The organism is Sanguibacter inulinus (genome assembly GCF_013415325.1).
Classification (GTDB): domain Bacteria; phylum Actinomycetota; class Actinomycetes; order Actinomycetales; family Cellulomonadaceae; genus Sanguibacter; species Sanguibacter inulinus.
Genome location: NZ_JACBYE010000006.1, coordinates 1 through 57,277, shown reverse-complemented (window position 1 = coordinate 57,277; position 57,277 = coordinate 1). Strand labels below are relative to the sequence as shown.

The 57,277-nt window shown below is 71.5% G+C and carries 47 protein-coding genes (1 of these 47 cut by a window edge); 24 read left to right on the top strand and 23 right to left on the bottom strand.

Going from position 1 to position 57,277, the window contains the following annotated elements; genetic code table 11:
• Positions 1-1,851, bottom strand: the 5' portion of a protein-coding gene (gene sftH, locus HZZ10_RS04025; RefSeq protein WP_179912505.1) for a DEAD/DEAH box helicase. The gene continues 771 nt to the left of window position 1, outside the view; 1,851 of the gene's 2,622 nt are visible here — the first part of the coding sequence; it begins with the start codon at positions 1,849-1,851; the stop codon falls past the left edge of the window.
• A gap of 98 nt (positions 1,852-1,949) precedes the next feature.
• Between sftH and HZZ10_RS04020 the strand changes: the two genes are divergently transcribed.
• Positions 1,950-2,282, top strand: a complete 333-nt coding sequence (locus HZZ10_RS04020; protein ID WP_056127767.1) for a helix-turn-helix transcriptional regulator — start codon at positions 1,950-1,952, stop codon at positions 2,280-2,282.
• A complete protein-coding gene (locus HZZ10_RS04015; RefSeq protein WP_179912504.1) occupies positions 2,269-3,522 on the top strand; it encodes a type II toxin-antitoxin system HipA family toxin in 1,254 nt (417 codons plus the stop codon). The genes HZZ10_RS04020 and HZZ10_RS04015 overlap by 14 nt, the downstream gene beginning before the upstream one ends.
• A 13-nt stretch (positions 3,523-3,535) precedes the next feature.
• On the opposite strand, the gene HZZ10_RS04010 is transcribed toward HZZ10_RS04015, so the two are convergent.
• From HZZ10_RS04010 to HZZ10_RS03975, 8 genes are all read right to left on the bottom strand, one after another.
• Positions 3,536-5,830, bottom strand: a complete 2,295-nt coding sequence (locus HZZ10_RS04010; protein ID WP_179912503.1) for an alpha-glucuronidase — start codon at positions 5,828-5,830, stop codon at positions 3,536-3,538.
• Positions 5,827-7,995, bottom strand: a complete 2,169-nt coding sequence (locus HZZ10_RS04005; RefSeq protein WP_228087020.1) for a beta-galactosidase — start codon at positions 7,993-7,995, stop codon at positions 5,827-5,829. Before HZZ10_RS04005 ends, HZZ10_RS04010 begins: the two co-directional genes overlap by 4 nt.
• Complete coding sequence (locus HZZ10_RS04000; RefSeq protein ID WP_179912502.1) at positions 7,992-8,696, bottom strand: hypothetical protein; 705 nt, start codon at positions 8,694-8,696, stop codon at positions 7,992-7,994. The genes HZZ10_RS04005 and HZZ10_RS04000 overlap by 4 nt, the downstream gene beginning before the upstream one ends.
• Positions 8,693-10,258 (bottom strand): GH39 family glycosyl hydrolase, encoded by a 1,566-nt coding sequence (locus HZZ10_RS03995; RefSeq protein WP_179912501.1) that lies wholly within the window; start codon positions 10,256-10,258, stop codon positions 8,693-8,695. Before HZZ10_RS03995 ends, HZZ10_RS04000 begins: the two co-directional genes overlap by 4 nt.
• Positions 10,259-10,355: 97 nt before the next feature.
• On the bottom strand, positions 10,356-11,996 hold the full coding sequence (locus HZZ10_RS03990) for an ABC transporter substrate-binding protein (RefSeq protein ID WP_218928419.1): 1,641 nt from the start codon (positions 11,994-11,996) through the stop codon (positions 10,356-10,358).
• Between the two features lie 64 nt (positions 11,997-12,060).
• Complete coding sequence (locus tag HZZ10_RS03985) at positions 12,061-13,017, bottom strand: carbohydrate ABC transporter permease (RefSeq protein ID WP_373367317.1); 957 nt, start codon at positions 13,015-13,017, stop codon at positions 12,061-12,063.
• Positions 13,011-14,021 carry an ABC transporter permease gene (locus tag HZZ10_RS03980; RefSeq protein ID WP_373367316.1) on the bottom strand — a complete coding sequence of 337 codons (1,011 nt, stop codon included), beginning with the start codon at positions 14,019-14,021 and terminating at the stop codon, positions 13,011-13,013. The genes HZZ10_RS03985 and HZZ10_RS03980 overlap by 7 nt, the downstream gene beginning before the upstream one ends.
• Complete coding sequence (locus HZZ10_RS03975; protein WP_179912500.1) at positions 14,018-16,393, bottom strand: beta-xylosidase/alpha-l-arabinosidase; 2,376 nt, start codon at positions 16,391-16,393, stop codon at positions 14,018-14,020. The genes HZZ10_RS03980 and HZZ10_RS03975 overlap by 4 nt, the downstream gene beginning before the upstream one ends.
• A gap of 240 nt (positions 16,394-16,633) precedes the next feature.
• On the opposite strand from HZZ10_RS03975, the gene HZZ10_RS03970 reads away from it, so the two are divergent.
• Together HZZ10_RS03970 and HZZ10_RS03965 are read left to right on the top strand one after the other, a co-directional pair.
• Positions 16,634-17,728, top strand: a complete 1,095-nt coding sequence (locus tag HZZ10_RS03970; RefSeq protein WP_218928418.1) for a LacI family DNA-binding transcriptional regulator — start codon at positions 16,634-16,636, stop codon at positions 17,726-17,728.
• 148 nt (positions 17,729-17,876) lie between these two features.
• Positions 17,877-18,896: an acetylxylan esterase gene (locus tag HZZ10_RS03965; RefSeq protein WP_179912499.1), complete on the top strand. Its 1,020-nt coding sequence runs from the start codon at positions 17,877-17,879 to the stop codon at positions 18,894-18,896.
• A gap of 87 nt (positions 18,897-18,983) precedes the next feature.
• Here the strand turns inward: HZZ10_RS03965 and HZZ10_RS03960 are convergent, their stop codons facing one another.
• Positions 18,984-19,688: a DUF1361 domain-containing protein gene (locus tag HZZ10_RS03960; RefSeq protein ID WP_179912498.1), complete on the bottom strand. Its 705-nt coding sequence runs from the start codon at positions 19,686-19,688 to the stop codon at positions 18,984-18,986.
• A 39-nt stretch (positions 19,689-19,727) separates the two neighbouring features.
• Entirely contained in the window at positions 19,728-20,597 is an 870-nt protein-coding gene (locus HZZ10_RS03955) for a hypothetical protein (protein ID WP_179912497.1), read from the bottom strand.
• An 84-nt stretch (positions 20,598-20,681) separates the two neighbouring features.
• On the opposite strand from HZZ10_RS03955, the gene HZZ10_RS03950 reads away from it, so the two are divergent.
• Both HZZ10_RS03950 and HZZ10_RS03945 read left to right on the top strand, forming a co-directional pair.
• Entirely contained in the window at positions 20,682-21,182 is a 501-nt protein-coding gene (locus tag HZZ10_RS03950; protein WP_179912496.1) for a hypothetical protein, read from the top strand.
• Between the two features lie 90 nt (positions 21,183-21,272).
• Positions 21,273-21,599, top strand: coding sequence for a hypothetical protein (locus HZZ10_RS03945; RefSeq protein ID WP_179912495.1), 327 nt, complete (start codon positions 21,273-21,275; stop codon positions 21,597-21,599).
• Positions 21,600-21,644: 45 nt separating this feature from the next.
• On the opposite strand, the gene HZZ10_RS03940 is transcribed toward HZZ10_RS03945, so the two are convergent.
• On the bottom strand, positions 21,645-22,847 hold the full coding sequence (locus HZZ10_RS03940; RefSeq protein ID WP_179912494.1) for an ROK family transcriptional regulator: 1,203 nt from the start codon (positions 22,845-22,847) through the stop codon (positions 21,645-21,647).
• Positions 22,848-23,017: 170 nt separating this feature from the next.
• On the opposite strand from HZZ10_RS03940, the gene HZZ10_RS03935 reads away from it, so the two are divergent.
• From HZZ10_RS03935 to HZZ10_RS03920, 4 genes are all read left to right on the top strand, one after another.
• A complete protein-coding gene (locus HZZ10_RS03935; RefSeq protein WP_218928417.1) occupies positions 23,018-25,255 on the top strand; it encodes an alpha-galactosidase in 2,238 nt (745 codons plus the stop codon).
• Between the two features lie 68 nt (positions 25,256-25,323).
• Entirely contained in the window at positions 25,324-26,538 is a 1,215-nt protein-coding gene (galT, locus tag HZZ10_RS03930) for a galactose-1-phosphate uridylyltransferase (protein WP_179912492.1), read from the top strand.
• Positions 26,535-27,764 carry a galactokinase gene (galK, locus tag HZZ10_RS03925; protein ID WP_179912491.1) on the top strand — a complete coding sequence of 410 codons (1,230 nt, stop codon included), beginning with the start codon at positions 26,535-26,537 and terminating at the stop codon, positions 27,762-27,764. The genes galT and galK overlap by 4 nt, the downstream gene beginning before the upstream one ends.
• Positions 27,765-27,871: 107 nt before the next feature.
• Entirely contained in the window at positions 27,872-29,089 is a 1,218-nt protein-coding gene (locus HZZ10_RS03920) for an ATP-binding protein (protein WP_056127813.1), read from the top strand.
• Between the two features lie 127 nt (positions 29,090-29,216).
• Here the strand turns inward: HZZ10_RS03920 and HZZ10_RS03915 are convergent, their stop codons facing one another.
• Positions 29,217-29,759, bottom strand: coding sequence for a GNAT family N-acetyltransferase (locus HZZ10_RS03915; RefSeq protein WP_179912490.1), 543 nt, complete (start codon positions 29,757-29,759; stop codon positions 29,217-29,219).
• Positions 29,760-29,847: 88 nt separating this feature from the next.
• The gene (locus tag HZZ10_RS03910) at positions 29,848-30,180 is read right to left on the bottom strand and encodes a cupin domain-containing protein (RefSeq protein ID WP_179912489.1); all 333 of its coding nucleotides are present in this window, start codon (positions 30,178-30,180) and stop codon (positions 29,848-29,850) included.
• 213 nt (positions 30,181-30,393) lie between these two features.
• Between HZZ10_RS03910 and nirB the strand changes: the two genes are divergently transcribed.
• Genes nirB through cobA form a run of 3 tightly spaced genes read left to right on the top strand, consistent with a single transcriptional unit; the run spans position 30,394 to position 34,867 of the window.
• A complete protein-coding gene (gene nirB / locus HZZ10_RS03905) occupies positions 30,394-32,967 on the top strand; it encodes a nitrite reductase large subunit NirB (protein ID WP_179912488.1) in 2,574 nt (857 codons plus the stop codon).
• The gene (gene nirD / locus HZZ10_RS03900; RefSeq protein ID WP_056127826.1) at positions 32,964-33,320 is read left to right on the top strand and encodes a nitrite reductase small subunit NirD; all 357 of its coding nucleotides are present in this window, start codon (positions 32,964-32,966) and stop codon (positions 33,318-33,320) included. Before nirB ends, nirD begins: the two co-directional genes overlap by 4 nt.
• A complete protein-coding gene (cobA, locus tag HZZ10_RS03895) occupies positions 33,317-34,867 on the top strand; it encodes a uroporphyrinogen-III C-methyltransferase (RefSeq protein ID WP_179912487.1) in 1,551 nt (516 codons plus the stop codon). The genes nirD and cobA overlap by 4 nt, the downstream gene beginning before the upstream one ends.
• A 198-nt stretch (positions 34,868-35,065) precedes the next feature.
• Here the strand turns inward: cobA and HZZ10_RS03890 are convergent, their stop codons facing one another.
• From HZZ10_RS03890 to HZZ10_RS03880, 3 genes are all read right to left on the bottom strand, one after another.
• Entirely contained in the window at positions 35,066-35,329 is a 264-nt protein-coding gene (locus HZZ10_RS03890) for a sigma factor (protein ID WP_228087017.1), read from the bottom strand.
• A gap of 109 nt (positions 35,330-35,438) precedes the next feature.
• Positions 35,439-36,731, bottom strand: coding sequence for an RAD23 family protein (locus HZZ10_RS03885; protein WP_179912486.1), 1,293 nt, complete (start codon positions 36,729-36,731; stop codon positions 35,439-35,441).
• Positions 36,728-37,447, bottom strand: a complete 720-nt coding sequence (locus HZZ10_RS03880; protein WP_228087013.1) for an RNA polymerase sigma factor — start codon at positions 37,445-37,447, stop codon at positions 36,728-36,730. Before HZZ10_RS03880 ends, HZZ10_RS03885 begins: the two co-directional genes overlap by 4 nt.
• Positions 37,448-37,651: 204 nt before the next feature.
• Between HZZ10_RS03880 and HZZ10_RS03875 the strand changes: the two genes are divergently transcribed.
• The 6 genes from HZZ10_RS03875 to HZZ10_RS03850 all read left to right on the top strand — a co-directional run bounded on the left by HZZ10_RS03875 (position 37,652) and on the right by HZZ10_RS03850 (position 44,323).
• Positions 37,652-39,958 carry a sodium-translocating pyrophosphatase gene (locus HZZ10_RS03875; RefSeq protein WP_056127851.1) on the top strand — a complete coding sequence of 769 codons (2,307 nt, stop codon included), beginning with the start codon at positions 37,652-37,654 and terminating at the stop codon, positions 39,956-39,958.
• 197 nt (positions 39,959-40,155) lie between these two features.
• A complete protein-coding gene (locus HZZ10_RS03870; protein WP_179912485.1) occupies positions 40,156-40,908 on the top strand; it encodes an endonuclease/exonuclease/phosphatase family protein in 753 nt (250 codons plus the stop codon).
• A gap of 123 nt (positions 40,909-41,031) precedes the next feature.
• Positions 41,032-41,475: a hypothetical protein gene (locus HZZ10_RS03865; protein ID WP_179912484.1), complete on the top strand. Its 444-nt coding sequence runs from the start codon at positions 41,032-41,034 to the stop codon at positions 41,473-41,475.
• A 65-nt stretch (positions 41,476-41,540) separates the two neighbouring features.
• Positions 41,541-41,987, top strand: a complete 447-nt coding sequence (locus HZZ10_RS03860; RefSeq protein WP_179912483.1) for a hypothetical protein — start codon at positions 41,541-41,543, stop codon at positions 41,985-41,987.
• An 86-nt stretch (positions 41,988-42,073) separates the two neighbouring features.
• Positions 42,074-42,499, top strand: coding sequence for a hypothetical protein (locus HZZ10_RS03855; RefSeq protein WP_179912482.1), 426 nt, complete (start codon positions 42,074-42,076; stop codon positions 42,497-42,499).
• Between the two features lie 123 nt (positions 42,500-42,622).
• Positions 42,623-44,323, top strand: a complete 1,701-nt coding sequence (locus tag HZZ10_RS03850; protein WP_179912481.1) for a DUF7059 domain-containing protein — start codon at positions 42,623-42,625, stop codon at positions 44,321-44,323.
• A gap of 121 nt (positions 44,324-44,444) precedes the next feature.
• On the opposite strand, the gene HZZ10_RS03845 is transcribed toward HZZ10_RS03850, so the two are convergent.
• Positions 44,445-46,103 carry a sensor histidine kinase gene (locus HZZ10_RS03845; protein ID WP_308507478.1) on the bottom strand — a complete coding sequence of 553 codons (1,659 nt, stop codon included), beginning with the start codon at positions 46,101-46,103 and terminating at the stop codon, positions 44,445-44,447.
• Positions 46,100-46,894, bottom strand: a complete 795-nt coding sequence (locus HZZ10_RS03840) for a response regulator transcription factor (RefSeq protein WP_179912480.1) — start codon at positions 46,892-46,894, stop codon at positions 46,100-46,102. Before HZZ10_RS03840 ends, HZZ10_RS03845 begins: the two co-directional genes overlap by 4 nt.
• A gap of 158 nt (positions 46,895-47,052) precedes the next feature.
• On the opposite strand from HZZ10_RS03840, the gene HZZ10_RS03835 reads away from it, so the two are divergent.
• Both HZZ10_RS03835 and topA read left to right on the top strand, forming a co-directional pair.
• A complete protein-coding gene (locus tag HZZ10_RS03835; protein WP_308507477.1) occupies positions 47,053-48,204 on the top strand; it encodes a phosphatase PAP2 family protein in 1,152 nt (383 codons plus the stop codon).
• Between the two features lie 86 nt (positions 48,205-48,290).
• The gene (topA, locus tag HZZ10_RS03830) at positions 48,291-51,164 is read left to right on the top strand and encodes a type I DNA topoisomerase (RefSeq protein ID WP_179912479.1); all 2,874 of its coding nucleotides are present in this window, start codon (positions 48,291-48,293) and stop codon (positions 51,162-51,164) included.
• Between the two features lie 51 nt (positions 51,165-51,215).
• On the opposite strand, the gene HZZ10_RS03825 is transcribed toward topA, so the two are convergent.
• Together HZZ10_RS03825 and HZZ10_RS03820 are read right to left on the bottom strand one after the other, a co-directional pair.
• Positions 51,216-52,313 carry a glycosyltransferase gene (locus HZZ10_RS03825; RefSeq protein ID WP_308507476.1) on the bottom strand — a complete coding sequence of 366 codons (1,098 nt, stop codon included), beginning with the start codon at positions 52,311-52,313 and terminating at the stop codon, positions 51,216-51,218.
• Positions 52,310-53,302, bottom strand: coding sequence for a phosphodiester glycosidase family protein (locus HZZ10_RS03820; RefSeq protein ID WP_179912478.1), 993 nt, complete (start codon positions 53,300-53,302; stop codon positions 52,310-52,312). The genes HZZ10_RS03825 and HZZ10_RS03820 overlap by 4 nt, the downstream gene beginning before the upstream one ends.
• 103 nt (positions 53,303-53,405) lie before the next feature.
• On the opposite strand from HZZ10_RS03820, the gene HZZ10_RS03815 reads away from it, so the two are divergent.
• Both HZZ10_RS03815 and HZZ10_RS03810 read left to right on the top strand, forming a co-directional pair.
• Positions 53,406-54,482 carry a Gfo/Idh/MocA family protein gene (locus tag HZZ10_RS03815; RefSeq protein ID WP_179912477.1) on the top strand — a complete coding sequence of 359 codons (1,077 nt, stop codon included), beginning with the start codon at positions 53,406-53,408 and terminating at the stop codon, positions 54,480-54,482.
• Positions 54,479-55,561: a Gfo/Idh/MocA family protein gene (locus HZZ10_RS03810; RefSeq protein ID WP_179912476.1), complete on the top strand. Its 1,083-nt coding sequence runs from the start codon at positions 54,479-54,481 to the stop codon at positions 55,559-55,561. Before HZZ10_RS03815 ends, HZZ10_RS03810 begins: the two co-directional genes overlap by 4 nt.
• Before the next feature lie 34 nt (positions 55,562-55,595).
• Here HZZ10_RS03810 and HZZ10_RS03805 read toward each other — a convergent pair whose 3' ends face one another.
• A complete protein-coding gene (locus HZZ10_RS03805) occupies positions 55,596-55,979 on the bottom strand; it encodes a hypothetical protein (RefSeq protein ID WP_179912475.1) in 384 nt (127 codons plus the stop codon).
• Between the two features lie 98 nt (positions 55,980-56,077).
• Here HZZ10_RS03805 and HZZ10_RS03800 point away from each other — a divergent pair, with 98 nt between their 5' ends.
• A complete protein-coding gene (locus HZZ10_RS03800) occupies positions 56,078-56,533 on the top strand; it encodes a MarR family winged helix-turn-helix transcriptional regulator (RefSeq protein ID WP_179912474.1) in 456 nt (151 codons plus the stop codon).
• Between the two features lie 27 nt (positions 56,534-56,560).
• Here HZZ10_RS03800 and HZZ10_RS03795 read toward each other — a convergent pair whose 3' ends face one another.
• Positions 56,561-57,229: an HAD-IA family hydrolase gene (locus HZZ10_RS03795; RefSeq protein WP_056127894.1), complete on the bottom strand. Its 669-nt coding sequence runs from the start codon at positions 57,227-57,229 to the stop codon at positions 56,561-56,563.
• Positions 57,230-57,277: the final 48 nt, after the last annotated feature.

Sequence of the window (57,277 nt, the reverse complement as noted above, 5' to 3'; positions counted from 1 at the left end):
GAGCAGGCGTCCCGTCGCGGACTCGACGACAGAGACCGGCGTCCCGCCCTCGCCGCGGATGTTGGTGAATCCTGCGGCGTTCTCGTGGTGCGTCCAGAACCAGCCGGAGCTGCGGTGCCGCAGGGTCCCGCGTGCCGTGAGCTGGTCGAGGAGCGTGCGGGCAGCGTCCCCGCCGAAGAGCGGGAGGTCCTCGGTCCGCACCGGCAGCTCGCCGGCGGCGGCGCACAGGTGCCCGGCGAGCACGTAGGGGTTGGTCGGGTCGAAGACCGTCGCCTCGATGGGCGTGCGGAAGATCGCGTCGGGGTTGTGCACGAGGAAGGTGTCGAGAGGGTCTTCCCGCGCGACGAAGGCGACGAGCCCGTCGGCCCCGGCGCGGCCCGCGCGCCCGGCCTGCTGCCAGAGCGAGACACGGGTGCCGGGCCAGCCGATGATGAGCACCGCGTCGAGACCGGAGATGTCGACGCCGAGCTCGAGGGCGTTGGTCGTCGCGAGGGCCCGGATCTCTCCCGAGCGCACAGCGGCCTCGAGGGCGCGGCGCTCTTCGGGGAGGTAGCCGCCGCGGTAGGCCGCGACCATCCCCGGCAGCGACGGGTCGACGGGGCGCAGGTGCTCCTGGGTGGTCGTCGCGACGGACTCCGCGCCGCGCCTCGACCGGGTGAAGGCGAGGGTCCTGGCACCGTGGACCGTGAGGTCGGCGAGCAGGTCCGCAGCGACAGCGGTCGCGGAGCGGCGCGGTCTGTCGGCGTCGGCCGCGGCGTCGACGGGGTCGGCGTCGTCCACGAGCCCCAGGTCGTCGACGAGACCGAGGTCCGCGGCGCCGCCCACGTCCCACGGGTCGTCGGTGAGCGCCGCGACGGCGGCGTCCCCGTCAGTCCTGTCGGCCCTCGACCGGGCGAAGGCGGCGGCGTCGTAGCGCGGGAGCTCGGGCGGCTCCCACAGGGCGAAGGTCTTGCGACCCGCGGGCGAGGCGTCCTCGGTCACGGCGACCACCTCGGAGGGGTCGACGCCCACCAGCCGCCCGGCGCTCACGGCCGGGTCGGCCGTCGTGGCCGACGCGACGACGAAGGTCGGCCCGACGCGGGGGAGCAGCAGCCCGCTCGCGCTGCGCTGCTGCACGGCTGCGCGTGAGCGTCCGCTGCCGCGGGTCGCCGAGCTCGGTGCGTAGTACGCGGCGAGGCGTTGCAGCCGGCGCAGCACGAGGGAGACGTGCGCCCCGAAGACCCCGCGGAAGGCGTGCCCCTCGTCGACGACCACGTAACGCAGCGACCTCAAGAACCGGGCCCACCGGGCGTGGTTGGGCAGCATCGAGAAGTGCAGGTAGTCCGGGTTGGTGAGGACCACGTCGGCGTGGTCCTGGATCCACTTCCGCGCCGAGAAGGGGGTGTCGCCGTCGCAGGTGTCGACCTGCACGTCGCGGGCCCTCGACGCCGAGAGCAGCCGGGTGACCGAGGCGAGCTGGTCGGCGGCGAGCGCCTTGGTGGGGCTGAGGTAGAGCACGGAGCCGCGATCGCGGGCGGACTCGATGCGGCCGGGGTCGAAGGTAGCGTCCGCCCGGTCGCCGCGGACCGAGGTCAGCGCGGGCAGCCAGAAGGCGAGGGACTTGCCCGAGCCCGTCGACGTCGCGACGACGGTGTGCTTGCCGGACCACGCGGCCTCGGCGGCCTCGACCTGGTGCACCCAGGGGCGGTCGACACCGAGCGCCTTGTACCCCGAGACGAGGGAGGGGTCGGCCCACGTGGGCCAGTCGGCCTGCGTGCCCTCGCGGGCGGGGATGTGCTCGACGTGCGTCAGCTGCCCCGAGCGCCTGCCTCCGGCGAGGAGGACGTCGAGGAGTTCGTCTACGCGGGCCACCCGAGGATTCTCCCACCTGGAAACATCGCGGCCGGTAATCGGCAGTACACTTCCGGTAAGTGCTTTAAAAGGTGCCACAAGACCACGACGGGACTGTCATGCGACGAGCGCACAGCTACGCACCCGAGACCCTGGAAGCCCTCGAGCTCCTCGGGCTCCAGGTGTCCGTCGAGCGACGACGTCGGCGGTGGACCGCCGCTGAGCTCGCCGAGCGCGCGGGCATCTCGGTCAAGACGTTGCGCGGCGTCGAGCGGGGAGAACCTACGGTGGCGGCGGGGATCGCCTTCGAGGTCGCCACGCTGGTCGGGGTGCCGCTCTTCGCTCGTGACAGGTCGCTCCGACGTGAGCGGGCAGCGCACGAGCGTGAGGTCCTGAGCCTCCTCCCGGCACGCGTGCGCCAGGCGCAGGAGGCGCCTGATGACTCCTTCTGAGCGGTCGGGCCGACGCGAGGCACCGACCTCCGCCTTCGTCTGGGTCTGGCTCCCGGGCGCGACCGAACCTGTCGTGGCCGGGCGGGTGGACGTCGTCGGGCGCCGCACGAGCTTCACGTACGGTCAGAGCTATCTCGCGCGTCCGGACGCGCTCTCGTTGTTCCTCCCGGAGCTCCCGCTGGGGCGTGGGGTCATCGACCCGCTCGGCGACCTCACGATCGCCGGGTGCCTGGCGGACGCGGGTCCGGACTCCTGGGGGCAACGTGTCATCGACGACAGGTACCCCGGAGCGGGTGGACAAGACCTCGGCACGCTCACCTATCTGCTGGAGTCAGGGTCAGACCGCATCGGGGCCCTCGACTTCCAGGAGTCGCCGACGGACTACGTCCCGAGGACCCAGAGCACCACGACGACACTGCACGAGCTGCAGGATGCCGCCGACCTGCTCGACCGGGGCGAGCCCCTCCCACCTGTCCTCGAGCTGGCACTCCTGCGAGGGACGTCGATCGGTGGTGCGCGGCCCAAGGCACTCGTCGAGAGCGGAGACCGCAGGCTCATCGCCAAGTTCTCCTCGACGACAGACCGCTACCCGGTGGTCAAGGCCGAAGGTGTGGCGATGGACCTCGCGCGTCGGGTCGGCCTCGATGTCGCCCGCACCGAGGTGGTGCGCAGCCTCGACAAGGACGTCCTGCTCGTCGACCGCTTCGACCGTCCCGCAGGTGGCGGCCGTCGTCTCATGGTGTCGGCACTGACGATGCTGGGCCTCTCCGAGATGAACGGACGCTACGCCTCGTACGCGGACCTCGCCGACCTGGTCCGCGCCCGGTTCACCGACCCGACCGCCACGCTGCGAGAGCTGTTCTCCAGGATCGTCTTCAACATCGCGGTCGGGAACATCGACGACCACGCCCGCAACCATGCCGCCTTCTGGGACGGTGCAGCGCTCACGCTGACGCCCGCCTACGACCTGTGCCCTCAGGTGAGGTCGGGCGGAGAGGCCGCACAGGCCATGGCCATCGGCCGGGACGGTGAGCGCCGCTCGCAGCTCGCGGTGTGCCTCCGGGCGGCGCACGTCTATCATCTGACGACCGTCGAGGCCCAGGAGATCATCGATCACCAGGTGGAGACGATCACCGAGGAGTGGGACGACGCTGCGGACCGAGCACGGCTGACCTCGGTCGAGCGCCGACGTCTGTGGGGGACCCAGATCCTCGACGAGTTCGTGACCTACGACGGCTGACACCTCAGCCGTGTCAGTAGATCCTCCGTCCCCGCTCGTCGGCGACCCCGGACTTGCGGAAGAAGTACGTGTTGATCTGGTCGCGCCACTCGACGGCCGACCTGTGCTGCTCGGCGAGGCGCTCGGTGACGCGGGCGGCGAGGTCGGGGTCGGCCAGCGGCGCGACCTTCTCCCACGCGGTGAGCATCTCCTCGACACGCTCGACCCCCGCGAAGTGCGTGTCGTAGATGTGCTGCACGACTGTCTTCCCCGAGTGCAGCACGTGGGAGTACGGCACATGGTGCAGGAACAGCAGAAGCTCGTCGGGGCAGGTGTCGAGGGACTCGTAGGTCTGGGCGAGCTCCGGGGGGAAGAGCCCCGCGAAGCCTGTGCCTGTCGCGCGGGTCCTGTCGACGCCCACGCCGTCGCGGTCGGCGAAGTGGTACGTGCCCCACGCCGTGTACTCGTAGCCGTCGACGTCGGGGCCGTAGTGATGACGGGTCGGGCTCACCATGAAGCCCACGCCGAGGGGTGCTGTGTACTGCTCGTACACGTCGAGGGACCCTGACAGCAGGTTGCGGACCGTCGAGCGCAGCTCTGCAGGTGCGTCGCCGAAGGTCAGCGCGACCCACTCGTCGAGGATCTGCTCGGCCGTGAGCGTCGGGTCCCAGGCGAGGCGGCCGAAGGCGTAGAGGTTCGCCTGGGCGAAGGGGTGCCCGGTCCAGAAGACGTCGTCCCCGACGTTCGAGACCGCGGCGAGGCCGCCGCCTGCGGTGCGAGGTGCGCCCGCGCCGCTGTCCTTTGTGCCCGAGGCCGCAGCCTCGGTCCGGGCAGCCGCGGCGTCGAGCCCTCGGATCCTCCCCGACGTCACGTCGGAGACCGCCGGCCCCTCGTCCCCCCACGGCCGCGCCTGGAGCGCGTCCGTCCACTGGGGTGCGAGGTACGCGACGTGCTTCTGCTGCCCCGTGTACTCCTGGGTCACCTGGACCTCGACGGCCACCCGGGTCTGCGGCATCGCCAGGACCACGGGGGAGAGCGGCTCGCGCACCTGGAAGTCGATCGGGCCGAGCTTGACCTGCAGCACGACGTTGTCGTCGAAGCGCCCGTCGAGCGGCGTGAAGTGGTCGTAGGCGGCCCGCGCCCGGTCGGTCGACCTGTCCCGCCAGTCCTGGTGGTGGTCGTAGACGAAGGCCCGCCAGTGCACGGTCCCACCGTGCGGTGCGAGCGCACGAGCCAGCATGTTCGCGCCGTCGGCGTGGTCGCGCCCGTAGCTGAAGGGCCCCGGCTGCCCCTCGGAGTCGGCCTTGACGACGAACCCGCCGAAGTCGGGGACGGCCGCGTAGACGGCGCTCGCGGCCTGGGCCCACCAGGCTTGGACGCCCGGGTCCGCAGGGTCAGCCGTCGCGAGCCCGCCGAGCACGACGGGCGAGGCGAAGCTCACCGACAGGTGCACGCGCACGCCGTAGGGCCTGAAGGCGTCGGCGAGCGCGACGACGTCGTCGAGGTGCGTGGTGAGCAGCTCGGCCTCGCGCCGTCCGACGTTGACGTTGTTGAGGGCGACACGGTTCACGCCGCTCGCCGCGAGCAGACGGGCGTACTGACGGACCTTGCCGAGGTCCGGGCGCAGCGACCCGTCGTCGTAGAAGAGCGACCCGCCGGAGTACCCGCGCTCGACCTGTCCCATGACGGGGTGGACCGAGACGTTGTCCCAGTGGTCGAGGACGCGCAGGTCGTGGGCGGGGCTGTGCACCTCGACGGAGAGCTCGCCGCGCTCGTGGCTCGACGTGCCCGGCGCGGTCGAGGTGCTCGTGCCCTCGGGACCGCGCGCCCCCTGCGCGCCCGGTCCCCCCTGAGCGAGCGCACCCTCGCGCACCAGGTGGAACCAGCCGTGCAGCAGCCCGTGGCCGGTCCCGGCGAGGATCGTGGTGGTCGGGCCCTGCGGGGTACCGGACCTGACGATGACGAAGCCCTCGTCGCCGAGCGTGCTCGACGCCTCGTCGGCTGCAGCCTCGCGGGGATCGCCGAGACCGACGCCGCGGGGCTCGCCCAGGCCGTCCCCGTGAGGCTCGCCGAGACCTGCACCGGCTGCGGCGTCGATCGCCGCGAGCACCGGTTCGGGTGCGTCGTCGGGGACGGCACCCAGGAGTGCGAGGGTGAGGCGACCGGGGGCGGCCTCACCACCGCGGAGGGTGGCTGCGTGCGCGACCTCGGCGCGCACGGTGTCGACGAGAGGCCCGTCTCCGAGGACGACGGTGTCGACTGCACCCAGGGTCGCGAGCGCTGCGTCGGGGAGCCAGGCGGGGTGCACGCCGGGGGTCTGCGGGATCATCGGGGGCCTCCGTCGGTGAGGGCAGGTTCGGGGGACAGGGGTGCTAGGTCGGACCGGGCTGCGGAGTCGGACCAGGCTGCGGCGTCGGACAGGGGAACCGCGTCGGACCGGGGTCCTGCGGCAGCCGGTGTCGCCACGACGAGCACCTGCTGCGGTGCCAGCCTCACGGTCTCGCCCGCGCGCAGCGCCGTCCCGCCGAGCAGCTCGTCCCCGTCCACGGGTGACGCGACGTCGACAGCCTCGTCGCGGTGGTTGATGACGAAGGTGACCCGGCTGCCGTCGTCCTGGTAGCGCGTGGCCACCTCGACGTCAGGAACGTCGGCGAGCGGGCCTACGAGCCCGTGGCGGTCGAGCACCCGTCGCATCACCCAGGCGACACCCTCGGCGTCGAGACCAGCCCCGACGTACCAGGCCTCTCCTTCGCCGACCTCGTTCCGCGTCACCGCGGCGGTCCCGGCGTAGAAGTCGCGCGTATACAGCCCGACCACCTCGGCGCCCTGCGGCAGCACGAGCTCGAAGAGCAGCGTCGAGCCGACCTCGACGGCGTCGCCCTGACCGTCGTCGAGCACGACGGGGTTGACCACGTCGGCCTCCTGCGCGTCCCACTCGTCGACCCGTACGCCCATGAGCGGCGCGAGCGGTCCGGGGACGTCGGCGAGGAAGGCGTTGTCGTCCTCGTCGACCCGACCCGACAAGAAGGTGGTCACCACGGTCCCGCCCCGCTGAGCGACGGCCGCCAGACGCTCGGCGAGGTCGCCCTTGACCATGTGCAGCGCCGGTGCGACGACCACGTCGTAGCCGCTGAGGTCTGCTGTCACCGCGACGGCGTCGATGTCGACGTTCGCGTCCCACAGCGCCCGGTGGTAGGCGAGCACCACCTGCTGGTACCGCACGCGCCGCGACGGTCCGTCGGACATCTCGAGGGCCCACCACGAGTCCCAGTCGAAGAGGATCGCGACCCGAGCCCGGGTGCGGGCGCCGAGGGTGATCGTCCCGACGCGTCCAAGGTCCGCGCCCAGGGCAGCGGCCTCCTGGAAGACCCGGGTGTCGGACCGCCCAGAGTGCCCGATGACCGCGCCGTGGTACTTCTCGCTCGCACCGCGCGAGGCCCGCATCTGGAAGTAGAGGACGGCGTCGGCGCCGTGCGCGACAGCCTGCCAGCTCCACGACGCCATGACCCCCGGCGCCTTGAGCGGGTTGACGTCTCGGCTCGCGGTGACGCTCGGCGTCTGCTCCATGAGCCAGAACGGCTGACCGTCCTTGAGACCGCGCATCAGGTCGTGGGTGAAGGCCATCCGGGCCTGCGAGCGGGCATCGGGCGGGTAGTTGTCCCACGACGCGAAGTCGAGGTGCGGCGCCCACCGGTGGTAGTCCAGGTGCTTGAACATCCCCATGAAGTTGGTCGTCACGGGCACGTCGGGGCTCGACTCGCGGATCGCGGCCTTCTCGTCGACGAAGTTCGCGAGCATCGCGTCGGTCATGAAGCGCAGGTAGTCCAGGGTGATCCCCTGGAAGGCCGTGTGCTCAGGCCCGCGCCAGTGCTCGCTGAGCGCCGACGGCGGCACGATCTGCTCCCACGCCGTGAAGGTGTGCGACCAGAAGGTGGTGCACCAGGCGTGGTTGAGCGCGTCGAGGCTGCCGTAGCGCTCGCGGAGCCAGCTGCGGAACCCTTCCGCGCAGAGGTCGCAGTAGCAGGCGCCGCCAGCCCCGCCGTACTCGTTGTTGACGTGCCACGCGACGACAGCGGGGTTGCCGGCGTACCGGGCGGCGACCCGCCGGGCGAGCTCGGTCGAGAACCTGCGGTACGCCGGTGACGAGGGGCACGAGTTGTGGCGCTGGCCGTAGAGGTGGCGCCGGCCCTCGAAGTCGACCCGGGTCACCTCGGGGAACTCTGTAGCGAGCCACGGTGGTTGCGCTCCGGTCCCGGTGGCCAGGCAGATCAGCCGGCCCTCGGCGCTCGCCCGCTCGACGATCGCGTCGAGGCGCGTGAAGTCGTAGGTGTCGGCCGACGGCTGCGTGTGCGCCCAGGCGAAGACCCCGAGCGTGACCGTCGTGATGCCAGCGGCGTCGAAGAGCCTGTAGTCCTCGTCCCACACCTGCGGCCCCCACTGCTCGGGGTTGTAGTCGCCGCCGTAGGGCAGGTGGTCTGTGGTCGGGAGGGTCATCCGAGGAACTCCTGGGTGATGTCGGTGCGCAGCCGGGCGCTCGAGCTGAGCAGCACGGCGGCGACGAGGGGGGCGAGCAGCACGGGCACCACGTCGGAGGTGAGGTAGGTGGTCCCGGCGAGCAGCACGAGGAGGGAGAGGTGCTTGAGGGAGGTGAGCGGTCGTCGGCCGAGCAGGTACCCGGCCAGGCGTGCGACGTCGCGCGCCCTGAAGTCGAAGAGCGCGGTGATCACCAGGGTGTTCATGCCCCACACGAGGGCGAGCGCCGCGACCACCACGAGAGCCCCGCCCCACCACGCGGGGACACCGGCGACGTCGAGGTGCGCGAGGGAGAAGGTGATCACCGCGAGACCGGCGACGAGCGGCGCCCAGAGCCTGAGGACGGCCAGCGCGTCGCGTCTGTAGGCACGCCAGTAGCGGCGACCCGTGGCGAGGTCGGCGATCTCCTCAGGGTGCGCGAGGACCGAGACCGCGGCCGCGAGGGCCGGGCCGGCGGGCAGCAGGGCGAGCACGAGGAGCGGCAGGTTGCTCGGGTCGCGGTCGAGCACCGTGGCCAGGGCGAGCGCTGGTGCGAGGCTCACCAGCATGACGACCTCGAGCACGAGGAACCTGTAGCCGACGACGGCGCCCCGGGCGAGGAAGCCGTCGCCGATCTGGGTGCCGTCCCGGTGCTCGACCGGGCGCACACCCGTGAGGCTCACCGGACCACCTCGTCCTGCCCGACGATCCGGCGGTCGTCGAGCCACGACGGGGTCTCGTCGACGACGGGGGTGATCTCGACGAAGGTCACGCCGTGCCGGCGCAGGTCCAGGTCGAGCTCGACGCGCCCGTCGACCACGGGCAGGCTCGCGTGCCGACGGACCGGCTCGGCGAGCGCCCGGAGCGTGGCGACCTGCCGCTCGCTCGGCGACCGCGGGCGGCCCATGTGCTGCCAGGCGGCGAAGGCGTTGCCCTCGGTCTCGTCGACGCTCGCGGTCTCGACGAGCACCGTGGCCGGGCCGGACGTGCTGATCGAGCCCGAGCCCGTGCCTGTACCGGCCGGGTCCGCGACAGGCAACGACAGCCGGACCTCGTGCCGCGCGGGCGCGGCCGGACCCTCGGTCCCGTGCACAGGCTGCCAGGCGAGGACTGTGACCCGCCCGTCGTCGTCGCGGCAGACGAGGTGGTCCTCACCGCGGGCGAGCACGTGCTGACCCATCCGGGCCATGAAGGCGAAGAGGTGGAAGGTCGGCTTCTTGATCTGCCGGTGCGTGAGGAGCCCGAAGCCGCCGTGGAAGATCGCCGCGGGGACACCCTCCTCCTCGAACATGTCGCTGAAGGTCCAGTACGAGAAGGAGTCGACGAGGTCGCCGCCCGCCGCGAGCACCGGGGCCAGGTAGGCGGCGTTGAAGGCTGTGTCGTGCACGGGGTTGTCGGGCCTGTACGACGAGCTGTACTCGGTGATGTGCACGGGGACACCGGCGTAGCGCGTGCCGGCCAGGTGCTCCCGGGGCGCGGCGAGCTGCTCGAGCAGGTGGTCGGACTCGCGGAGCGTCTGGTAGGTGCCGAAGGGCACGTGCTGCGCGGGCCCCGTCGCGTAGGCGTGCGAGCTGACGAAGTCGAGCGGCGCGTCGTGCGCCTCGACGAAGGCCAGGAACGGCTCCCACCAGGCGTCGGCCCCGGGGGAGATCGCCGGCCCGCCCACCTGGATCTGGGGGTCGACGTCCTTGACGGCCCGGGCCGTCACCTCGTAGAGGCGGAAGTACTCCTGCTGGTCGGCGTCGAGCCAGAAGTTCACGAGGTTCGGCTCGTTCCACACCTCGACGGGCCACCCGCGGACCCGCTCGAGGCCGTAGCGCTCGACGAGGTGGGTCAGGGTCGCCCGGACCAGGTCCGCCCACGCGTCGTAGGAGGACGGGGGCGTGATGTTGCCCTTCCACCAGAACACCGTGGCGTCCCCGGAGGCGAGGGCCTCGGGCATGAAGCCGAGCTCGAGGAAGGGCTCGATCCCCAGCTCGAGGTACGCGTCGACCACCTGGTCGAGGTAGGTGAAGGAGTAGAGCACCTCCTGGCGGCCGTCGACCTCGCAGGGCTTGTAGATCCCCATGCCGTCGCTGAAGAGCCCGTGACCGCGGATGTGCCGGAACCCGATCTCGCGCTGCACGAGGGCGAGGGAGTCCTGGTAGTCGCGGCGCAGCGCGAGCTCCATCCGGCCGGTGCCGACGCAGGTGCGCCAGGAGTCGCCGAGAAGGCCTGTCGAGGTGTCGGGGACGATCGTGCGCACGGGGGTCTCCAGGTGGGGGAGTCGTGGTGGGTCGGACGGGAGAACCGGGCGGGTCGGCCTGCGCGTGGTGCGCGACCAGACCCGCCCGGGGCGGCTGTCAGCCGTTGGCCTCGGCGTACCGGTCGTGAGCGGCGTTGACGAGCTCGATGTACTGCGTCGAGCCCTTGGCCTCGATCTCGGCGACGTAGGCGTCCCACTCGGACAGGTCACGCTGGCCGAGGACGAACTGGAGCGTGCCCTGCTGGACCGTGTCCTTGAGCGGGGTCTCGAGCAGGGTCGCCTGCTCACGCTCGATCTCGTCGAAGGGGAACGGCGGCTGGAGCGGCAGGACCTCCTTGTCGGCCATGCTCTCCTGGAAGGCGACCTCCTCGTCGGAGAAGGTCGACCACAGCAGGTCTGTCGTGCCGCCGTAGGCGAAGACCCCGCCCGAGAACCCGAAGTCCTTCTGCAGGTGCTTCGGGGCGCCCGGGTTGAGCCCGATGAAGTCGATCCCCGGGTCCAGGACCCGTGTGCCGTCGGCGTCCTTCGTGTACGTCGTGCCCTCGACACCCCACTTGGCGAACTCCTGGCCCTCGTCGGAGTACCAGAGCCAGTCGATGAACTGCATCATCGCGACGAAGTTCTCGTCGTCCTTGGCGTCGGAGCTGATCATCAGGCCGTTCTCGAGCAGCGAGGTCCCCGACACCACGTCACCGGCCGGGCCGGCGGGCAGACGGATCTTCGAGATCTCGGCGTCCGGGAGCGTCGCGGCCAGCGCCGGGCGGTAGTCGTTGACGAGGGTCTGGGCGTTCGTGCTGATCGCGAAGGACTTGCCGTTCGCGAGCTTCTGGATCGCGGAGTCATCGTCCTGCGTGAAGCTCTCCGGGTCGACCAGGCCGTCCTCGACGAGGCCGTGCAGGTACTCGACCATCTCGCGGTACTCGTCGGTGGTCCCGGGGAAGACGAACTCGCCGGCCTCCTCGTCCCACTGCTGGTTGGCGTAGCCCCAGCCAGCGGACGTCCCGTAGGTCATGCCGAGCAGGTTGAGCAGGTTGCCCGTCGGGGTCGGGATGCTGAAGCGGTCGGAGAGCGGGTAGACGTCCGGGTAGGCCGCCTTCATGGCCGCGAGCATGTCGCGGAACTCGTCCCAGTCCTTCGGCTGCTCGAGCCCGAGCTCCTCCATGATGTCGGTGCGCACGGCGATCGTGTAGTCCTGCCACACGGCCTCGTGCAGACCGGGCAGCACGTAGTACTTGCCGTCTTCCTGGCGGAGGGTGTCGAGGTTGGCGTCGAGCCCCCACCTCTCGACCTTGTCCTTGAAGTTCGGCATGAGGTCGATGTAGTCGCTCACGGGCAAGATCGCGCCCGAGGAGACGAAGGCGGCCTCCTGGCCCGGGTACGTCTTGGGCAAGATCAGCGGGGCGTCACCGGCCCCGACGAGCAGGCTGCGCTTCTGCTCGTAGTCGCTCATCGGCACGACTGTCGGCTCGAGCGTGACGTTCGCCCGCTCCTCGATCTCCTGCCACAACATCCAGTCGTCCTGGATCGGGTAGTTCGGGTGGTCGCTGTACAAGATCGGGAAGGACAACGGCTCCGTCGCCGTGAACTGGTCGCCGACACCGTAGTCGGCCATCGACCCCGCGTCGTTGGCGAGCGCGGCGCCGGTGTCGTCGTCGGACGCCCCGCCGCTGCCGCAGGCCGCGAGGGCGAGCATCCCTGTCGCGACGGCGACTGCCGTCATGGTGTGTGTTCGCTTCATTGCTGGACACCTTTCGATACGCACTTCGTCGGTCGGATCGTTCGGAGGTTGGTGGCAGGTGCGCTCAGCCCTTGACCGAGCCGAGCATCACGCCCGACACGAAGTACTTCTGGATCATCGGGTAGAGGCACAAGATGGGCAGGACGGTGAGGATGATCGTCACGGCCTGGATGTTCGCCGAGACCTGGGCGACCTCGGCCACGCCTGCGCCCGTCGAGCTGGCCGAGGTGGCGCCCGAGATGAGGTTGCGCAGGTACACGGTCACCGGGAACAGCTCGGCCTTGTCCATGTAGAGGAAGGCCGCGAACCAGGAGTTCCAGAAGCTCACCGCGTAGAAGAGCAGCATCGTGGCGAGCACGGCCTTCGACAGCGGCAGCACGATCCGGGCGAGGGTGCCGTAGGTCGACAGGCCGTCGATCTGCGCGGCCTCCTCGAGCTCTTCGGGCATGTTCTCGAAGAAGGACTTCATCACCAGCAGGTTGAACACCGAGATGGCGTTGGGCAGCACGATCGCCCACAGCGTGTTCTTGAGCCCCAGACTCGTGATGAGCACGTAGTTGGGGATCAGCCCGCCGTTGAAGAACATCGTGAACACCGCGATGCCGATGAGCAGACCGCGCCCGCGCAGGTTCTTCTTCGACAGCACGTAGGCGTAGCAGGTGGTGAGGACGATCGCGATGGCTGTCGCCACGACCGTGTAGACGACGGTGTTCTTGTAGTTGGTCCAGAACATCGAGTCGCTCATCACCAGCTGGTACGTGGTGAGGTTGAAGCCCTTCGGCAGCAGGTTGACCTGCCCTGCCCGGATCGCGGAGTCCGAGCTGAAGGACTGCGCGAGGATGTTGACGAAGGGGTACAGCGTCACGACCACGACGCCGAGCAGCACGACGGCGTTGACCACCTGGAAGACGCGGTAGCCGCGCGAGTCCTTGAGGCCGCGGGTGCGGGTGGGTGCTGGCGTGCGGGGCGGGGTCCCGGGCGTGCCGGGGGTCCCTGTCGGGGAGACTGTCGTGGTCACCACAGGCTTGCTCCAACGGCTCGGCGCGAGATCGCGTTCGCGGACAGGATGAGCGTCAGCCCGATGATCGCCTCGAAGAGGCCGATCGCCGCGGCATAGCTGAAGTTGTTCGACACCAGACCGACGCGGTACAGGTACGTCGAGATGACGTCGGCCGTCGGATAGGTCATGGGGTTGTAGATGAGCAGGATCTTCTCGAAGCCCACCGCCATGAACGCGCCGATGTTGAGGATCAGCAGCGTGACCATCGTCGGGCGGATGCCCGGCAGCGTGACGTGCCAGGTCTGGCTCCAGCGGTTCGCGCCGTCGATCCGGGCGGCCTCGTAGAGGCTCGCGTCGACCGTGGTCAGCGCTGCGAGGTAGAGGATCGTGCCCCAGCCGACGGTCTGCCACACCTCGGAGGACACGTAGATGGTGCGGAACCACTCGGGCTGCTGCAGGAACGAGATCGCGTCACCGCCGAAGAACCCGAGGATCTGGTTGACCGTGCCCTCGAGGGACAAGATCTGCATGAGCATCCCGGCCACGATGACGATCGACAAGAAGTGCGGCAGGTACGAGACGGTCTGCACGAAGCGCTTGAAGTAGCGCGAGCGCACCTCGTTGAGCAGCAGCGCGAGGATGATCGGCAGCGGGAAGCAGATGAGCAGCGACAGCGCACCGAGGGTCAGCGTGTTGCCGAAGACCTTCCAGAACGTCGGGTCCTCGAGGAACATCTGGATGTAGCGCAGGCCGACCCACTCGTCACCGAAGATGCTCCCGCCCGGCCGGAACCGCCGGAAGGCGATGACGTTGCCGAGCATCGGCAGGTAGCGGAACACGAGGAAGAAGAGCAGCGGCAGCACGGCGAGGGAGTAGATCTGCCAGTCCCTGCGCAGGACCTTGCGCAGCGGCAGCTTCCCGGCCGACCGGCCGCGTCGGCGCGTCGGCCCGGGCTTCTCAGGCGCTACCCCGGTCCGCGCAGGTGGTGCGGCTGGCGGCGGGGCGACAGCCTCGGGGGCGGTCACGGCCGGCCTCCGGTGGGCGCCCCGACCTCGACCTCGGTGACGAGCGCGCGGGTGTGGTCCACCTGGCGCTCGTCGCCGACGAGCCGCAGCCCGAGGGTCGTGCTCACGTCGGTGCTGGACCTGGAGACGAGGAGGTCCACGTCGCCCGGCTCGACGACCCTGTGGCCGGCGAGCCCGACGAAGGACGTGAGGTCGGCGTGCACCGTGAAGGTCACGCGCCGCGACTCACCCGGCTCGAGCGCGACCCGTGCGTACCCGACGAGCCTGACGACGGGCCTCGTCACCTGCGCGACGTGGTCGTGCAGGTACAGCTGGACGACATCGGCCCCGGCGACCTCTCCGGTGTTCTCGAGCGTCACCTCGACGGTGACCTCGCCGTCGACCGGCCATGCGGCCCGGTCGCCCGGCTCTGCACCGACGACGACGGCCTCGCCCCAGGAGATCGACGCGTAACCGAGACCGTGCCCGAAGGGGAAGGCCGCGGTCGGGTCGACGGACGACACGCTGGACCTGCCCCCGAGCGGCGGCGAGAGGTACGTGCCGGGCTGCGACCCGGGGTCGGCCGGGATGCTCACGGGCAGGCGTCCCGAGGGGGAGACCGCACCGGTGAGGATCTCCGCGAGTGCCACCCCGCCGAGCTGCCCGGGGAAGAAGGCCTGGACGACCGCCGCGGCCTCGTCGGCGAGGTGGCCGAGCGCGTAGGGCCGACCGGTGAGCAGCAGCAGCACCACGGGGGTGCCGGTGGCGAGCACGGCCTCGACGAGCTCGGCCTGCACGCCGGGCAGCCGCAGGTCCGTCGCGTCGCAGCCCTCGCCCGAGGTGCCGCGGCCGAAGAGCCCGGCGCGGTCGCCGACAGCGACGACGCACACGTCGGCGTCGCGGGCGCGCTCGACGGCCTCGGTGATGCCGCTGCGGTCGAGGTCGCTGACGTCGCAGCCACGGGCGTAGGTCACGTCGTGGTGCTCGGCGAGGGCGGCGCGGACCGACGGGATGTCGATCCCGACGGCGTGGTCGGGGTGGTGGACCCCGACGTGCGCGGGGAAGGAGTAGCAGCCGAGCATCGCCATCGGCTGGTCGGCGAGCGGCCCGACGAGCGCGACCCGGGCTCCGGGGGCGAGCGGCAGCGTGGCGTCCCTGTTGGTGAGGAGGACGACGGCCTCGCGGGCGAGCCGGAGTGCGACGTCCTGCCGCTCGGCGTCGTCGAGGGTCAGGGAGTCGACGTCGTCCGGCAGGGCCTGCCAGCCGGGGTCGAGGAGACCGAGCTCGGCCTTCTGGGTGAGCACCCTGTCGAGCGCGCGGTCGACGAGCGCCTCGGGGACGTCGCCGCGCCTCACGGCCTCGACGAGGGCCGGCCCGTATGCGTCGACCGTGGGGAGCTCGACGTCGACCCCGGCGTGCAGGGCGAGGTGCGCGGCCTGGGTCGCGTCGGCCGCGACCTTGTGGAGCGTCTCGAGGAACTTCACGCCGAAGTAGTCGGCGACCACGATCCCGTCGAAGCCCCAGGTGTCGCGGAGCAGCGTGGTGAGCAGCCCCTCGTCGGCGGCGGCCGGGACGCCGTCGACCTCGGCGTAGGAGTGCATGACCGAGCGGGCCCCGCCGAGGCGCAGCGCCATCTCGAAGGGCGGCAGGATCACGTCGCCGAGCTCGCGCGGGCCCATCGACGCCGGGGCGAGGTTGCGTCCCGAGCGGGAGGCGGAGTACCCGGCGAAGTGCTTGAGGGTCGCCACGACGCCGGAGTCCTCGAGGCCGCGCACGTAGGCCGCGCCGACGGTCCCCACGAGGTAGGGGTCTTCGCCGATGGTCTCCTCGGTGCGGCCCCAGCGGTAGTCGCGGGTGACGTCGAGGACCGGGGCGAGCCCCTGGTGGACCCCGGCGGCACGCATGGACTCACCGATCTGCCGGGACATCTCGGCGACGAGCGCGGGGTCGAAGGACGCGCCCCACGAGAGCGGCACCGGATAGGCGGTCGCCTGCCAGGCTGCGAAGCCGGCGAGGCACTCTTCGTGGACCTGCGCGGGGATGCCGAAGCGGCTGGCCGCCATGATCTGCTCCTGCGAGGCGGCGAGCGACCTGGCACCGGAGACCGGGTCCACGGGGACCGTGCCGAAGGGCCGGGTCAGCTGGCCGAGGCCGTGCTGGACGAGCGTGTCCCACGGCGGGACGTCCTGCGTCAGGTCGGCCTGGTGCGGTGCGACGCCTCCGCCCGAGGCGTCGGCCCCGACCCAGACGCCCACGAGCTGCGCGATCTTCTCTTCGAGGGTCATCACGGCGACGAGCGCCGCGGCCCTCTCGGCCGGTGCGAGCCGGGTGTCCCTCCACGGGGCGTCCAGCTCGGGGGTGCCTGTGGCTGCCCCAGATGTCTGCGTGGTCATGCGACCCCTCGTCGTCGGTCACGTCGTCGTGCCGTCGCCCGGCGTCGTCGCCAGGCGCACCACTCCGTCGTGGTCTCGAAAGTATCGGCCGAAAGGGCGATACCTGTTGAGACGTGACAGTAGGGTGAAGTCTTGACGGGCGTCAAGGGTTTCGTGGAACAGGCTTTCCCGCTGCCGAGCGCGGGGGAGCGGGTGCTATGGTCGCTCGAAAGTTGCGACCGGACGACAGGTGAGAGCCGCATGGCAGCACGCACGACCAGGGGTGACGCCCCGACCGAGGCCGGGGTGCCGGGCGCGTCTGCGGTCGCCGCTGCCCAGGCCGGGACGGCCGCCCCCGCGACCATCGCGTCGATCGCGGCCGAGGCCGGGGTGTCGATCCCGACGGTCTCCAAGGTCCTCAACGGTCGCCCGGACGTCGCGCCCGAGACGCGCTCGCGCATCGAGGAGATGCTCGAGCGTCACCAGTACCGGCGGCGTCGTCAGCGGCCGACCTCGGCCGGGCAGCCGCTCATCGACCTCGCCTTCCACGAGCTCGACTCGGCCTGGTCGATCGAGATCATCCGGGGTGTCGAGGACGCCGCAGCGGCCGCCGGGGTCGGCGTCGTGCTGTCCGAGCTCGGAGGCGTGCACAGGCCTCCCCAGGAGTGGCTCGACGCGGCGCTGGCCCGCAGGCCTCTCGGTGTGCTGCTCGTGCTCTCCAACCTCGACGCCTCGCAGCGCCACCAGCTCGAGAGCCGGTCGATCCCCTTCGTCGTCGTCGACACCGCGGGCGAGCCGCCCGAGGACGTGCCGACGGTCGGGTCGAACAACTGGAACGGCGGGCTCTCCGCGACCCGGCACCTGCTCGCCCTCGGTCATCGGCGCGTGGCTGTGATCTCCGGTCCGAGCGACGTCCTGTGCTCGCGGGCGCGGGTCGACGGGTACCGCAGCGCGCACGACGAGGCCGGCGTCCCGCTAGACCCGAGCCTGACCCGCTACGGCGACTTCTACGTCGACGGCGGCTACGAGCACGGCCTCGCGCTGCTCTCGCGGCCCGACCGGCCGAGCGCGATCTTCGCGGGGTCGGACATGCAGGCCCTCGGGGTGCTCCGCGCCGCCCGCGAGCTCGGCCTGCGCGTCCCCGAAGACCTCTCGGTGGTCGGCTACGACAACCTGCCCCTCACCGAGTGGATCGGACCCGCGCTGACCACGGTCAACCAGCCCCTCAAGGAGATGGCCGGGACCGCGACACGCATGCTCATCTCGCTCGCGCGGGGTGAGAGCATCCCCAACCGGCGCATCGACCTGGCGACGTCCTTGGTCGTCCGGGAGAGCACGGCGCGCTGGGAGGGGTGAGATCCGAGGTGCGTGCCGGACCCGCCGGTCGAGGCTGATGCCGCCGGTGGACCGTGCACGAGCCGCGCCACCTGCACCACCCGTACGACCTTCACCGCTCCGGGCGACGGCGCCCGGGGCCAGACATGACCGACGACGAGGACGGCACATGGCCCTGTTCGACCTGCCCCTGGACCAGCTCGAGACCTACCGCCCGGAGGTGCCCGAGCCCGACGACCTCGACGCCTTCTGGCGCAGGACCCTCGACGAGGCGCGGGCGCGGCCGGTGCTCGTCGACGCGGTCCGCGTGGACACCGGGCTCACGCTCGTCGAGACCTGGGACGTGACCTTCGCCGGGCACGGCGGTGACCCGGTCAAGGCCTGGTTCTCCCGCCCCGCCGGGACGGACGGCACGCTGCTGCCGGCCGTCGTCGAGTATGCGGGCTACGGGCGCGGGCGCGGGTTCCCGCACGAGCGGCTGACCTGGGTCGCGGCCGGCTACGCGAGCCTCGTCATGGACACCCGCGGCCAGGGCAGCCAGCACGGCAGCGGGGGAGACACCCCCGATCCTGTCGGCAGCGGTCCCGCGGCGCCAGGGTTCGTGACCCGCGGGATCGAGGACCCGAGCGGGTACTACTACACGCGGCTCATCACCGACGCGGTCCGGGCCGTCGACGCCGTCCGCGAGCTCCCCGGGGTCGACCCGGCCCGGGTCGTCGCGGCGGGCAACAGCCAGGGCGCAGGGCTCTCGCTCGCCGTCGCCGGGCTGGTGCCCGACCTCGCGGCGCTGCTGACGAGCGTGCCGTTCCTGTGCCACGTGGGACGGGCGCTCGGCATCACCGACCAGCACCCCTACGGCGAGGTCGTCACCTACCTGGCGGTCCAGCGCGAGAAGGTCGACCAGGTGATGCGGACGCTGTCCTACGTCGACGGGGTCAACCTCGGCCGTCGGGCGACGGCGCCCGCGCACTTCGCCGTCGCGCTGCGCGACACCATCTGCCCGCCGTCGACGGTCTTCGCGGCGTACAACCACTACGGCAGCCGAGCAGGTGCCACCGGAGAGCGGCAGATCTGCGTGTACCCCTTCAACCACCACGAGGGCGGCGACGCCCTCCACGTCCGCCGCCAGCTCGAGTGGCTCCGGGAGCGCGTGCCGGTGCCGCCGAGGTCGTACGGACACGCCGGCTGAAGCGCCTGGGAGGTCGGTTCTGGCGTGTCCAGGCGACCTCGAGGCCGAGGGTACGACCTCGCGGAGCGGGGAGGCGGTGCCTGCTCGTCAGCGGCTGTGCTGGGACGCGACCACGAGGTCGATGATCGTCCCGCCGATCGTCAGGTACAGCAGCGCGATGAAGATCGTGTGGACGAGCGTGAAACCGAGGAAGGTCTTCACAGCACCGGTCTGCGAGAAGTGGTCGCGCACCTTGCGGACGAAGGACGCCGGGTGGGTCACGTCCCAGCTGTTCAGACGCAGGTACCGCCCGAGGTACACGCCGACCGCGCTGAGCATGATGATCGCGATCGCGACCAGCCGGGTGTCGGGCCGTGTCAGCCCGGCGACGTCGTCCGTCGGGTGCATGGCGATGCCGTACATCACCTGCACCACGAGGACGTTGACCACGAGGTTGAGCACCCCGGACATCGCCAGGGTGATGACCAGGACGATGTCGTACCAGAGCGGTGTCGGGTCGTCGTCGGTGCGGTGGCTGAGGTTGAGCTCGGTGATGAGGTAGCTCGCGTTCGGCAGCAGCAGCAACCAGACGAGCGCGCTCACCACGGCGATGGTGATCGCGACAGGGTGCAAGGCCCCCTCGGTCGAGTCGCTGCGCGCGCCGGCGAGCGCGACGAAGGTCGCCACCAGGCCGACGAGCAGCACGAAGACCGGCAGGATCGACAGGCCGATGTTGAGCAGCATCGGCCTGTACAGCGGCTGGTGGAAGGCGCGGGCGCGGGCGACGACGAGCACGACGGCGAAGACGTTCATGCCGATGACGCCGAGGACGAGGCTGGGGATGACGGGCTCCTAGGGCTGTCGGTGCCGGTTGCGGCGTGTTGGCGTGGGGTCCGGACCGGCCTCAGTGGTCTCCCCGCCGGTGAGCGAGGAACCCGTGCCGAGGGGCATGCCCGAGCGTCTGTACTGGGTGCTCGACGCCAGCCCGGCGACCGCGAGGACCATGCCGATGCCTGCTGTGACGACAGCCGCTGTCGTGCTCCCGAGGAACCAGGGCAGCGGGACGACGCCGAGGAGCAGCCCGCCGAGCGCGACGAGCCAGACGTCTGCGCGCCAGTAGTAGGTGAAGGTCCACCAGCCCGGTGACCTCGTCCCGGGGTCGGGTGGGCCGAGCCGCCGCTCCGTGCGCAGGTACCAGGCCTTCTTGACCCAGGAGCCGACGAGGGCTCCGGTGATCGCACCGACCAGCCCGCCGTAGACGCCTAGGAGGAAGACGACGTCGGACCCGCCGTCGAGGTTCGACAGCGACGGGCTCGCGGCCTGGTCGAGCGAGGCCTTCGACAGGGTCAGCGGCACGATCGCGACCCACACGGCGAGCGACACCACGATCCAGAAGGCGTGCATCACCAGACCGAGCGGCCTGAACAGCGCGATGTTGTTCCCGTACCCGCGGACGATCGCCCCGCGTCGCTGCAGCTCGCCGATGAAGGTCAGGCAGCCACCGACGAGGAAGGCGCCGAAGGGTGGGAGCAGCACGTCTGTGGTCGTCGGGTAGGCGTCGACGAAGGGCAACGACAGGCCGCCGGGCGTCTCACCCCTCTGCACGAAGGCGAGGGAGTAGGTCACGGCCATCACCGCGCCGAGGACGAGCAGGATCACACCGGCACCGAGCAGCAGAGCCCACCACCGCCTGGGGAGCACCTGGGTACCGGGTCGAGTCATGCCCTGACCTTAGGGGAGGATGCCTGCACACGAGCGCCGCACCCCGCCCGCTCGGCCTCCACGCTGGCCGTCTACGGTCGAGCCGTGCAGCACTCGTGGTCACGGGCTCGAGCCCGTCAGGTCGTGGGCGTCGTCACGCTCGTGCTCGCCGCGGCCTTCGTCGTGTGCGTCGTGCAACGCTACGGGCACCACTCCCGGCACATGTCTCCTGCCGGCTCGACACCTGCGGCGCCGCTCGAGCGTGCGGTCGGCTGGTCGGCTCTGCTGGGTGCAGCGGCGTGGTCGGTTGCTGCGGTCGACAGCCTGCGGCACCACCCGTCCTCGGCACGTCGGCTCAGTGCGGCCACCAGGTCCGCCGTTGTCGCCGCGTCGTCCGCGGTGCTGACTGGCGTCGCGCTCGTGCAGCGGCTGCTGGTGCACCAGGACTCGACGGGCACCCTCGACGCGGTCGACAACCTGACCCCGGTCGACGTGGTGCTCATGGTGGTGTCACTGACCGCGTGCGCGGTGGCGGCGATCTTCTTCGTGGTGGGACGGCTACGCGCGAAGTCACGGTCGGGCGCGCGAGCCGGTGGCGCGGTGTGAGTCTGGTGAACGCTTCGGGGCGACTGCTCCCGCGACCCCCAGCCGCCCCTAGGCTCCCAGCACAGGCAGACCAGGGGGAAGAAGGCGCACATGACCACGACACGACGACGAGCCGCCGGGGTAGGTCTGGGGCTCGTGCTCCTCACGACGGCTTGCAGCGAGAGCGGCGGCCTGACGATCAGCAACGAGAGCCCAGACTCCGTCACGGTGCGGCTCGGGGACGAGGAGGTCGTCGTGCCCTCCATGGGAGGCGCTCTGCTGCACCGCTACGGCTGCTCGCCGGGTGACGTCGCAGTGATCTCGGCCTCAGCCTCGGGGGACTCGACCATGCTCGAGGGCCCCGTCTGCTCCGACCAGCAGATCGTGGTCGACCGTGCAGGCCACGTCACCGTGGCTCCTGAGGCGACCGACGGCTAGGGGCGGGGAGCCCCTGGGGCCTCGACTTTCCGCGCGCCCAGCTCCTCAGCGCCCCAGCACGAAGGCCTGGATCGCGACCACGGCGGCCCCGCGTGCCCAGTGCGCCAGCTCGGGGCTCTGCAGGCGGATGTCGAGCGGGTGGGTCCGGGGGTCGCGGTCGCCGTGCAGGCCGTGCTGGACGGCGTCGGTGGCGACCTCGGCGAGGCGGACGCCTTCGCCGCCGAGCACGACGCGCTCGGGCATCGTGAAGTTCGCGACCGCGGCGATGAGGCGGCCGAGCGCGCGTCCGCTCGCGTCGACGAGGTTGCGGGCCACGGGGTCGCCTGCGGCCGCGAGGTCGAGCAGCTGGTCGTACGTGACGTCCCGGCCGAGGCGTCGGGAGGCCTGGGTGACGAGCGCGCCCGTCGTGAGCATCGCCGTCGCGCAGCCTGTGTGCCCGCACGGCCCGACGGGCCCGTCGGGGGCGAGCGGGAAGTGCGACAGCAGGCTCAGGCCGGCCTCGGGGCTCTCGACCGCCTCGTCGTGCACGACGAGGCCGTAACCGATCCCGGCACCGATCGTCACGAGCGCGAAGCGCGAGCAGCCGTGGCCCTCGCCGAACCAGTGCGTGGCCTCGGTGACGGCGACGATGTCGTTCTCGACGACGGTCCGCAGCCCGGTGCGCTCGGACAGCAGTGCCGCGAGCGGCAGGTCGCGCCAGCCGAGGTGGTCAGCGAGGGTGACGTCGGTGCGGCGTTCCACGTGACCGCCGAGGCTCACACCGAGTCCGGTGACCGTCGCGGACGGGCGGACCGTCGCGAGCGCCGCGACGAGGTCGTCGACGAGCTGCGCGACCACGTCGACCACGTGCCTAGGGTCGGTCGCGTCGAGCGGCGCGTCCGTCGCTGCGAGGACGCTCGCGCGCAGGTCGGTCAGCGCGGCGTAGGCGTGGTCGCCGGTGAGCTTGACCCCGACGAAGTGGTGCGAGGACGGGTCGACGTCGAGGGGCTGGGCCGGACGCCCGAGCCGTGGGGCGTCGTCGGCGCCCGCCGGAGTGCTCGCCTCGACGAGGAGCCCGGCGTCGAGCAGCGGCTTGGTGAGCCGGGTGAGGCTGCCGGGGGAGAGGCCCAGCCGCTGCGAGAGCGCGCTCCGCGACAGCGGCCCGTCGAGGAGGACCTCGAGAGCGATCTGGCGCGTCGGCCCGGACAGCGGCGTCCACGCTGTCGAGACTGCCGGCGCCGATACCGCCGGCTGGAGAGGGAAGGTCATGGTGGGACGAGTTTATTCCACGTGTCAACTATCCCGAGAGGGTCCTTCTCCTGCGGCGTGGTGCTGTGAGCCGGTGGGTCAAGAAGGGTGGGGTGGCATGAGAACGCCGTCGGTCCGCGATGGTCAACCTTCTTAAGTTCCGACGTAGAAAGAATGCCTGCGGGTGGCGTATGTTGGTGCACGTTGACCACCCGCGACGACGCCCTGACGAAGGAGTCACCCCTGTGACGACTGCAGCACCCGACCTCCTGCACCTGCGCGCGGCCGGGGTCAGCCTCGTCCTCGACGTCTCCGGTGACCTCCTCCCGCGCGTCCTGCACTGGGGCGCCGACCTCGGGGACGTCTCCCAGGCCGAGCTTGTCGAGCTGCGCCGCGCGAGCGTCCCGCAGGTCGCCGGCTCGAGCTTCGACCAGCCTGCAGCCCTGACCGTCGTCCCTGAGGCCTCCGCAGGCTGGCTCGGGACCCCGGGCATCACCGGCCACCGCGCCGGAGCCGACTTCACGACGGTCCTGCGCACCACCGGGCCCGAGGGGATCACCCTCGGCGCGGGGGAGCGTCCAGGCTCGCAGCGCGTGACGGTCCAGGCCGAAGACCCCGCCGCCGCCCTCGCACTCACCCTCGACATCGAGCTCACCGCCGCAGGCGTCGTCCGCACCCGCTCCTCGGTCACCAGCACCGCGGCGCCAGACCGCGCTCCCTACACGCTGTCCTCCCTCGACGTCTCGCTGCCGGTCCCGACCGAGGCCGACGAGATCCTCGACTTCACAGGGCGCTGGATCCGCGAGCGCTCGGCGCAGCGCAAGCCCTTCACCTACGGCACGCACGTCCGAGAGGTGCGCAAGGCCCGTGGCCTCGACGCGTCGTTCCTCGTCGCGGCAGGGCGCACGGGCTTCGGCTACCGCTCTGGCGAGGTGTGGGCCGTGCACGTCGCGTGGTCGGGCAACTCGCGGGTCGTCGCCGAGAAGGTGATGAACGGAGCCCGCCAGCTCGCGGCCGGCGAGCTGCTGCTCCCGGGCGAGATCATCCTGGCGGCCGGCGAGACGTACACCTCTCCGTGGGTCCACGCCTCCTACGGCGACGGCCTCGACGAGGTCTCCGGCCGCTTCCACACCGACCTGCGCGCCCGCCCGCAGCACCCCTCGGTCGCGAACGGACGCCCCGAGCGCCCGGTGCTCATCAACGTGTGGGAGGCCGTGTACTTCGACCACCGCCTCGACAAGCTCAAGGCCCTCGCCGACGAGGCCGCGGCGATCGGCGTCGAGCGCTACGTCCTCGACGACGGCTGGTTCCGGCACCGCCGCGACGACAAGGCGGGCCTGGGCGACTGGTTCGTCGACGAGGGCGTGTGGCCCGACGGTCTCGGGCCGCTCGTCGACCACGTGCACGGCCTGGGCATGCAGTTCGGCCTGTGGTTCGAGCCCGAGATGGTCAACCCCGACTCCGACCTCGCGCGGGCACACCCGGAGTGGATCTTGCGGCCCGGGGACAGGCTGCCGCTCGAGGCCCGCTGGCAGCAGGTCCTCGACCTCGGGCACCCGGGCGCCTACGACTACGTCCTCGAGCGTGTCGACTCGATCGTCTCCGAGTACGGCGTCGACTACGTCAAGTGGGACTTCAACCGTGACGTCGTCGAGGCCGGGCACACCTCGACGGGCCAGGCCGGTGTGCACGAGCAGACGCTCGCGGTCTACAGGCTCATGGACGAGCTGCGCCGCAGGCACCCCGGTCTCGAGATCGAGAGCTGTTCGAGCGGCGGCGGTCGCGTCGACCTCGGCATCCTCGAGCGCACGGACCGCGTGTGGGCCTCCGACTGCATCGACGCCCTCGAGCGGCAGAGCATCGAGGCCGGGACCGGTCTGCTGGTGCCGCCGGAGCTCATGGGCTCGCACATCGGCTCGCCGCACTGCCACACCACGGGCCGCCGCCACGACCTGAGCTTTCGGGCGGGGACGGCGTTCTTCAGCCACCTCGGCATCGAGTGGGACCTCACGTCGGCCTCCGCCGAGGACAAGGCACAGCTGGCCCGCTGGATCGCCCTGCACAAGCAGCACCGCGGTCTGCTGCACACCGGGACCGTCGTCCGCGCCGACCACCCGCAGCCCACCACCTGGGTGCACGGCGTGGTCTCGACCGAGCAGGACGAGGCGATCTTCGCCGTCGTGCAGCTCGGGTCGGGGGCCGACGAGTACCCCGGCCGCGTCCGCCTGCCCGGCCTCGACCCGGCGCGCCAGTACCGCGTCACGCCGATCGACCCTGCTGACGCTATGGGAACGCGCTCCGGTGCCGCCCGCCTCGCGTGGTGGGACGAGGGCGTCCAGCTCTCGGGCCGCACGCTCGACCGCGTCGGTGTCCAGGGGCCGACCCAGAACCCGGAGCACCTGGTGCTCCTGCACGTCGAGGCCGTCTGACCGGCCACCGAGAGACCTGCTCCACCCGTTCGACCACCCACCCCGCACCACCCGAACCAGAGGCCATCATGACCACGGACTCCTCCGCACCTCTCGTGCGCCGCACGGCGACGACCCTCGCCGACGGCCGCGACCTCTTCTACTTCGACGACTCCGAGCCCTACGTCTCGGGGGAGCAGACGCGCCGTCTCGACGACCCGCGCCCGCTGCCCGGGCGCTACGAGCCCGTCGTGACGATCGGTGCCGACGGCGTCGAGACCGTCCAGCCCGTCACCGGTCCGACGATGCGCTACGACGTGCTGACAGGCGAGTGGATCCCGCACGCCGCGCACCGCATGAACCGCACCCACCTGCCCCCCGCCGACGCGAACCCGCTCGCCCCCGCCAAGCCGGGTGCCGCGTACTCCGACGGTGAGATCCCGGCCGAGGACTACGACGTCGTCGTCTTCGAGAACCGTTTCTCCTCGCTCATGCGCGTCCCCGGGACCGTCGACGAGATCACCCACGTCGACGGCGAGGACCTGTGGCAGCAGCGCCCGGCCGTCGGCCGCTGCGAGGTCATCTGCTTCTCGCCCGACTCGACGAAGTCCCTCGCCCAGGTGAGCCCTCGTCGCATGCGCACCATCATCGAGGCGTGGGCCGACCGCACGACCGAGCTCGGCAAGGTCGACGGCGTCGAGCAGGTCTTCTGCTTCGAGAACCGCGGCCAGGAGATCGGCGTGACGCTCCACCACCCGCACGGGCAGATCTACGCCTACCCGTACCTCATGCCCAAGACCGAGACGATGCTGCGCCAGGCGCGCGCGCACCGCGAGAGGACCGGCCGCAACCTGCTCGCCGACGTCCTCGCCGCCGAGCTGCGCTCGGGCCGTCGCATCGTGCTCGAGTCCGAGCACTGGGTCGCGTACGTGCCGATGGCCGCCCGCTGGCCCATCGAGATCCACCTCGCGCCGCGCCGCGACGTCGCCGACCTGCCTGCTCTGACCGACGCCGAGCGTGAAGACCTCGCGACCGTGTACCTCGAGCTGCTCGGGCGCATGGACAGGTTCTTCCCGGCGGCCGAGGACGGCACGCCGACCAAGGCCCCGTACATCTCCGCCTGGCACCAGGCCCCGGTCCGCGAGGGCCGCGACGACCTGCGCCTGCACCTGCAGATCTTCTCGATCCTGCGCGCCCCCGGAAAGCTCAAGTACCTCGCCGGCTCCGAGTCCGGCGGTGGCGCGTGGATCTCCGACACGACTCCTGAGCGCATCGCCGACCGCCTGGTCCAGGTGGCGTCATGACGAGCATCGACGTGGACTGGCTCGACGCCTGGGACGTCGAGGACGGCAGCGCGCAGGCGCGTGCCCTCTTCACCGAGGTCTTCGACGCAGCGCCCGACGGCGTGTGGTCCGCTCCGGGCCGCGGGAACCTCATCGGTGAGCACACCGACTACAACGGCGGTCTCGTGCTGCCCTTCGCGCTGCCGCACCGCACCTACGCGGCCATCACGCGCCGCGCAGACCGTACGGTCCGCCTCGTCTCGGCGCAGGAGGCCGGCACCGTCGTCACGGTCGACCTCGACACCGTCGCCCCGGGCACGGTCACCGGGTGGGTCGCGTACGTCGTGGGTGTCGCGTGGGCTCTCGAGCAGGCCGGCGCGACGCTCGGCGGCTTCGACGTGGCGATCACGTCCTGCGTGCCCTACGGCGCCGGGCTGTCGTCGTCGGCTGCCCTCGAGGGGTCGGTCGCGATCGGTCTCGACGCGCTCTTCGGCCTCGGGCACGGGGCTGACGACGCAGGTCGCCAGCACCTCGTCGCTGCGTGCATCCGCGCGGAGAACGAGATCGCCGGTGCACCGACGGGTGGCATGGACCAGGCCGCTGCGCTCCGCTCGCAGGAGGGGCACGCGCTGCTGCTCGACTGCCGCAGCCTCGAGGTCCGCCAGATCCCCTTCGACCTCGCCTCCGACGGGCTCGCGCTGCTCGTCGTCGACACGCGTGCTCCGCACGCGCTCGTCGACGGTCAGTACGCCGCGCGCCGGGACACCTGCGAGGCGGCCGCGGCCGTCCTCGGCGTCGAGACGCTGCGCGAGGTCACCGACCTCGACGCGGCCCTCGCGACGCTCGCGGCCCCCGGTGCGCTCGACGCCTCTGGGCAGGACCCCGAGGTGACCGCGCGACGCGTGAAGCACGTGGTCACCGAGATCGCCCGTGTCGGCGAGGTCGTGTCCTTGCTCGACTCCGGACGGACGTCCGAGGTCGGTGCCGTGCTGTCCGCGGCCCACGCCTCGCTGCGCGACGACTACGAGGTCAGCTGCCACGAGCTCGACGTCGCGGTCGACGCGGCCGTGCAGGCCGGTGCCCTCGGCGGACGGATGATCGGCGGCGGCTTCGGCGGCTCCGCGATCGCCCTCGTCCGTGTCGAGGACGCCGAGCAGGTGGCAGGCGAGATCGCCGCAGCCTTCGAGTCCGAAGGGCTCCGCGCGCCTGGGTTCCTGGTCGCGGTCGCGGGCGGCCCTGCGAGCTGACCGCACCCGGTGGACCACCTGGTCCACCGGGGACCCGTCAGTTTTTCAGGTCTTACAAGATCTTATGAGATCTTCATAAAGCTTGGTAAACCTACTAAGGTCGGTCCATGGACAGCATCCGTAACCCCTACACGCCCAACGCGGGTGCCTCGCCTGAGATCATCGTGGGGAGGGACGAGCACAAGCGTGCCTTCGACATGCTTCTGCAGCGACTCCAGAGGGGGCGCACCGAGCAGTCCATGATCATGACGGGGCTGAGGGGCGTCGGCAAGACCGTTCTCCTCAACGAGTTCGGCGAGATGGCCCGCGCGGCTCATTGGGAAGTGCTGGAGATTGAAGCTTCCAAGCACAGCGACGTGCACTTCCGGCAGACGATCGCCTCGCTCCTCAAGGGGGCTCTGCTCCGGCTCTCTCCCCGGGCCCGCTGGTCCGACATCGGGCGGCGTGCCGCGCAAGTCGTCACATCGTTCGCCGCGACGGTCGACCAGCAGGGCACCTGGTCGCTGTCGTGGGACGTCGAAGCGGCCGAAGGTCTGGCCGACCACGGGAATCTGGCCATGGATCTCACGGACGTCTTCGTGGCGGTCGGGGAAGCCGCCAGAGAGAGGCAGCGGGGGGTAGCGCTGCTCATCGACGAGGTGCAGTTCCTCTCGGCTGTCCAGCTGGAAGCTCTGATCCAGGGCGTGCACAAGACTGTGCAGAAGAAGCTGCCGCTGACGTTCGTGGGCGCGGGGCTTCCTCAGATCGCTGAGCTGGCTGGTGATGCCAAATCCTACGCGGAGCGCCTCTTCAAGTTCCCCAAGATCGACTCGTTGAGCGAATCGGAGGCAGAACAGGCGCTCCTCGAACCAGCCCAGACCGAAGGGGTCGTGTTCGACCGGGGTGCACTAGACCTCGCGAGGTCCATCACGAAGGGCTACCCCTATTTCATCCAGGAGCTCGGCTATCAGGTCTGGGAGATTGCAGAAGGCCCCACCCTGACGCGCGAAGATGTCGAGCAGGCCCGTGAGGTCTATGAGACGAAGCTCGACAGCTCCTTCTTCCGGGTACGCCTGGACAGGGCCACACCATTGCAGACGGCCTACATGCGCGCGATGGCCGAGCTCGGCCCTGATGCCCAGAAGGCATCGGACGTCGCAAGGGTGATGGGTCGGGAGTCCACCCAGCTGGGCCCGACCCGAGCCGAGCTGATTGACATGGGCCTCTTGTACACGCCGGAGCACGGCTACGCTGCTTTCACCGTGCCCGACTTCGACAAGTTCATGCTTCGCGCCGTGCCATCGTTGAACGTCCCTCCTGTGCAGAAGAGAAGCAAGAAGAAGTAGCCGCCATCCGTCAGCCAGGCCAGGCACGAGAACGAGCGGTATGCCTTGGTCTGTCGATCAGAGCCTCGCCAGCCAGACATGCACCGATCGCGTGAACCTGCAGCAAGGGTCAGGTGCATCGGTCTTGTCAGCGGTCGTTGCGCAGCCGTCCGTAGATGCACAGGTCGTGGCGGACCCCGTCGATCGGGTACGCCTCACGGAGCGTCCCCTCCAGGGTGAAGCCGAGCCTCTCGGCGAGCGCCCTGCTGCGCTGGTTGTCCGCCGCCGTGCGCAGCTCGACGCGGTGCATCCCCTCGTCCTCGATGAGCGTCTGGACGACGGCGCGTACCGAGCGCGTCATGATCCCGAGCCCCTGGTACGCAGAGCCCAGCCAGTAGCCGATCTGTGCCTTGTCGACCTCGCGGGTGATCCGGGCGCCGACCACGCCGGCGATCTCCCCGCGGTAGACGATCGCGCTCGGGAGGGCGCGTCCTTCGGCCCACGAGCGCTGGCCGGCGGTGACGTACTCGAGGGTCTCCTCGCGGGTGAGGTCGGGCCGGGCGATCTCTTCCCACGGACGGAGGTGGTCCAGGCTCGAGAGCACCAGGGCGTGGATCGCGTCGGTGTGGTGGTGGTCGAGCAGCACCAGCTCGATGTCGTCGTCGACGCGTGAGGCGAAGGTTCTCGTCATCCCCCGACCCTAGCGACGGGATGCCGTCCGGTGAGGTCGCACCTCTCCGCAGAGGTCGAGCCCCAGGACCTCGGCCTCGCCGCAGCCGTCAGCTGCGCTTGGCGACCGTCAGCAGCACGACCGAGTCTTCGTCTGCCTCGAGGGAGTGCCGGGCGTCGGGGATCACCAGCAGCGCACCCGGCGCCCCGTGCCACGTGTGGTCACCGCAGACGAGGCGGACCCGTCCCTCGAGCACCTGCAGCGTCGCCTCCCCGGGGCTGTCGTGCTCGGCGAGACCTTCACCGGCGGTCAGGGCGATGATCGTCTGCCGCAGCGTCTGCTCGTGCCCCCCGTAGACGGTGTGCGCGCTGCGTCCGTTCGAGGACATCCGGGCCTCGTCGAGGGTGGTGCGGGCCTTGGCTGTGAGCGAGAGCTTCTCCATCTCTCGAGCCTCCCAGCCCAGAGCTCGCAGCACACGTGACCTAGGCCCTGGATCACAAGACCTCACTGCCCTCCAGCGAGGCGGTGAGTCCGTTTGGCGGACCGCGTCCCGCCTGTCGGACTGGGCCCTAGGACCCCGGAGGGCCTCGTGAAGTCGTCGGACGATAGTGGCACCGGCGTACCCGCCCGGCCCCCATCTTGAAGAGAAGATCACATGAGCTCCCTTCCTCACGGCCGCATCGTCGTGGTCGGCGGCGGCATGGTCGCCCACCGGTTCGCCGAGCACCTGTGCCAGCGCTCGCCCGAGGGCGACTGGACCCTCACCGTCATCGGCGACGAGCCCCACGCCCCCTACGACCGCGTGCACCTCTCCGAGTTCTTCGCAGGGCGCACCCCGGACGACCTCGTGCTCGACGCCGGACCCTGGTCGGACCCGCGGGTCACCCTCGTCACGGGTGACGCCGTCGCCGACCTCGACCTCGCGGGGCAGACCGTCACGACCCGCTCCGGCCGCGTCGAGGCCTACGACGACCTCGTGCTCGCCACGGGCTCGTGGGCCTGGACCCCGCGCACCGACGGCACGGACCTGCCGGGAGTCTTCACCTACAGGACGATGGCCGACGTGGTCGCCCTCGACGAGTGGGTCCGGCTGCGCTCAGAAAAGCTCGGCCGGCCGCTCGCGGGGGCCGTCGTCGGTGGGGGAGTCCTCGGCCTCGAGGCCGCCGCCGCCCTGCAGACCCTCGGCACGAGCGCGACTGTCGTGGAGTTCTCCGACAGGCTGATGAGCGTCCAGCTCGACCCGGGCGGTGGCGAGGCGCTCCGCGTCCTGGTGACCGACCTCGGCTTCGACGTCCGGACCTCGACGGGCGCGACGCGCCTGGGCGCAGCCGGCGACGGAGCCGTCGCGACCATGGAGCTCTCCGACGGGTCGAGCGTCCCCGCCGACGTCGTCGTCTTCTCGACGGGCGTCCGCCCCCGCGACAGGGTGGCCCGCGAGGCCGGCCTCGCGGTCGGCGAGCGCGGCGGCGTCGTCGTCGGCCCGACGTGCCGCACCTCCGACCCCTCCGTGTGGGCGATCGGCGAGTGCGCCTCCTACGAGGGCGAGTGCACGGGCCTCGTGGCACCGGGCAACAAGATGGCCGAGGTGGTCGTCGACCAGCTGCTCGGCGGGACTGCGACCTACGAGACCTTCCCGGAGGGCACCCGCCTCAAGGGCGTCGGAGTCGAGGCCGCGAGCTTCGGCGACGTCTTCGCCCTCACCCCTGGTGCCCTCGAGGTGACCTTCGCCGACCCCGTCGCGAAGACGTACAAGAAGCTCGTCGTCTCTGACGACGCGAAGGTCTTGCTGGGTGGGGTCTTCGTCGGCGACGTCGCGCTCTACCCGTCGCTGCGCCCGATGCTCGGCCGCCCGCTCGGCGCCGACCCGTCGGCCTTCCTCGCCCCCGAGGGCGGCGCCGGCGTGCCGTCCCTCGAGCTGCCCGACGACGTGGTCGTCTGCTCCTGCGCGAACGTCACGGCAGGCACGGTCCGCGGGGCCGTGACCGAGCACGGGTGCACGAGCGTCGGTGAGGTCAAGGCCTGCACCAAGGCCGGGACGGTCTGCGGGTCGTGCGTCCCGCTGCTCACCAAGATCGTCAACTCGACCCTCGAGAAGTCCGGCATCGAGGTGTCCCGCGCGATGTGCGAGCACTTCTCGATGGCCCGCGCCGAGCTCTACGACCTCGTGCGCCGCGAGGGGCTGCGGACTTTCTCCGAGATCGTCGGGGCCCACGGGACCGGGCGCGGCTGCTCGGTCTGCAAGCCTGTCGTCGCCTCGATCTTGTCCTCCCTCGGCCCCGGCCACGTGCTCGAGCCCGAGCAGGCAGCCCTCCAGGACACCAACGACCACGTCATGGCGAACATGCAGAAGGACGGCACCTACTCGGTCGTCCCGCGCGTCCCCGGGGGCGAGATCACCCCGGAGAAGCTCCTGGTGATCGGCGAGGTCGCGCAGGAGTTCGGCCTCTACACGCGCATCACCGGTGCCCAGCGCATCGGGATGTTCGGGGCGCGGATCGACCAGCTCCCCGCGATCTGGACCCGCCTGGTCGACGCCGGCTTCGAGTCCGGTCAGGCCTACGGCAAGGCCCTGCGCAACGTGAAGTCCTGCGTCGGGCAGGCCTGGTGCCGCTTCGGGGTCAAGGACTCCGTCGGCATGGGGGTCCAGATCGAGATGCGCTACCGAGGGCTGCGAGCGCCGCACAAGTTCAAGATGGGTGTCTCCGGCTGTGCCCGCGAGTGCGCGGAGGCCCGGGCCAAGGACGTGGGCATCATCGCGACCGAGAAGGGCTGGAACGTCTACGTCGGCGGCAACGGCGGCTTCACCCCGCGCCACGCCGACCTGCTCGCCGAAGACCTCGACGACGAGCGCCTCATCCAGGTGATCGACAGGTTCCTCGCCCTCTACGTCCGCAGCGCCGACAGGCTCCAGCGCACGGCGCCGTGGGTCGCGGACTACCCGGGTGGGATCGCGGAGCTGCGGCGTGTGGTCGTCGACGACATCCTCGGCATCGGCGCGGAGCTCGAGGCCTTCATGGCCCACCACGTCGAGAGCTACCGTGACGAGTGGGCCGAGACCCTCGCGGACCCCGAGAAGCTCAGCCGCTTCGTGTCCTTCGTCAACGCCCCCGACCAGCACGACCCCGACCTCTCGTACACGTCCGAGCGCGGGCAGGTCCGGCCTGCTCAGGCCGGAGAGGTCGCCGACCCCAACCCCGTGATCGCTCGCACGCTGGAGGTACGACGGTGAACGCCACGACTGATCGCTGGACGCGGGTGTGCTCGCTGACCGACCTCGTCCCCGAGCGTGGGGCGGCTGCCCTCGTCGACGGTGTGCAGGTCGCGCTGTTCAGGCTCGAGGACGACAGCGTCCTGGCCGTGCAGCAGCACGACCCCTTCTCCGGCGCGAACGTCCTGTGCCGCGGTCTCGTCGGGTCCGTCGGCGACGTCACTGTGCTCTCCTCACCGATGTTCAAGCAGGTGTGGTCGCTGCGCACGGGCGAGTGCCTCGACGCCGGTGGCAAGGAGCCGCAGGACCTCGCGACCTTCCCCGTGCGCGTCGACGGCGGCGACGTCTTCGTCGGACCGGCGGTCGTGCGGTGACCGGGCCCGCGCTGCCGAGCAGCGTCCCTGGTCCGGCCGACGAGGCCTCGGCTGCGTCGGCACCCGTCCCACCGACGATGCTCGGGCTCGACCTGCGCGGTCGCCGGGTCCTGGTCGCGGGCGGCGGACCTGTCGCGACCCGACGCGTCGCCGCCATGCTCGACGGCGGAGCCGACGTCCTCGTGGTCGCACCCGAGACGGGCGACGAGCTGCGGACGCTCTCCGCGACGGGCCGCGTCTCGCTCGCCGAGCGGACCGTGGAGCCTGCAGACGTCGACGGCTGCTGGCTGGTCCACGCCTGCACCGGTGACGCCGCAGCCGACGCGATGCTCGCCGCGCGCGCCGACGCCGACAGGGTGTTCTGCGTCGTCTCCTCCGACGTCTCGGTCGGTTCCGCGCGCACCCCGGCCACGGCCGCGGTTGCCGGCATGGTGCTCGCCGTGACCTCGACGGGTACGGCCGACCCTCGGCGGGTCGTCGCCGTGCGGGACAGCCTGGTCGCGCTGGTGCGCGGCGGGCAGGTCGACGTCGGCGCTGCGCGTCGAGGCGCGGCTGGGCGTCGAGGGGTGGCCGGTCTACCGGGTGGTCCTGGAGGTGCCCTGAGCACCGAGGGTCTCGACGGCTGGGCCGCGGCGGCCGCTGGCGTGCCCGACCCGGCGGCTGCCGCAGCGACCGTGGTGACCTCGACGTCGGGTGCCGCCCCGACAGCCGAGCCGTACACCTCCCTCCTGGGCGGCCCCGTCCTGCGACCAGGCACCGTCGCGCTCGTCGGCGGCGGGACGGGCGACCCTGACCTCATGACGGTCAGGGCACGCACGCTCCTCGCGCAGGCCGACGTGGTCGTCGCCGACAGGCTCGGGCCCACGGCCGTGCTGACCGAGCTCGCCGACCACGTCGAGGTGGTGCACGTCGGCAAGAGCCCGGGCATCCACCAGGTCCCGCAGCAGGGCATCAACCAGATCCTCGTGGACCGGGCGCAGGCAGGGCTGCGGGTGGTCAGGCTCAAGGGCGGAGACGCCTTCCTCTTCGGTCGCGGCGGTGAAGAGGTCCTCGCCTGCAGGGCTGCGGGCGTCCCGGTCCAGGTGGTGCCAGGGATCACGTCGGCTGTCGCGGCGGCCGAGGTCGCGGGCATCCCGGTGACGCACCGCGGGACCGCCGACAGGGTGCACGTGGTCAACGGCCACGGCAGGCTGACCGACCTCGACCTCGCGGCGCTCGCGACGCCGGGGGTCACCGTCGTCATGCTCATGGGGCTCGCGGGCATCGAGCGGATCGTGGCCGAGGCCCTCGCGGGCGGTGCCGCGCCGAGCAGACCTGCGGCTGTGGTGGTCCGGGCGACCCTGCCGGGGGAGCAGGTGGTCCGCGCCCCGCTCGCCGAGCTCGCGAGCGCCTGCCACACGGCTGGTCTCACGTCGACAGGGGTCATCGTGGTCGGCGAGGTCGCCCGCGAGGGGTTCCTCGACCCGGCCGCGCCAGGTCGTGCGGCCGAGGCCCCGCCGAGCCGCAAGCAGCTCCGCGAGGCCGCGGCCGCGGCCGCACGCGCCTGACCCTGTCGGACGAGGTCGTCCCTCTACCCACGAGGCCGTCCCTGCACCCACGAGGTCGTACAGACACGCCGTTCTGCGGGTTGACCACCGCGATCTCGGCGTGTCCGTACGACCTCGAGGCAGCGAGGACGACCTCGGGGGATGCGGGCGACCTCGGGGGATGAGGGTGATCTCGGGGTCGTGCTCAGGTGGGTTCGGTCAGCTGAAGTCGCAGCCCCTGACCCGGGACCACCGGGTCCGGCGCCTATAGAGGTCGAGGTAGATCGTGTAGATCGCCCGCCGCACGTAGGCCTCTGCAGCGTGGGGCTGTGGCGCCGACTTCCGGGAGAAGACCTTCACCAGCGCGTCCTGCACGAGGTCTTCGGCGTCGCGGACGTTCCCGCTCAGCAGGTGCGCGTACCCGAGGAGTGCCCGGTGCCTCGTGCGCACCAGCTCTCCCATGTCGTGCTCCCAGTCGTCCATCTCGTCCCCTGTCCTGGTGTCGCTGTCACACATCATGACGCTCGGGGTCGGCAGAACAGTGGGGGTGAGTTTCTGGGTGACGCGCTGTGGGCTGATGTGACCCGCAGGGTCAGCGGCAGGCAGCCTCGCCGTCTACCTGGACCGGCGTGTAGCCGAAGGCCCCCGTGAAGAGGTCGACGAACCGCGCAGCGTCGTCGGGAGTCTCGAAGGCCACGGCGTAGCCGAGGGTGAGCCTCAGGTCGTCTGTCGGCGACACCCCGGCGAGTGCGCTGAGGGCCGCGGGCTGGCAGGCCAGCGGGAGGAAGTGCTCCTCCGGTGCGTAGCCGATGTGCTCGAGGGTCCGCCGGGCAGCGGCCTGGACGACCGCGGTGTCTGTCCTGTCGGCCTGACTCCGGGGCCCGTACCCTTCGACAGGCGAGAACCAGACGACGCTCTGGGCTGTCGCGGTCCCTGCCTCGAGCGCAGGCGTGACGTCGGTGGGCCAGTCGAGCGAGGCGGACGACTCGTCGAGGGCGACCGCCGGGCTCCCGGCGGCCGAGCCGTCGGGAGCGCCGGCACCGGTGGGGGTGCCCTCGGACATCGTCCCGGCCGCGTTCCCGAAGTACCTCACGACACCACCGTCGTCTGTCTCTGCGAGCGTCATGCTCAGCGCTGGTCCGACGACGAGGCCTGGGTCGCCGATCTCGGGCCAGGTGGCAGGACTGGGCGCGTCAGGGTCTTCGACGCGGGTGATGCCGTAGACGGTGTAGGTCCCGGGCTCGTACGCACCCGGCTGGGAGACCTGACCGCAGGCCTCGACGCCCCAGCTCGACAGCACCGCGACGCTGTCCGCGTCGAGCGAGGTCTGCATCCTCGACCACGTCGTCGGGCTCGCCGGAGGGGTCGCGACGACCACGCCGTCCTTGACCAGCACGAAGCCTGTCGGGCCGACGACCGTGCGCTCCACCTCGTCGGCACGGACGTTGACGTAGAGGGTCGGCAGAGGCTCGGTCGTCGAGAACGGCCGGTCGTCGAGCGGACCAGAGGTGATGTCCTCACCGTCGAGGTCGCCGACCGCGGCGGGACGGTTCGCGGTGAAGGAGTACATGATCGACGGGGACGCCGTGGCCTCGAGGTAGTCGGGTGCGGGCTGCCCGCACAGCGTCCTGATGCTCTGGCCGCGCGGGTCGTCCGGGAGGGCGACGACAGGCGCGTCGTCGTCACGGAAGAGCTGGAGTGCGGCGAGGGCGCCCGTCGCGGTGACGGCGAGGCAGGCCGCCGTCGCGCCGGCGACCAGCACGGGCCTGCGGCGCCTGCGCTGCCTGACGGTCGCGAGGACCTGCTCGGTCGCCGCGTCGCGGTCGACCCTCGAGGCGCCGAGAGAGGCCAGGGATCCGAGGTCGTCGCGCAGGGTGCGGTTCACTGTCGTGTCCTTGTCGTCGGGCTGGTCTGGTGCGCAGGAGCGCGGTCGATCTCCGGTGCGGAGGTGGTGGGCGGCGCGAAGCGTGAGTGGTCTCCGGCGCCGGGCAGGTCGTAGCGACCGGACGGGTCGCCACCGCCGTCCGCGGAGCCGCAGTCGGTCTGGTCGGGCTCCACGGAGCCCGGCTCGACAGCCGGGGACGCACCGAGCGTGACCGGAGAGTCGTCCGGGAGCTCGACGTCCTCGCCGAGGATCGCCCGGAGGGCCTGGTGCGCGTCGGACAGGTGCCGCTTGACAGTCCCCGGAGCGCACCCGAGAGACTGCGCCACCTGCGGGACCGTGAGGTCGTCGTAGTACCGCAGCACGACGCAGGCGCGCTGTCGGGGGGTGAGAGCGTCGAGGGCCACGGCCACGTCGAGCTGGGCGCTCGTGGCCAGCTCAGCACTCTCCTGGCGGTCGGCGACCCCCACCAGGTGCTTGATGCCGGACCACCGTCGCCGTCGCCTGTACTGGTCGAGGTAGAGGGTGAGGATCGCGCGGCGCACGTAGGACTCCGAGGTCGCGGCCTCGGGCGCGCGACGACGGCTGAACACCTTGACGAAGGCGTCCTGGACCAGGTCTTCGGCTTCCTTGACGTTGCCGCACAGGAGGTAGGCGTAGCCGGTGAGCGCGCCGATGCGCTCGCGCACCATCCTGCTCAGGTCGTGCTCGTCGGTCATCGGTCCCCCTGCTGTCCCTGCTGCCCGGTGCCGACAGTCGTCGGTGCCCTCACCCCTCCACAACGCACCGTGCCCGCAGAACGTTGGGGCGCGTCCCCCTGCGCACCCCGTCCGGCCTGCGTAGACTGCCCGCTACGTCGACCGAGTGTGATCGGCGTCACACGCGACGGACGTCGTGTGCGGTGCAGTCGTCAAGGAGGACGGATGCTCGAGCTCGGAACCACCAGTCTTGTCATCGTCGGCGCGATCGCGGTGATCGGGGCGCTCTCCCTCGTCGTCGCCGTCGTGCTCAGGCGCCAGGTGCTCGCCGCCCCCGAGGGCACGGACAGCATGAAGGAGATCGCGCTCGCGGTCCAGGAGGGGGCGTCGGCGTACCTCAGCCGACAGTTCCGGACCCTCGCGCTCTTCGTCGTCGTGGTCTTCGGGCTGCTCTTCGTGCTGCCCGGCGACGCGAGCATCCGGGTGGGCCGCTCGGTCGCCTTCGTCGTCGGGGCCGGCTTCTCGGCCGCGATCGGGTATCTCGGCATGTGGCTCGCGACCCGTGCGAACCTCCGCGTCGCCGCGGCCGCGATGCACCCAGGAGCCCGGACCGAAGGGGCCCGCATCGCCTTCCGCACCGGGGGAGTGGTCGGCCTGTCCGTCGTCGGTCTGGGGCTGCTCGGTGCCTCCGGGGTCGTGCTGCTCTACCGCGGCGACGCGCCGTCGGTCCTCGAGGGCTTCGGCTTCGGAGCAGCGCTGCTGGCCATGTTCATGCGCGTCGGTGGTGGCATCTTCACCAAGGCCGCCGACGTCGGCGCGGACCTCGTCGGCAAGGTCGAGCAGGGCATCCCCGAGGACGACCCGCGCAACGCCGCGACCATCGCCGACAACGTGGGCGACAACGTCGGCGACTGCGCAGGCATGGCCGCAGACCTCTTCGAGTCCTACGCCGTGATGCTCGTGGCCGCGCTGATCCTCGGCAAGGCGACCCTCGGCGAGCAGGGGCTCGTCTTCCCGCTCATCGTCACCGCGGCTGGGGCCTTCGTCGCGCTGCTGGGCATCGCGACCACCCGGGTGCGCGGGACGGAGAGCGGGCTGCGCGCCATCTACCGCGGCTTCTACGTCTCCGCGCTGCTCGGCGCGGTCCTCGCTGCGGTCGCGGCCTTCGCCTACCTGCCCGCGACCTTCGCCGAGTCGCCCGGGACCGCCGACCTCTCCGACGTCACGAGCGACCCGCGGGTCGTCGCGAGCCTCGCGGTGCTCGTCGGGGTGGTGCTCGCCGGCATCATCCTCTGGGTCACCGGGTACTTCACAGGGACGACCTCCAAGCCGACGCTGCACGTCGCCGCGACGTCCCGGACCGGCGCCGCGACGGTGATCCTCTCCGGGATCGGTGTCGGCTTCGAGTCCGCCGTCTACACCGCGGGGATCATCGCCGCGGCGATCTGCGGGGTCTTCCTGCTCGCGGGCGGCTCCGTCTGGCTCTCGCTGTTCCTCGTCGCCCTCGCCGGCTGCGGGCTGCTCACCACGGTCGGAGTCATCGTCGCGATGGACACCTTCGGGCCGGTCTCGGACAACGCCCAGGGGATCGCCGAGATGTCGGGTGACGTCGACGAGGAGGGCGCCCAGGTGCTCACCGACCTCGACGCCGTCGGCAACACGACCAAGGCGATCACCAAGGGCATCGCGATCGCGACGGCCGTGCTCGCCGCGACGGCGCTCTTCGGCTCCTACGCCGACGCCGTCCAGTCGGCGCTGCGCGACGTCACCGACGCCGCGAGCACGGGGATCGTCACGTCGATGCTCAGCTTCTCGATCATCTCGCCCGTCACCCTCGTCGGGGTGATCCTCGGGGCGGCGACCGTCTTCCTCTTCTCCGGGCTGGCCATCGACGCCGTGACCCGGGCGGCCGGGGCGATCGTCTTCGAGGTCCGGCGCCAGTTCCGCGAGCACCCGGGGATCATGACCTACGAGGAGCGTCCCGACTACGGCCGGGTGGTCGACATCTGCACCCGCGACTCGCTGCGCGAGCTCGCGACACCTGGCCTCCTCGCGGCCTTCGCACCGATCGCCGTCGGCTTCGGGCTGGGGGTCGGTCCGCTCGCCGGGTTCCTGGCGGGGGCGATCGGCGCCGGGGTGCTCATGGCCGTGTTCCTCGCCAACTCCGGGGGTGCGTGGGACAACGCGAAGAAGATCATCGAAGACGGTGCCTACGGCGGCAAGGGCTCACCCGCCCACGAGGCCGTGGTCATCGGCGACACCGTCGGCGACCCCTTCAAGGACACCGCCGGCCCCGCGATCAACCCGCTCATCAAGGTGATGAACCTGGTCGCCGTGCTCGTCGCGCCCGCGGTGGTCGCGATGAGTGTCCCGGCCGACGCGAACCACACGCTCCGCATCGGGATCGCGGTCGTGGCCGCGCTGATCGCCTTCGGGGCGATCGTCGCGAGCCGGTTGCGGGCCGCACGCGTGGACGCGGCGTCGCTCACCGAAGAACCCGCGGGTGCTGCGCGACGACCTCAGGATCGCTGACCGACCGGGGACCGGCCACTGACCGACCGCTGACCGGCTGCGGTAGGCGCAGGCCGGCCGACCAGCAGCCTCGACCGCATGACCGCATGACCGCCTGGCCGCACGACCGCACGACCGCACGACCGCCTGGCTGCCTGCCCGGCGGTAATGCGGTCGCGGCGGTTGCGGCGGCGGGTGCGCGGGGCGAGCATGACCGCATGGACCACCTCGACGACCAGCGCCCGCCGTCAGGCGGACCGAGCGGCCCGCAGCTGCGGATCCTCAGCTACAACATCAAGAGCTTGCAGATGGACGCGACCGCCGTCCGTGACGTCATCCGCGAGAGCGACCCCGACGTCGTCGCGATCCAGGAGCCCTGCCGCTACCTGACCGGCGGGCGGCGCCGGATGCGAGCCCTTGCTGCGGCGACGGGGACCGTCTGCGTGATCCCCGGAGGCAGCCCCTTCGGTGCCTACACGACGGCGCTCCTCGTGGCCCGCCGGCACGAGGGTGCTGTCGTCCGTCGCCGCGGCCGACCGCTCAGCTGGCGGTGGTGGCGCCGGCGCGACCTGCGGGCGTGGCCGACCCGGCGGGGGAGCGCTCTCGTCGACCTCGGCGACGTCGTCGTGGTCTCGGTCCACCTCGGGCTCGACGCCCGCGAGCGCCTGGACCACTGCGCCGAGGTCGCGCGACTCGTCGAGCGTGCTGGGGCGGCACGGTGCGTGGTCGCCGGGGACCTCAACGAAGAACCGGGGGGACCGGCGTGGCAGGCCCTCGGCACGCTGCTGCACGACGCCGTGCCCGAGGCGCCCGGCCTCACCTTCGCGGCGCCCAAGCCGCGCCGGCGGATCGACGGGGTGCTCATCGGGGACGGCTTCGAGGTGATCTCGTCGAGGGTCCTGCGCACGCCTGCGGCGCTGCGGGGGAGCGACCACCTGCCGCTGCTCGTCGACGTCGCGCGCCGGGTCTGAGGGACTGGGGCCTGAGGGTCGCCCCGCCGCGCTGAGCTCCGCACCGACGGGCCGCGGGCTGACGCGCCCCTCGTGCACAGGTGTTCCGGGTGCGCGGCGCGACGGCGCGTCCGACCATGAGGCATGGCTGATCACCCCGACACCCCGTCCCCCGACCACCTGCCACCCGAGGGCGTCGACGACGCGACGGTCGAGGCCGTCGGCGGCGTGACCGCGGCGCTCGAGGTCGTCGAGCAGGCGCGCGGCATGCTCTACGCCTTCCACAGGCTCACAGGGCGCGCCGACAACGAGCTCGCCGAGGCCCTCGACAAGCTCGAAGAGGCCGGTCACAAGGAGCTCGCCGACGAGGTCCGGGCCGACCTGGTGGGCCTCAACGTGCTGCAGGGCCGCTGGACCTTCCAGGTCGTCGAAGACTACGACGACGGCTACTGGACGCGGTTCCGCGGCTGGGAGAAGACCGTCCGCGACAGGCTCCTCGGCGGCCGGAGGCACGTCTACGAGGCTGGTCTGAAAGAGCAGAACCGCACCCCGGGCCGTGAGGGGCACGAGGCGCGTCCGCCGGGCTGAGGATCAGCCACCGCGCGGTGCGCACCGGTTTGTCAGGGGTGCTCTGCGCCGCGCACCATGGAGAGATGACTCCCTCCAGACCGCGCGCGTCTCGCCCCAGGGCCCTGGTATCCGTCGTGCTCGCGGGTGCGGTGGTCCTCTCGGTCTCCGCGTGCGGCGACGACCAGCAGGCCGGGGGCTCGGACGAGGCGTTCTGCGCCGACTACGCGCAGTTCAGCCAGGCTGAGTTCCTCGACGGGGTCGACACGACCGACGTCGCGTCCGTCCTCACGGCCCTCGACACGATGGTGCAGGACGCCAAGCAGATCCAGCCCCCGGACGAGATCTCCGCAGCGTGGACGACCGTGTTCCAGGCGAGCGAAGACCAGGTCCAGGTGATGCGCGGCGTCGACTGGTCCTCCGAGGCGGCGCAGCAGGAGTACTTCGCGTCGGTCGAGGGCTTCAGGTCCGACGAGCTCGACGCGGCGACGGCCGAGGTCGAGGGCTACGTGGCCGAGCACTGCGCGTCCTGAGCGACCGGGTGAGATCCGCAGCGGATGGGGACTAGTGCCCCGATTCTGAGTTGCGGCTGTGAGTGACGCCCCCTGACTATGGACGCATGACTACACGCCGGTACACCAAGAACCTGTTCGCGACCTCCACGGCCGCCGTCCTCGCCCTCGGCCTCGTCGCCGGGTGCAGCAGCGACGGGTCCCTCGAGGACTACTGCAAGGAGGGCGAGGCGCTCTCCTCCGGCGACTTCGCCCAGGACATCGACCCCAACGACCCCGACGCGATGAAGGCTGCCTTCGACGACATCGTCACGAAGGTCAAGGACATCGACGCCCCGGACGAGATCAAGGACGACTGGAACGTCCTCGTCGAGTCCGTCGAGAAGCTGAACGACGGCATGAAGGACCTCGACCTCACCAACGCCGACGACCAGGCCAAGTTCATGGAGCTCACGACCGAGCTCAACTCCGACGAGGTCACCGCAGCGAGCGACCGCGTCACCACCTTCAACGACGAGAACTGCGAGGCCTGATCCTCCAGGTCCCGGCGTGACCGACTGACAGAGGGCGGCTCCCCGACAGGGGAGCCGCCCTCTGCGCGTCTGCCGGCCGCGACGCGCTCGGGTGGTCGGCTCCGATGAGGAATCATTGCTGCCATGAGCCCGACCACGCACAGCGCCCCCGGCCCCTCGACCGACCCGGCCCTCGTCGCCCTCCTCAGGGCCGACCTGCAGGCCAGCGGGTTCACTGTCGAGGGCGTCGAGGACGCGCTCGGCCCTGTCGCCGCAGCGGCCCTGCACCGTGAGCAGGCGCTGCCGGCGCTCCGGGCGACCGCCGTCGCCGCCTCGGCCGGCACCAGCCCGGCCGCTGCGACCGCGTCTTCTCCGTCGGCCGCCGGCGCAGAGCCTGAGCAGCGTTCTGCGGTCTTCACGCTGACGCGGCTCTTCGTGCTCGGGCGCGAGGTCCCGGCACGTGACCTCGACGCCGCGCTCCCGGCCCTGGGGTCGCCAGGTGCGCAGGAGCTCGGCCTCGTCGCCCTCGACGACCCCAGCGACCTCACCGCTACCGGGCCTGTCGTCCGCCCGCTCGTCGACCTCCGGCCGTACTCCGCGCACGACGCCCGTGGCCCTGTCGACTGGTGGCTCGCCTCAGACCTCGGCGAGCTCGCCACGAGCACCCGGCTCTCGGGCGACCACGTCCTCGGTGCGGGTGGTGCGTCGATCACCCTCGCCCAGGTGACAGGCCGGTCGCCGCGAGCCCGGGTCCTCGACCTCGGCACAGGCTGCGGCATCCAGGCGCTGCACGCGACGCGTCACGCCCAGACCGTCGTCGCGACGGACATCTCCGAGCGGGCGCTGCGCTTCGCGGCCTTCAACGCCGCCCTCGACGGGGCTGAGCTCGACCTGCGGCTCGGGTCGATGCTCGACCCCGTCGCAGGCGAAGAGTTCGACCTCGTCGTCTCGAACCCGCCCTTCGTCATCACCCCGCGCACAGTGCCCGCTGAGCCCGCTGAGTCCGCTCGTGACGCAGCCGACCGGGCAGCAGGTCCTGGCGAGATCCCGACGTACGAGTACCGGGACGGCGGACGCTCGGGCGACGACCTCGTGCGCGACCTCGTCACCGGGGTCGGAGCGGTCCTGGCCCCCGGCGGGATCGCGCAGATGCTCGGCAACTGGGAGCACCGCGCCGGGGAGGCGTGGACCGAGCGGGTCGGACGCTGGCTCGACGAGTCTGGCCTGGACGGCTGGGTGGTCCAGCGCGAGGTCCTGGACCCGGCCGAGTACGCCGAGACCTGGATCCGCGACGGTGGCACGACCCCCGAGCGCGAGCCCGAGGCGTGGGCGAGCGCCTACGGAGCCTGGCTCGACGACTTCGCGTCCCGCGACGTCGAGGCCATCGGCTTCGGGTTCTTCGTGCTGCGCAAGCCGCTGCCGGGGGAGGACGTGACGCTGCGGCGTCTCGAAGAGCACACAGGATCGGTCCGCCAGCCTCTCGGCACGCACCTCGAGGCGAGCCTCGCCGCGCACCTCTGGCTCGAGACCCTCGACGACGAGGCCCTCGCGCAGCAGAGGCTCGTGGTCGCGGCCGACGTGACCGAAGAGCGCTTCTACACCCCGGGCGCCGCCGACCCGAACATCGTCATCGTGCGCCAGGGCGACGGGCTCGGCCGGGGCGTGCACGCGTCGACCTCGCTCTCGGCCCTGGTCGGGGCGTGCGACGGCGAGCTCTCCGTCGGGCAGATCGTCGCGGCGATCGCGTCGATCTTCGAGGTGTCCGGCGCGGAGCTGGCCGCCGAGCTGCTGCCTGCGGTCCGCAACCTCGTCCGGGACGGGTTCCTGGTCCGAGACGCGGGGTGACGTCCGGCCGTCCGCGGCAACCTGACCGGCGGACGGGCCGGCGCAGGTTGACAGGCGGACGGGCGGTCGCAGCCTGACAGCCGGACGGACGGGCGGTCGCAGCCTGCCGGCCACCCGACCTCTAGCCGATCCTCGGCAACCTGACCTCGAAGGTCGCCCCGCGGTGTGCTTCCCCCGTGCCGCGGGGACCGGTCCCGGGGCCGCCTCCGAGCGGCTGCGCCGGGCTGTGCGCCGTGAGCGTGCCGCCGTGCTCCTGCACGATCGCCTGGGCGATCGCGAGGCCGAGCCCTGTCGAACCGCCGACGCGGTTGCGGGCCGAGTCGCCGCGGCTGAACCTCTGGAACAGCGACGGCAGCAGCGCCGGAGCGATGCCCGGGCCGTCGTCGGTCACGCTCACGACCACAGTCCCGGGCTCGGCCCGCAGCCCGAGGACCACCCGGGTCCCGGGAGGAGTGTGGACCCGGGCGTTGCTGAGCAGGTTGACGAAGACCTGCCGCAGCCGCGCCTCGTCTCCGCGGACGACGACGTCGGGGGCCGGCGCGTCGTCGTCCGCGGAGTCAGTGCTGCCTGGGCTCTCTGGGCTCTCAGGGCTCTCAGCGCTCAGCAGGTCCAGCTCCCACACGTGGTCGTGGCTGGCCGCGTGGGCGTCGGCGAGCGCGTCGACGGCGAGCAGCGTGAGGTCGACCTCCTCGCGCTCGAGCGGACGGCCGGCGTCCAGCCGGGCGAGCAGCAGCAGGTCTTCGACGAGTGCGCCCATGCGCAGCGCCTCCGACTCGATCCGGTCGAGCGCGTGCAGCGTGTCGACGGGGACGTCGTCGGGCGACCGTCGGACGAGCTCGGCGTAACCGCGGATCGAGGCGAGCGGGGTCCGCAGCTCGTGGCTCGCGTCGGCGACGAACTGGCGGACCTGCGTCTCGGACTCGTGCCGGGCCGCGAGCGACGACTCGACGTGCCCGAGCATCCTGTTGAGCGCGGCCCCCACGGTCCCGACCTCGGTCCGCTCGTCGGTGTCCTGCGGGTCCACGCCGTGGATCTGCTCGACCTCGCCCCTGTCGAGCTGGAGCTCGGAGACCCGCAGCGCGGCCCCCGCGACGCGTTCGAGGGGGCGCAGCGCCCGCCGGACCAGGACTGTCGCGGCCGCAGCGGCGAGCAGCACGGCGAGGACGATGAGCGCGACCTCGACCGCGACGTAGGAGCGCAACGGGTCGTCGGCAGGCGCTGTCGAGACCGCGGTGACCACGGTGTCCCCAGAGGGTGTGGTGGTCGAGATCGCGAGGAAGCTGCCGAGGTCGCCGAGGTCGACCTCGTGGATGCGGCCGTCGGTGGCGAGGGCCTCGAGGGTCGCGAGGGCGTCGGTCCCCACGAGCGAGCGGAAGTCCCCGCTCTCGTCCACGTACCCGGCGTGCACGACCGTGCTCCCCGAGAGCAGGACGTCGATGTCACCAGCCCCCTGGCCGGGGACCTGGTACGGGGTGGGGGCCTGTCCGGGGTCGGCCGTCGAGCAGCCCGTGCCGTCAGGGCACCCGGAGGCCGGTGGGGTCGACGAGCCGCCGAGGTCTTTGAGCGGCCTGTCGACGGCACGCGAGCTCGCCTGCCGGAGGTCGTCCTGGATCTGCCCGACCAGCTCGCTGCGCAAGGAGAGCGTCGACACCACCGCGAGGATCGAGCAGATGAGCAGCACGAGACCGATGAGCAGCGCGACGAGCTGGCGGCGCAGCGTCCACGGGCGTCGCGGGCTCTGCGCACGACCTCGGCCGTCGGCGGCGGGCACCGCGCTCACGCAGCCGGCCCGGCGCCCACGGCGGTGGTCGACACCTGCGCAGCAGAGACTGCGGGCTTGAGCACGTACCCGACCCCGCGCAGCGTGTGGATCATCGGTTCGCGGCCGGCGTCGATCTTGCGCCGCAGGTAGGAGATGTACAGCTCGACGATGTTCGCCTGCCCGCCGAAGTCGTACTGCCAGACCCTGTCGAGGATCTGCGCCTTCGACATCACCCGACGCGCGTTGCGCATGAGGTAGCGGAGCAGCTCGAACTCTGTCGCGGTCAGGTGCACGTCGTCGCCACCCCGGCTCACCTCGTGCGAGTCCTCGTCGAGGGTCAGGTCGCCGACCACCAGCAGCGCCTCGTCGCGAGCGGCGCTCGCCCCGGCCCGGCGCAGCAGCCCGCGGAGGCGCGCGACGACCTCTTCGAGGCTGAAGGGCTTGGTCACGTAGTCGTCGCCCCCGGCGGTGAGCCCGGCGACGCGGTCTTCGACGGAGTCGCGTGCGGTGAGGAACAGGACCGGCACACCGTCCTGCTGCTGGCGGATCCTGCGCAGCACCTCGATGCCGTCGATGTCGCCCAGCATGATGTCCAGGACGATCACGTCAGGCTGCGTCTCCCGTGCCAGGCGCACCGCGGACTGGCCGTCGAGAGCCGTCGAGACGTCCCAGCCCTCGTAGCGCAGCGCCGAGGTGAGGAGCTCGGCGAGGTTGGGCTCGTCGTCGACGACGAGCACCCGCAGAGGGCTGCCGTCGGCGCGGGTGAGGCGAGGCAGGGCGGCGCGGGCGGAGGTGTCGGAGAAGGCCATGGCTCCATGGTGCTCCGGCTGGCCCCAGGGTGTCCTGAGCCCGGGCTATGAGTTTCCTGTGAGGGTGCACGCCGAGGACACCCGACCGGCACCGGTGTGCGCGACTCGTCGACACGGTCTTCCCAGGACGGTCACAGGGGGTGGACTACCGTTGGACGGTGAACTCTGACCGACGACCCGGTGTGCTGCCGGCTGCGGGTGCCTCGGGCGCCGCACGCCGTGGGCGGCCCGCGCCGTCGACCCGCGCCACCCAGGTCCTCCCGACGGGCCCTGCAGGTCCTCGTGGACCTGTCGGCCCTGCGAGCACCGTGACCCCGGCAGGCTCGCCGGCGGCCCGTCCCCGGGCGGGCGGTCACCGCCCGCCGAGCGCACCACGAGGCGCAGACCTCTGGACGGGCGTCCCCGTCCGCACCCGCCTCCTCGCGGTGCTCGTGGCCGTCGCCGCGGCTGTCGGCATCGTGGTCGTGTGGGAGGTCTTCGTCGCCACCCGAACGGGTCAGGTGATCGAGGACTACGCCTACGACGGTGCCCTCACAGGTCGCACCCGTCTGTGGACCGTCGCCGAACCTGTCCTCGGCGTCGTCTCGGTGAGCTTCGTGGTCCTGGGCACCCTCGCCGCGATCCTCGTGGCGCTGGTCCGCAGGCGCTGGCTGCTCGCCGTCCAGGCCCTCGTCCTCGTCGGCGGGGCGAACCTCACCACGCAGGTGCTGAAGAAGATCGTCCTCGAACGACCTGTCTTCGACTCCGAGATGTGGTGGACCAACTCTCTGCCGAGTGGGCACACCACCGTCGCGGCCTCCGTCTCGGTCGCGCTCCTGCTCACGGTCCCGCGCCTCGCGCGGCCGTGGGTCGCGCTCTTCGGGGCCGGGTACACCGCGGCGACGGGGATCTCCACGCTCGTGGGTCAGTGGCACAGGCCGAGCGACGTGGTCGCCGCCGTCCTCGTCGTGCTGTTCTGGGGAGCCCTCGCCTGCGCGCTGACCACCCGCGACGCCCAGGACCCCGGCCCCGCCGACGACCGCCCGCGCAAGATCTCCGCCCCGAAGGGCTCGTCGTCCGCCTGGGTCCTCGCGATCCTCGGGGTGGCCGGGACCGGTGCCGCGGGGGTCGCGCTCTGGGCTCTCCAGCAGACGGCGACCGTCGTCGACGGGAGCGGCCAGCCCTTCACCTCCCAGACCGAGCTGGTCGCCTACGCCGGTGGCGCGGCCGGTGTCGTCGCTGCCACGGCTGTCTCCTTCGGCCTCCTCCTGGCCCTCCGCCAGACCGTCGCGAGGCCCCGTTCGACGGCCTCCCGCAGCGGCCAGGTGTGACGACTGGAGCCCGGAGGCCGTAGGCTGCCGAGTTGAACGCCTGTCCAGGTCTCGCACCACCTCTCGTCACGGAAGCAGGGCGCTGAATGTCCGCTGGTCGCAAGCTCGTCATCGTGGAGTCGCCCGCCAAGGCACGCACGATCGCCGGTTACCTCGGCGACGACTACGAGGTCGAGGCGAGCGTCGGGCACATCAGGGACCTGCCCCAGCCCTCCGAGATGCCGGCCGACATGAAGAAGGGCCCCTTCGGCAAGTTCGCCGTCAACGTCGACGGCGGGTTCGAGCCGTACTACGAGGTCTACGCCGACAAGAAGAAGAAGGTCGCCGAGCTCAAGCGGGCGCTGAAGAACGCCGACGAGCTCTACCTCGCGACCGACGAGGACCGCGAGGGCGAGGCCATCGCGTGGCACCTGCTCCAGGAGCTCAAGCCGAAGGTCCCCGTGCACCGCATGGTGTTCCACGAGATCACCCGCGAGGCCATCCAGCGAGCGCTCGAGAACACCCGCGAGATCGACGGCCGCATGGTCGACGCGCAGGAGACCCGCCGCATCCTCGACCGTCTCTACGGCTACGAGGTCTCGCCGGTCCTGTGGCGCAAGGTCCGTCAAGGCCTCTCGGCCGGGCGCGTGCAGTCTGTCGCGACCCGTCTCGTGGTCGAGCGCGAGCGCGAGCGCATGGCCTTCGTCACCGCGAACTACTGGGACGTCTCGGGTGACTTCACCACGCAGGACGGCCCCGACGCGGGCGAGTGGTTCTCCGCGAAGCTCGTCCAGGTGGACGGCTCGCGCGTGGCCTCGGGCCGCGACTTCACCGACGCCGGGACGCTCAAGAACGCCAAGGGCGTCGTGCACCTCGACGAGCAGGCGGCCCACGCCCTGGTGACCGCCCTCGCCGACCAGCCGGCCGTGGTCCGCAGCCTCGAGACGAAGCCGTACACGCGCCGTCCGGCAGCCCCCTTCACCACGTCGACCCTCCAGCAGGAGGCGTCGCGCAAGCTCCGCATGTCCTCGCGGCAGGCGATGCGCACGGCGCAGACCCTGTACGAGAACGGCTACATCACCTACATGCGTACGGACTCCCCGTCGCTGTCCACCCAGGCGACCGACGCCGCGCGCCGCCAGGCCGCAGAGCTCTACGGGCCCGAGTACGTGCCGTCCTCGCCGCGCGTCTACGCCTCGAAGTCCAAGGGTGCGCAGGAGGCCCACGAGGCCATCCGCCCTGCCGGTGACTCCTTCCGGACCCCGGCTCAGGTGTCCCGTGAGATCAGCGGCGACCAGTTCAAGCTGTACGAGCTCATCTGGAAGCGCACAGTCGCCTCGCAGATGGGCGACGCCCGCGGGTCGACAGCCTCGGTCCGCCTCGGTGTCGCCGGCACCCTCCCGGCGGGAGCGCCGACGATCGGCGACGCCGGCCCCGGTGCCCAGGCCGATGCGGTCTTCGCGGCCTCGGGCACGGTCATCACCTTCCGCGGCTTCCTCGCCGCCTACGAGGAGGGCCGCGACTCCGAGCGCTACGACTCGGCCGACGGCGCCGAGAACCCGAAGAAGGCCGAGGGCGACGCCCGTCTGCCGCAGATGGCCGAGGGTGACGCGATGACGTCGCGCGAGCTCTCCGCCGACGGGCACTCGACCTCCGCGCCGCCGCGCTTCACCGAGGCGAGCCTGGTCAAGGCGCTCGAGGAGCGCGGCATCGGCCGACCCTCGACCTACGCCTCGACCATCTCGACCATCCAGGACCGCGGCTACGTGCTGAGCCGTGGCCAGGCCCTCGTGCCCAGCTGGCTCGCCTTCGCGGTGATCCGGCTGCTCGAGGAGCACTTCGGGCAGCTCATCGACTACGACTTCACGGCCGAGATGGAGGCCGACCTCGACGCGATCGCCGCGGGCGACAAGGAGCGGGTCGCCTGGCTGACCCAGTTCTACTTCGGTGACGACACCGAAGGCTCGGACGAGGGTCTGCGCCAGCTGGTCGAAGACCTCGGCGACATCGACGCCCGCGAGATCAACTCGGTCCCGATCGGCGAGGGCATCACGCTGCGCGTCGGACGCTACGGGCCCTACATCGAAGACACCGCGGCCGAGGTGGCCGAGGGCGAGAACCCGCCGCGCGCCTCCGTCCCCGACGAGGTCGCCCCTGACGAGCTCACGGTCGCCAAGGCGCGCGAGCTCCTCGAGACCCAGGGCGACGGCGACATCGTGCTCGGCGTGGACCCGTCCACGCAGACGACGATCATCGCGAAGGCGGGCCGTTACGGCCCTTACGTGACCGAGGTGCTGCCCGAGCCTGAGTTCGACGAGGGTCTGTCTGCCGCAGCGCTCAAGCGTGCCAAGGCTGCTCTGCCGAAGCCGCGCACGGCGTCCTTGCTCAAGACCCAGTCGCTCCAGACGATCACCCTCGACGACGCGCTCCAGCTGCTCTCGCTGCCGCGCGTGGTCGGGGTCGACCCGGAGACGGGCACCGAGATCACCGCGCAGAACGGCCGCTACGGTCCGTACCTCAAGCGCGGCACGGACTCCCGGACGCTCCCGAGCGAAGAGGCCATGTTCACGGTCACCCTCGCCGAGGCCCTCGAGATCTACGCCCAGCCCAAGCGCGGGCGCGGGGCCACGGCTGCGCCGCCGCTCAAGGAGCTCGGCGAAGACCCGACCTCGCAGAAGCCGATCGTCGTCAAGGACGGCCGCTTCGGTGCCTACGTGACCGACGGGACGACCAACCGGACGCTCCCGAAGGACATCACCATCGAGGCGATCACCCACGAGCAGGCCGTCGAGCTGCTCGCGGAGAAGCGGGCGAAGGGACCGGTCAAGAAGACCACCCGGGCCACCGCCGCCAAGAAGACCCCGGCGAAGAAGACCCCCGCCAAGGCGACGGCTGCGAAGTCGACGGCCACCAAGGCGACCACGGCGAAGAAGGCCCCGGCCAAGAAGGCACCCGCCAAGAAGGCCGCCCCGGAGGCCTGACCGACGGTGGGACGAGCCCCGACGACCTGCTGGTCGCCGGGGCTCGTCGCCTCAGGCGCGGGTCGCGCGTCGTGACGTCCCCTCGACCGCAGCGGCTCCCTGTGGGGTTGACCTGCCGAGCGAGGGCTGGGCGAAGACGACGCGGCGCTGGAGCTCGTAGCTCGCGACGAAGAGCACGGCCTCGGTGAGCACCTTCGCGGGGAGCAGGGCCAGCCCGGCTGAGGTGAGGGCCAGCAGCAGGGCGTAGTTCGCAGCGAGCAGCAGCCCGACGACGGCGGAGTACCGGACCGCCGCCGAGCCGACAGGTCTCTCCCGGGCCGACTCGAAGACGAGCCGGCGGTTGGTGACGAAGTTGACCGTCGAGCTCACGGCACGTGCGCCGAGCACGGCACCGAGCAACGAGCCCGTGAGCGCGTGCAGGACCAGCAGCACCAGGGTGTCGGTGAGGAACGCCGCGAAGGAGGCGAGCATGAACCTCAGCAACGGTGCGTAGATCCGTGCCGAGTCGACGACGGGCCTGAAGTGGGACGACGCGTTGTCGTCGAGGTAGATCGTCGCGATCTCGACCTCCTCGACGGCCCTCCCCGTGGCCGAGGCGCGCAGCAGCAGGTTGAGCTCGTACTCGTACCTGTCCCCGTCGACGGTCAGCAACCACGGCAGCATCGCGGCCGGGTAGCCGCGCAGCCCGGTCTGGGTGTCGTGGACGTCGAGGCCCGTGGAGAGGCGGAACATCGCCCGGGTCAGGCTGTTGCCGACCCGGCTCCGCAGCGGGACATCACCGAGGAACCGGCGTGAGCCGAGGACCATCGCGGCCTCGGAGGTGTACAGCCTGTCGGCGACACGCAGCACGTCGACCACGCTGTGCTGGCCGTCGCAGTCTGCGCAGACCACATCGTGCCCCGGGAAGGCCGAGACGACACAGGCGAACCCCGTCTTCAGCGCCGCGCCCTTGCCGCGGTTGGTCGGGTGCGTCAGCACGAGAGCCCCGGCGGACTGCGCCGCGGCGAAGACCGGCGCGAAGGCCGGTCCGGAGCCGTCGTCGACCACGACGACGTGCAGCGCAGGGTCGGCTGCCCGGAGCGAGGAGACGAGGTCGACGAGCGGGGCTGCCGGCTCGTAGGCGGGGACCAGCACGATCACGGCCCTCACCCGCCGATGTACAAGATGTCGGAGGTGCCACGCTCTTGATCCTTGCCGAGCGGGTCGTTGACGAGCTCGCCACCGAAGACCATCGTCGAGGACCCGCCGCCGTCGAGGTTGTAGGCGGTCGTCGCGCCGAGCCCCTGCATGATCTCGGCGAGACCCGTCATGGTGACGCCGGCGCTGTACCCGGGGCTGCGGCCGTCGACCACCACGAAGACGAGGTGGTTGTCGTCGATCACGCCGACCGCAGTACGGGGCTGCTCGCCCTGGATCGAGTGGTTGCCGAAGTTCGTGTCCACCTCGACGTCGTCGATCCCGTCGAGGACCTGCCCGTCCTCGAGCAGCGCAGGGCCGAAGGACAGGGTGTTCCACACGCCGTCGGCGACGAGCTGGTCGGCCGTCGTCGCGGTCTCGTCGTAGACCTCGACGTGGCCGTCGGTGTAGAAGGCCAGTCCCTGGCGGGCGCCCTCGTCGCGGTAGACGACCCCGTTGCGGATGACGATCCCGGTGTCCCGGAAGCCGTAGTAGTCGCCGTTGATCGCGAAGACGGCGTCGTTGTCGGCGGCGATGTCCGAGGTCGTCTCGGTGATGTTCTCGCCGAAGGCGTCCTGCGCGAAGGCAGAGCGCAAGACCGTCGCGTCGGTGAGGGTCACGTCGGCGACGTAGTAGGTGACGGTGTCGTCGCCCGTCCCCGTCGTGACCGTCGAGACGGAGATGTCGGCGTCGTCGGAGGTGTAGGTGGTGTCGGTGAGGACACCAGAGGTGTCGGACTCTGCGGTGTCCGCGGTCGTGGCCGCCGTCCCGGACGCGGCGGCCTGGCTGGCCTCGTAGGCGGAGACGTCGGAGATCTCGACGTGCTCGACGACGTACCTGTCGAGGGCCCAGGCCGTGCCGCCCGCGACGGGCAGGGCGACGGCGAGGACCCCGGCGAGGACCGCGCGCCGGACGCGGCGCGGTCTGCGTGGAGCTTCGGGGGTGCGGGTCGGCTGGTTCATGGTGCAGGTGTACCGAGGGGGTCTGTGCAGCAGGTATGTGCCCGCTGAGGTGCTCCCGTGGCTCGTCGAGCACCGTCTGGTGCCACTCGGCTAGCGTGGGCGCATGACTCTCAGCGTCGAACCGTCAGACACCACGACCATCTCCCTCACCGACGCCGTGCCCTCCCCGGCCGACGCGCCCGCCGTCCGGTGGGGCATCCTCGGGGCCGGTGGCATCGCCGCCGCCTTCGCCCGTGCCGTCACGCAGGACACAGCCTCGACAGTCGTCGCCGTGGGCTCGCGCGACGAGGCCAAGGCCCGCGCCTTCGCCGACGAGCACCTCGGCGACGACGCCGCGCAGGCGCACGTCCACGACTCCTACGAGGCGCTCGTCGCCGACCCCGACGTCGACGTCGTGTACGTCGCGACCCCGCACTCCCACCACCGTGACCACGCGCTCCTCGCGATCGGCGCGGGCAAGCACGTCCTCGTCGAGAAGGCCTTCACGCAGTCGGCCGCCGAGGCCGACGAGGTGCTCGCCGCCGCGAAGGCCCAGGGTGTCCTGGTCATGGAGGCCATGTGGACCCGGTTCTTGCCGCACGTCGCCGCGATCCACGAGATCGTCGAGCGAGGCGACATCGGCCGTGTGGTCACCGTGGTCGCCGACCACGGCCAGTACTTCGACGTGCCCCCCGAGCACAGGCTCGTCAACCCTGAGCTCGCCGGCGGCGCGCTCCTCGACCTCGGGGTCTACCCGGTGTCCTTCGCGCACGACATCCTCGGTGCACCGTCGTCGGTCACGGCTGTCGGCCAGCTGACGGAGACCGGCGTCGACGGTCAGGTGAGCATCGTCTTCGACTACGAGAGCGGCCAGCAGGCGCTCCTGCACACGACCCTGTGGTCGGCGACCCCGACCACGGCGAGCATCTCCGGCACGGAGGGTCGAATCGAGATCGACGGCGCCTTCTACACGCCGACGTCGTTCCGGGTGACGCGCCGCGACGGCACCACCCGCTCCTACTCGACGCCGCAGGTGCAGGGGCTGGCCTTCGAGGCGGCCGAGGTCGCCCGGCTCGTGTCGGAGGGCAAGACCGAGTCCGACCGCATGTCGTGGCAGGGCACGCTCGACGTGATGAACGCGCTCGACGAGATCCGCCGCCAGGTCGGCGTGGTCTACCCGGGCGAGGAGCGGGGCGTATGAGCGACGCCGCCGTGGGGTCGACCCCCGCGGTCGACGACCCGCGTCTGGCCCCGGCGCTGCGCTGGGGTGTGCTCGGTGCTGGCTGGATCGGCGGTTCCTTCGCCGACGCCGTCCGCGACCACACGAGCGGGTCCGTCGTGGCAGCCGGTTCCCGTGACGCGGCGAAGGCCGCCGCCTTCGCGTCCGAGCACGGGATCGAGCGGTCCTACGGCTCCTACGACGAGCTCGTCGCCGACCCTGACGTCGACGCCGTGTACGTCGCGACGCCGCACTCGCACCACCACGAGCACGCGCTCCTCGCGATCGCGGCCGGCAAGCACGTGCTCGTCGAGAAGGCCTTCACGCGGAACGCGGCCGAGGCGCGCGAGGTCGTCGCGGCGGCCCGGGCCGCCGGGGTGTTCTGCATGGAGGCGATGATGACGCGGCACCTGCCGCACACGGCGATGCTCCGCGAGATCGTCCAGCGCGGCGACATCGGGACGGTCCGTGAGGTCCGCGCAGGCTTCGACGTCACGGTGCCCTACGACCCGGCGCACAGGATGTTCGACCCGGCCCTGGCCGGGGGAGCCCTGCTCGACCTGGGCATCTACCCGTTGTCCTTCGCGGTCGACCTGCTCGGCACCCCGGACGAGGTCCGCGCGACAGGTCTGCTGGCGCCGACGGGGGTCGACGCTCAGGAGACGATCGTGCTGCGCTACGGGCAGGAAGCACTGGCGATCCTCACGACCTCGGTCCGGACCACAGCGCCCGGGACGGCGACGATCGTCGGCTCGGAGGGGCGGATCGAGATCGACGAGCGGTACCTCGTGCCGACGACCTTCCGGGTCGAGAACGCCCAGGGTGTCACCGAGTACGACGGTCGGCTGCGCGACGCCGACGGCGCGCTCGTGGACGAGGGCAAGCAGTACGAGGCCGCCGAGGTGGCCCGGTGCGTGGCGGCCGGGCTCACGGAGAGCCCGCGCATGACGCTCGACCAGACCGTCGAGCTCATGGAGATCATGGACGACGTCCGCGCCCAGCTCGGGGTCGTGTACCCGGGCGAGGTCTCGGCAGGGCGACGGGTGGTCGCCACGACCTGACCGACCGGTGGGAACCCACGGCCTGACCGACCGCTCAGGCCGTGGGTTCCCCGGCGTCCTGCTCGCTGGTCTGGGCTCCGGCCTGCTCGTCCGGGACGGCGACGACGTAGCTCTTGCCGTCGGCGCCGACCACCCGGGTGAGGGTGGTCCGCAGCGCACGGTCCCTGCTGCGCTCCGCCTCCGTGGCGGGGCGCAGCGGCGCCGTCGAGTCGCCGACCTGGGCCGGCCCGAAGATGGGCAGCAGGCCCTCGGTGATCCGCAGCCCGCCCGAGCGGCCGTCGGCGTGGTCCGCGGCGTGCTCGGTGCGTCCAGGAGCGTCATGGTCCGTGGCGTCCCTGGAGGTCGTGCCGTCACCTGCGTGCGGCTCGAGCGCTTCTCGCTGGGCACGGGCTGCAGCGCGGCGACGTCCGAAGATCACGGCTCTCCTTCGTTCTCGGCGCGCTGACCGCACGTCGACTCTTGGTGCACCAAACATTGGTGTACCAAGCATAGCGCCTCTGTGCGTACGATGACCGGATGAGTGCGACCCCCGCGACCGACCCGCTGGCCCTCGAGAGCCAGGTCTGCTTCGCGCTCTCGGCAGCGGCGCGGGCGATGGTCGCCGTCTACAGGCCGATCCTCGAGCCGCTCAACCTCACGCACCCCCAGTACCTCGTCATGCTCGCGCTGTGGCAGCACGGCGACCTGTCGATGACGAGCATCGCCTCGCTCGTCCACCTCGACCCGGGGACCCTCACACCGTTGGTCAAGCGTCTCGAGGCCACCGGGTACGTGGCGCGCGCCCGCGGCGCCGACGACGCCCGGGTCATGGTGGTCTCGCTGACCCCTGAGGGAGCAGCGCTGCGCTCCGTCGCCGAGGGCATCCCCGAGCAGGTCGTCCGGCGGACCGGGCTCACCCTCGACGAGCTGAGCGACGTCAGACGGTCCGTCGCCCGGGTCGTCGAGGCCGGTCGAGACGCCGGGGTCCTCTGAGCTACGAGGCCTGACGGGCCTCGGTCCTCACGGCCTGCGGTCGACGAGGGTCAGCGACCCGTCGGCGTTGACCTGCACGGCGACGGCGTCGACACCCGAGGCGTGCGCGTCTGCGTCGAGCTCGTCGAGGGTGTGCGTGCCCGCGACCGCGAGCGTCGCGCAGCCGGCCGCCCGGCCCGAGGCGAGCCCGGCGGGGGCGTCCTCGACCACGAGGCAGCGCTCGGGCGCGAAGCCGAGCAGCTCGGCGCCACGCCGGAACGGCTCGGGGTCGGGCTTCCCGCGGGTGATGTCGTCGGCCGTGACGACCACCTCGGGTGCGCCGATCCCGGTGGCCGCGATGCGCACGGCGGCGAGGTCACGGGTGCACGAGGTGACGATCGCGTGCCTGTCGCGGGGGAGCGAGGCCAGCAGCTCTGCGGCCCCGGGCAGCACGCGGACGCCGTCTGTGTCAGACAGCTCGATCTCGGTCACCCGGGCCAGTGCCGCCTCGACCTGCTCGGGCGCGACGAGGCGCTCGACGAGCGAGCGCGCGGGGGTCCCGTGCGCGATCCGGAAGTCCTCGCCGAAGCCGTGCTCGCGGGCCCACAGGGCCCAGCTGCGGTCGACGGCCTCGATCGAGGAGATGAGCGTCCCGTCCATGTCGAAGAGGATGGCGTCGAAGGTGCGGTCGGCGAAGGCCAGTCCTGGAGAGAGCATGCCCCCGAGACTACAAGCGCCGACGGACCGGGTGCCGGGGCTGTGGGT

What these genes read in the sequence shown, in the direction of transcription:
- HZZ10_RS04020 (WP_056127767.1), top strand. Translation starts at nt 1,950, where the DNA reads ATGCGACGAGCGCACAGCTACGCACCCGAGACCCTGGAAGCCCTCGAG.
- HZZ10_RS04015 (WP_179912504.1), top strand. Translation starts at nt 2,269, where the DNA reads ATGACTCCTTCTGAGCGGTCGGGCCGACGCGAGGCACCGACCTCCGCC.
- HZZ10_RS04010 (WP_179912503.1), bottom strand. Translation starts at nt 5,830, where the DNA reads ATGATCCCGCAGACCCCCGGCGTGCACCCCGCCTGGCTCCCCGACGCA.
- HZZ10_RS04005 (WP_228087020.1), bottom strand. Translation starts at nt 7,995, where the DNA reads ATGACCCTCCCGACCACAGACCACCTGCCCTACGGCGGCGACTACAAC.
- HZZ10_RS03990 (WP_218928419.1), bottom strand. Translation starts at nt 11,996, where the DNA reads ATGAAGCGAACACACACCATGACGGCAGTCGCCGTCGCGACAGGGATG.
- HZZ10_RS03975 (WP_179912500.1), bottom strand. Translation starts at nt 16,393, where the DNA reads ATGACCACGCAGACATCTGGGGCAGCCACAGGCACCCCCGAGCTGGAC.
- HZZ10_RS03970 (WP_218928418.1), top strand. Translation starts at nt 16,634, where the DNA reads ATGGCAGCACGCACGACCAGGGGTGACGCCCCGACCGAGGCCGGGGTG.
- HZZ10_RS03965 (WP_179912499.1), top strand. Translation starts at nt 17,877, where the DNA reads ATGGCCCTGTTCGACCTGCCCCTGGACCAGCTCGAGACCTACCGCCCG.
- HZZ10_RS03960 (WP_179912498.1), bottom strand. Translation starts at nt 19,688, where the DNA reads ATGAACGTCTTCGCCGTCGTGCTCGTCGTCGCCCGCGCCCGCGCCTTC.
- HZZ10_RS03955 (WP_179912497.1), bottom strand. Translation starts at nt 20,597, where the DNA reads ATGACTCGACCCGGTACCCAGGTGCTCCCCAGGCGGTGGTGGGCTCTG.
- HZZ10_RS03945 (WP_179912495.1), top strand. Translation starts at nt 21,273, where the DNA reads ATGACCACGACACGACGACGAGCCGCCGGGGTAGGTCTGGGGCTCGTG.
- HZZ10_RS03940 (WP_179912494.1), bottom strand. Translation starts at nt 22,847, where the DNA reads ATGACCTTCCCTCTCCAGCCGGCGGTATCGGCGCCGGCAGTCTCGACA.
- HZZ10_RS03935 (WP_218928417.1), top strand. Translation starts at nt 23,018, where the DNA reads ATGTTGGTGCACGTTGACCACCCGCGACGACGCCCTGACGAAGGAGTC.
- galT (WP_179912492.1), top strand. Translation starts at nt 25,324, where the DNA reads ATGACCACGGACTCCTCCGCACCTCTCGTGCGCCGCACGGCGACGACC.
- galK (WP_179912491.1), top strand. Translation starts at nt 26,535, where the DNA reads ATGACGAGCATCGACGTGGACTGGCTCGACGCCTGGGACGTCGAGGAC.
- HZZ10_RS03920 (WP_056127813.1), top strand. Translation starts at nt 27,872, where the DNA reads ATGGACAGCATCCGTAACCCCTACACGCCCAACGCGGGTGCCTCGCCT.
- HZZ10_RS03915 (WP_179912490.1), bottom strand. Translation starts at nt 29,759, where the DNA reads ATGACGAGAACCTTCGCCTCACGCGTCGACGACGACATCGAGCTGGTG.
- HZZ10_RS03910 (WP_179912489.1), bottom strand. Translation starts at nt 30,180, where the DNA reads ATGGAGAAGCTCTCGCTCACAGCCAAGGCCCGCACCACCCTCGACGAG.
- nirB (WP_179912488.1), top strand. Translation starts at nt 30,394, where the DNA reads ATGAGCTCCCTTCCTCACGGCCGCATCGTCGTGGTCGGCGGCGGCATG.
- HZZ10_RS03890 (WP_228087017.1), bottom strand. Translation starts at nt 35,329, where the DNA reads ATGGACGACTGGGAGCACGACATGGGAGAGCTGGTGCGCACGAGGCAC.
- HZZ10_RS03880 (WP_228087013.1), bottom strand. Translation starts at nt 37,447, where the DNA reads ATGACCGACGAGCACGACCTGAGCAGGATGGTGCGCGAGCGCATCGGC.
- HZZ10_RS03875 (WP_056127851.1), top strand. Translation starts at nt 37,652, where the DNA reads ATGCTCGAGCTCGGAACCACCAGTCTTGTCATCGTCGGCGCGATCGCG.
- HZZ10_RS03870 (WP_179912485.1), top strand. Translation starts at nt 40,156, where the DNA reads ATGGACCACCTCGACGACCAGCGCCCGCCGTCAGGCGGACCGAGCGGC.
- HZZ10_RS03865 (WP_179912484.1), top strand. Translation starts at nt 41,032, where the DNA reads ATGGCTGATCACCCCGACACCCCGTCCCCCGACCACCTGCCACCCGAG.
- HZZ10_RS03860 (WP_179912483.1), top strand. Translation starts at nt 41,541, where the DNA reads ATGACTCCCTCCAGACCGCGCGCGTCTCGCCCCAGGGCCCTGGTATCC.
- HZZ10_RS03855 (WP_179912482.1), top strand. Translation starts at nt 42,074, where the DNA reads ATGACTACACGCCGGTACACCAAGAACCTGTTCGCGACCTCCACGGCC.
- HZZ10_RS03850 (WP_179912481.1), top strand. Translation starts at nt 42,623, where the DNA reads ATGAGCCCGACCACGCACAGCGCCCCCGGCCCCTCGACCGACCCGGCC.
- HZZ10_RS03840 (WP_179912480.1), bottom strand. Translation starts at nt 46,894, where the DNA reads ATGGCCTTCTCCGACACCTCCGCCCGCGCCGCCCTGCCTCGCCTCACC.
- topA (WP_179912479.1), top strand. Translation starts at nt 48,291, where the DNA reads ATGTCCGCTGGTCGCAAGCTCGTCATCGTGGAGTCGCCCGCCAAGGCA.
- HZZ10_RS03820 (WP_179912478.1), bottom strand. Translation starts at nt 53,302, where the DNA reads ATGAACCAGCCGACCCGCACCCCCGAAGCTCCACGCAGACCGCGCCGC.
- HZZ10_RS03815 (WP_179912477.1), top strand. Translation starts at nt 53,406, where the DNA reads ATGACTCTCAGCGTCGAACCGTCAGACACCACGACCATCTCCCTCACC.
- HZZ10_RS03810 (WP_179912476.1), top strand. Translation starts at nt 54,479, where the DNA reads ATGAGCGACGCCGCCGTGGGGTCGACCCCCGCGGTCGACGACCCGCGT.
- HZZ10_RS03800 (WP_179912474.1), top strand. Translation starts at nt 56,078, where the DNA reads ATGAGTGCGACCCCCGCGACCGACCCGCTGGCCCTCGAGAGCCAGGTC.
- HZZ10_RS03795 (WP_056127894.1), bottom strand. Translation starts at nt 57,229, where the DNA reads ATGCTCTCTCCAGGACTGGCCTTCGCCGACCGCACCTTCGACGCCATC.